Annotated in this window: 47 protein-coding genes, 2 pseudogenes and 1 riboswitch; of the genes and pseudogenes, 17 read left to right on the forward strand and 32 right to left on the reverse strand. The window is 70.3% G+C overall.

Going from position 1 to position 51,580, the window contains the following annotated elements; translation table 11 throughout:
• Positions 1 to 928 precede the first annotated feature (928 nt).
• A complete protein-coding gene (locus tag GXW74_RS23945; RefSeq protein WP_211849121.1) occupies positions 929 to 1,225 on the forward strand; it encodes a DUF6968 family protein in 297 nt (98 codons plus the stop codon).
• Positions 1,226 to 1,334: 109 nt separating this feature from the next.
• Here the strand turns inward: GXW74_RS23945 and GXW74_RS23950 are convergent, their stop codons facing one another.
• A complete protein-coding gene (locus GXW74_RS23950; protein ID WP_211849122.1) occupies positions 1,335 to 1,772 on the reverse strand; it encodes a tyrosine-type recombinase/integrase in 438 nt (145 codons plus the stop codon).
• Between the two features lie 70 nt (positions 1,773 to 1,842).
• Between GXW74_RS23950 and GXW74_RS23955 the strand changes: the two are divergent.
• Positions 1,843 to 2,046: pseudogene (locus tag GXW74_RS23955) on the forward strand (transposase); the annotation flags it as partial.
• Here the strand turns inward: GXW74_RS23955 and GXW74_RS23960 are convergent.
• From GXW74_RS23960 to GXW74_RS24015, 12 genes are all read right to left on the reverse strand, one after another.
• A complete protein-coding gene (locus GXW74_RS23960) occupies positions 2,028 to 2,789 on the reverse strand; it encodes an FAD-dependent oxidoreductase (protein ID WP_211849123.1) in 762 nt (253 codons plus the stop codon). The pseudogene GXW74_RS23955 and the gene GXW74_RS23960 sit on opposite strands and share 19 nt — an antisense overlap.
• A gap of 131 nt (positions 2,790 to 2,920) precedes the next feature.
• Positions 2,921 to 3,021: riboswitch (glycine riboswitch) on the reverse strand.
• Positions 3,022 to 3,106: 85 nt separating this feature from the next.
• Entirely contained in the window at positions 3,107 to 4,066 is a 960-nt protein-coding gene (locus tag GXW74_RS23965; RefSeq protein WP_211849124.1) for a tripartite tricarboxylate transporter substrate-binding protein, read from the reverse strand.
• A complete protein-coding gene (locus tag GXW74_RS23970) occupies positions 4,066 to 4,914 on the reverse strand; it encodes a BKACE family enzyme (protein ID WP_211849125.1) in 849 nt (282 codons plus the stop codon). The genes GXW74_RS23965 and GXW74_RS23970 overlap by 1 nt, the downstream gene beginning before the upstream one ends.
• A 54-nt stretch (positions 4,915 to 4,968) precedes the next feature.
• A complete protein-coding gene (locus GXW74_RS23975) occupies positions 4,969 to 6,312 on the reverse strand; it encodes an MFS transporter (RefSeq protein ID WP_211849126.1) in 1,344 nt (447 codons plus the stop codon).
• A 92-nt stretch (positions 6,313 to 6,404) separates the two neighbouring features.
• Entirely contained in the window at positions 6,405 to 6,683 is a 279-nt protein-coding gene (gene catC, locus GXW74_RS23980) for a muconolactone Delta-isomerase (RefSeq protein WP_211849127.1), read from the reverse strand.
• A 12-nt stretch (positions 6,684 to 6,695) separates the two neighbouring features.
• Positions 6,696 to 7,853, reverse strand: coding sequence for a muconate/chloromuconate family cycloisomerase (locus GXW74_RS23985; RefSeq protein ID WP_211849128.1), 1,158 nt, complete (start codon positions 7,851 to 7,853; stop codon positions 6,696 to 6,698).
• Positions 7,854 to 7,968: 115 nt separating this feature from the next.
• A complete protein-coding gene (gene catA, locus GXW74_RS23990) occupies positions 7,969 to 8,901 on the reverse strand; it encodes a catechol 1,2-dioxygenase (protein WP_211849129.1) in 933 nt (310 codons plus the stop codon).
• 56 nt (positions 8,902 to 8,957) lie between these two features.
• On the reverse strand, positions 8,958 to 9,734 hold the full coding sequence (locus GXW74_RS23995) for a 1,6-dihydroxycyclohexa-2,4-diene-1-carboxylate dehydrogenase (RefSeq protein WP_211849130.1): 777 nt from the start codon (positions 9,732 to 9,734) through the stop codon (positions 8,958 to 8,960).
• Complete coding sequence (gene benC / locus GXW74_RS24000; protein WP_211849131.1) at positions 9,731 to 10,759, reverse strand: benzoate 1,2-dioxygenase electron transfer component BenC; 1,029 nt, start codon at positions 10,757 to 10,759, stop codon at positions 9,731 to 9,733. Before benC ends, GXW74_RS23995 begins: the two co-directional genes overlap by 4 nt.
• 10 nt (positions 10,760 to 10,769) lie before the next feature.
• Positions 10,770 to 11,291: a benzoate 1,2-dioxygenase small subunit gene (gene benB, locus GXW74_RS24005; RefSeq protein ID WP_211849132.1), complete on the reverse strand. Its 522-nt coding sequence runs from the start codon at positions 11,289 to 11,291 to the stop codon at positions 10,770 to 10,772.
• 11 nt (positions 11,292 to 11,302) lie between these two features.
• Positions 11,303 to 12,646, reverse strand: coding sequence for a benzoate 1,2-dioxygenase large subunit (gene benA, locus GXW74_RS24010; RefSeq protein ID WP_211849133.1), 1,344 nt, complete (start codon positions 12,644 to 12,646; stop codon positions 11,303 to 11,305).
• Between the two features lie 17 nt (positions 12,647 to 12,663).
• Entirely contained in the window at positions 12,664 to 12,870 is a 207-nt protein-coding gene (locus GXW74_RS24015) for a (2Fe-2S)-binding protein (RefSeq protein ID WP_246524019.1), read from the reverse strand.
• Between the two features lie 38 nt (positions 12,871 to 12,908).
• Between GXW74_RS24015 and GXW74_RS24020 the strand changes: the two genes are divergently transcribed.
• Complete coding sequence (locus GXW74_RS24020; protein WP_456306993.1) at positions 12,909 to 13,922, forward strand: LysR family transcriptional regulator; 1,014 nt, start codon at positions 12,909 to 12,911, stop codon at positions 13,920 to 13,922.
• A 113-nt stretch (positions 13,923 to 14,035) separates the two neighbouring features.
• Here GXW74_RS24020 and GXW74_RS24025 read toward each other — a convergent pair whose 3' ends face one another.
• The 13 genes from GXW74_RS24025 to glsA form a co-directional block, all read right to left on the reverse strand.
• Positions 14,036 to 14,275 (reverse strand): hypothetical protein, encoded by a 240-nt coding sequence (locus GXW74_RS24025; RefSeq protein WP_211849134.1) that lies wholly within the window; start codon positions 14,273 to 14,275, stop codon positions 14,036 to 14,038.
• 178 nt (positions 14,276 to 14,453) lie between these two features.
• The gene (locus GXW74_RS24030; RefSeq protein WP_211849135.1) at positions 14,454 to 16,076 is read right to left on the reverse strand and encodes an ABC-F family ATP-binding cassette domain-containing protein; all 1,623 of its coding nucleotides are present in this window, start codon (positions 16,074 to 16,076) and stop codon (positions 14,454 to 14,456) included.
• A gap of 95 nt (positions 16,077 to 16,171) precedes the next feature.
• Positions 16,172 to 18,001, reverse strand: a complete 1,830-nt coding sequence (locus tag GXW74_RS24035) for an SLC13 family permease (RefSeq protein ID WP_211849136.1) — start codon at positions 17,999 to 18,001, stop codon at positions 16,172 to 16,174.
• A gap of 31 nt (positions 18,002 to 18,032) precedes the next feature.
• Positions 18,033 to 18,710 carry a MarC family protein gene (locus GXW74_RS24040; protein WP_211849137.1) on the reverse strand — a complete coding sequence of 226 codons (678 nt, stop codon included), beginning with the start codon at positions 18,708 to 18,710 and terminating at the stop codon, positions 18,033 to 18,035.
• A gap of 13 nt (positions 18,711 to 18,723) precedes the next feature.
• Complete coding sequence (locus GXW74_RS24045) at positions 18,724 to 19,185, reverse strand: hypothetical protein (protein WP_211849138.1); 462 nt, start codon at positions 19,183 to 19,185, stop codon at positions 18,724 to 18,726.
• Positions 19,186 to 19,349: 164 nt separating this feature from the next.
• The gene (locus GXW74_RS24050) at positions 19,350 to 20,882 is read right to left on the reverse strand and encodes an AbgT family transporter (protein WP_211849139.1); all 1,533 of its coding nucleotides are present in this window, start codon (positions 20,880 to 20,882) and stop codon (positions 19,350 to 19,352) included.
• A gap of 10 nt (positions 20,883 to 20,892) precedes the next feature.
• Positions 20,893 to 22,275: a M20/M25/M40 family metallo-hydrolase gene (locus tag GXW74_RS24055; RefSeq protein WP_211849140.1), complete on the reverse strand. Its 1,383-nt coding sequence runs from the start codon at positions 22,273 to 22,275 to the stop codon at positions 20,893 to 20,895.
• Between the two features lie 281 nt (positions 22,276 to 22,556).
• Positions 22,557 to 24,281, reverse strand: a complete 1,725-nt coding sequence (locus GXW74_RS24060) for a DcaP family trimeric outer membrane transporter (protein WP_211849141.1) — start codon at positions 24,279 to 24,281, stop codon at positions 22,557 to 22,559.
• 198 nt (positions 24,282 to 24,479) lie between these two features.
• Positions 24,480 to 25,451: a lipid A deacylase LpxR family protein gene (locus GXW74_RS24065; RefSeq protein WP_246524020.1), complete on the reverse strand. Its 972-nt coding sequence runs from the start codon at positions 25,449 to 25,451 to the stop codon at positions 24,480 to 24,482.
• 23 nt (positions 25,452 to 25,474) lie between these two features.
• Positions 25,475 to 25,981, reverse strand: coding sequence for a DUF1269 domain-containing protein (locus tag GXW74_RS24070; protein WP_211849143.1), 507 nt, complete (start codon positions 25,979 to 25,981; stop codon positions 25,475 to 25,477).
• A gap of 39 nt (positions 25,982 to 26,020) precedes the next feature.
• Positions 26,021 to 27,004 carry an asparaginase gene (locus GXW74_RS24075; RefSeq protein ID WP_211849144.1) on the reverse strand — a complete coding sequence of 328 codons (984 nt, stop codon included), beginning with the start codon at positions 27,002 to 27,004 and terminating at the stop codon, positions 26,021 to 26,023.
• Complete coding sequence (locus GXW74_RS24080; RefSeq protein WP_246524021.1) at positions 27,001 to 28,650, reverse strand: MFS transporter; 1,650 nt, start codon at positions 28,648 to 28,650, stop codon at positions 27,001 to 27,003. Before GXW74_RS24080 ends, GXW74_RS24075 begins: the two co-directional genes overlap by 4 nt.
• A 43-nt stretch (positions 28,651 to 28,693) precedes the next feature.
• Positions 28,694 to 29,698, reverse strand: coding sequence for a glutaminase A (gene glsA, locus GXW74_RS24085; protein ID WP_211849145.1), 1,005 nt, complete (start codon positions 29,696 to 29,698; stop codon positions 28,694 to 28,696).
• Between the two features lie 635 nt (positions 29,699 to 30,333).
• Here glsA and GXW74_RS24090 point away from each other — a divergent pair.
• Entirely contained in the window at positions 30,334 to 31,305 is a 972-nt protein-coding gene (locus GXW74_RS24090) for a Bug family tripartite tricarboxylate transporter substrate binding protein (RefSeq protein ID WP_211849146.1), read from the forward strand.
• An 11-nt stretch (positions 31,306 to 31,316) separates the two neighbouring features.
• Entirely contained in the window at positions 31,317 to 32,387 is a 1,071-nt protein-coding gene (locus GXW74_RS24095; RefSeq protein ID WP_211849147.1) for a TauD/TfdA family dioxygenase, read from the forward strand.
• Between the two features lie 481 nt (positions 32,388 to 32,868).
• Here the strand turns inward: GXW74_RS24095 and GXW74_RS24100 are convergent, their stop codons facing one another.
• Together GXW74_RS24100 and GXW74_RS24105 are read right to left on the reverse strand one after the other, a co-directional pair.
• Positions 32,869 to 33,957, reverse strand: coding sequence for a dienelactone hydrolase family protein (locus GXW74_RS24100; protein WP_211849148.1), 1,089 nt, complete (start codon positions 33,955 to 33,957; stop codon positions 32,869 to 32,871).
• Positions 33,954 to 34,556 (reverse strand): TetR/AcrR family transcriptional regulator, encoded by a 603-nt coding sequence (locus GXW74_RS24105; protein ID WP_211849149.1) that lies wholly within the window; start codon positions 34,554 to 34,556, stop codon positions 33,954 to 33,956. Before GXW74_RS24105 ends, GXW74_RS24100 begins: the two co-directional genes overlap by 4 nt.
• A gap of 218 nt (positions 34,557 to 34,774) precedes the next feature.
• Here GXW74_RS24105 and GXW74_RS24110 point away from each other — a divergent pair, with 218 nt between their 5' ends.
• Complete coding sequence (locus tag GXW74_RS24110; RefSeq protein ID WP_211849150.1) at positions 34,775 to 34,951, forward strand: hypothetical protein; 177 nt, start codon at positions 34,775 to 34,777, stop codon at positions 34,949 to 34,951.
• Here the strand turns inward: GXW74_RS24110 and GXW74_RS24115 are convergent, their stop codons facing one another.
• A complete protein-coding gene (locus GXW74_RS24115; protein ID WP_211849151.1) occupies positions 34,952 to 36,349 on the reverse strand; it encodes a CoA transferase in 1,398 nt (465 codons plus the stop codon).
• Between the two features lie 115 nt (positions 36,350 to 36,464).
• On the reverse strand, positions 36,465 to 38,198 hold the full coding sequence (locus GXW74_RS24120; protein WP_211849152.1) for an AMP-dependent synthetase/ligase: 1,734 nt from the start codon (positions 38,196 to 38,198) through the stop codon (positions 36,465 to 36,467).
• 82 nt (positions 38,199 to 38,280) lie between these two features.
• On the opposite strand from GXW74_RS24120, the gene GXW74_RS24125 reads away from it, so the two are divergent.
• The 7 genes from GXW74_RS24125 (at position 38,281) to GXW74_RS24155 (ending at position 46,702) form a co-directional block, all read left to right on the forward strand.
• A complete protein-coding gene (locus tag GXW74_RS24125; protein ID WP_408903890.1) occupies positions 38,281 to 40,107 on the forward strand; it encodes a M3 family oligoendopeptidase in 1,827 nt (608 codons plus the stop codon).
• A complete protein-coding gene (locus tag GXW74_RS24130) occupies positions 40,100 to 41,470 on the forward strand; it encodes an ABC1 kinase family protein (RefSeq protein ID WP_211849154.1) in 1,371 nt (456 codons plus the stop codon). The genes GXW74_RS24125 and GXW74_RS24130 overlap by 8 nt, the downstream gene beginning before the upstream one ends.
• A 295-nt stretch (positions 41,471 to 41,765) precedes the next feature.
• On the forward strand, positions 41,766 to 42,917 hold the full coding sequence (locus GXW74_RS24135) for a Re/Si-specific NAD(P)(+) transhydrogenase subunit alpha (RefSeq protein ID WP_211849155.1): 1,152 nt from the start codon (positions 41,766 to 41,768) through the stop codon (positions 42,915 to 42,917).
• A gap of 13 nt (positions 42,918 to 42,930) precedes the next feature.
• Complete coding sequence (locus GXW74_RS24140) at positions 42,931 to 43,326, forward strand: NAD(P) transhydrogenase subunit alpha (protein ID WP_211849156.1); 396 nt, start codon at positions 42,931 to 42,933, stop codon at positions 43,324 to 43,326.
• A gap of 4 nt (positions 43,327 to 43,330) precedes the next feature.
• Complete coding sequence (locus tag GXW74_RS24145; RefSeq protein ID WP_211849157.1) at positions 43,331 to 44,737, forward strand: NAD(P)(+) transhydrogenase (Re/Si-specific) subunit beta; 1,407 nt, start codon at positions 43,331 to 43,333, stop codon at positions 44,735 to 44,737.
• Positions 44,738 to 44,764: 27 nt separating this feature from the next.
• A complete protein-coding gene (locus GXW74_RS24150; RefSeq protein ID WP_211849158.1) occupies positions 44,765 to 45,508 on the forward strand; it encodes a sulfite exporter TauE/SafE family protein in 744 nt (247 codons plus the stop codon).
• Positions 45,509 to 45,979: 471 nt separating this feature from the next.
• Positions 45,980 to 46,702 (forward strand): sulfite exporter TauE/SafE family protein, encoded by a 723-nt coding sequence (locus GXW74_RS24155; RefSeq protein ID WP_338148318.1) that lies wholly within the window; start codon positions 45,980 to 45,982, stop codon positions 46,700 to 46,702.
• Between the two features lie 98 nt (positions 46,703 to 46,800).
• Here GXW74_RS24155 and rpsU read toward each other — a convergent pair whose 3' ends face one another.
• Positions 46,801 to 47,004: a 30S ribosomal protein S21 gene (gene rpsU / locus GXW74_RS24160; protein WP_007006360.1), complete on the reverse strand. Its 204-nt coding sequence runs from the start codon at positions 47,002 to 47,004 to the stop codon at positions 46,801 to 46,803.
• A 183-nt stretch (positions 47,005 to 47,187) separates the two neighbouring features.
• Between rpsU and def the strand changes: the two genes are divergently transcribed.
• The 3 genes from def to GXW74_RS24175 all read left to right on the forward strand — a co-directional run bounded on the left by def (position 47,188) and on the right by GXW74_RS24175 (position 48,992).
• The gene (gene def / locus GXW74_RS24165; protein WP_211849159.1) at positions 47,188 to 47,709 is read left to right on the forward strand and encodes a peptide deformylase; all 522 of its coding nucleotides are present in this window, start codon (positions 47,188 to 47,190) and stop codon (positions 47,707 to 47,709) included.
• Positions 47,706 to 48,311 (forward strand): COQ9 family protein, encoded by a 606-nt coding sequence (locus tag GXW74_RS24170; RefSeq protein WP_211849160.1) that lies wholly within the window; start codon positions 47,706 to 47,708, stop codon positions 48,309 to 48,311. Before def ends, GXW74_RS24170 begins: the two co-directional genes overlap by 4 nt.
• Before the next feature lie 183 nt (positions 48,312 to 48,494).
• Positions 48,495 to 48,992: a hypothetical protein gene (locus tag GXW74_RS24175; protein WP_211849161.1), complete on the forward strand. Its 498-nt coding sequence runs from the start codon at positions 48,495 to 48,497 to the stop codon at positions 48,990 to 48,992.
• A 204-nt stretch (positions 48,993 to 49,196) separates the two neighbouring features.
• On the opposite strand, the gene GXW74_RS24180 is transcribed toward GXW74_RS24175, so the two are convergent.
• Complete coding sequence (locus GXW74_RS24180; RefSeq protein ID WP_211849162.1) at positions 49,197 to 50,999, reverse strand: PHA/PHB synthase family protein; 1,803 nt, start codon at positions 50,997 to 50,999, stop codon at positions 49,197 to 49,199.
• A gap of 245 nt (positions 51,000 to 51,244) precedes the next feature.
• On the opposite strand from GXW74_RS24180, the pseudogene GXW74_RS24185 reads away from it, so the two are divergent.
• Positions 51,245 to 51,580, forward strand: a pseudogene (locus GXW74_RS24185) (hypothetical protein); the annotation flags it as partial.

Consider the following 51,580-nt stretch of genomic DNA (forward strand, 5'->3'; position numbering starts at 1 on the left):
CTGCCGCGGCGCAAAACCCATCGCCAACGCCCGTTCCAGCCCGCTCCCACACCTCCAACAAACGATCAGGCGCGTTTCGCAGAGATCTCCTTAGGGGGGCTTCGCCATAACGTGCCTCGCTCAATGGAAGCCAAACTGTAGCGGGCTGTCTGCCAGCCCTTCAACTTCGTTCCGACCACGGCCATCCGAGCAGTCGAATAGGCGGGCGAGTGGGCGAACGTCAGCGACAAGCTGCGAGAGACGCTTCCGTATGGGTTTCGCTTCCTACGCCACCCATCCGACGGAAACCCACCGCGAACCCTCTCTGCCTGCGCGACAGGTCACGCGTCGTGGTCGGCGCGGGTGCGTCGACTGCGCCCTCGGGCTGTCTGACACGCAACACTTGACAGTAACCAGAAATAGGAATATTGTCTCTATCGCTGAACCGTCCAGGAGTTTGCCGTGCCTGAACCGCCGCCCACAGAAGCCAGCCTGCGAGCGGCAATGCGCGATCCGCGGTACTGGCAGCCGGGCCATCCCGAACGGAGCCGCTACGTCGCGCGCGTGACGGAAGGCTGGCGCAGTCTTGTCGAGGCCGAAGCGGGCCAGGGTGGTGTCGTGAACGTACGAGGCTACGTTCGGACAATCGACGGCAAAGCCGTGAACGTGGCGGCACACACGCGAGGCGATCCGCCCGGCGGATCGGATCCCGCGGAAGGTCGCGGGCTACAGCGAGACCAAGCAGCAGATCGCGCCGTTGCAACGGCAAGTCGCCGAAGCGCGGCATGCGATGCGCAGTTCGAACGCGACCAGGCGGTTTGTCGGGCGCTTCCCTTGCCGGCGATCCGACGTTCGTGTTGGGCCAGTGCAATGGAGAGATACGCGCAGTGCGGTCGCGGGGCCTTTATCCCGCCTTTGGTGACGGGGCGCTGACATCATGACGGAATCGATGGACGTGATCGCGAGCCGAGCCTTTGAGGTGGATGGCCAGCCTGGGTTCACCATAAGGATTGGCCGGCCGACGCTGGCACCTGAGGGCGATTGCTGGTTCTGCCAATATGAGATCGACGGACCTCTGACAAAGCGTCGTGGACGCTTCGGTGGTGAGGACGCGATGCAGGCCCTTGTGAACGCGCTCTATTGCCTCGCTGTCGATGTGGAGGTGAGCGCCGAGAACGCCGAGGGGAAGCTGTCTTGGCTCGGCGAAAGGAATGACTTCGGGCTGCCCCTGCCTCCGAAGAAGTGAGGCGATGGTTCGGGTCCGCCACACGCCTCGGCAATTGAGAAGCCAGACGTGCTTCACTTGGCAGAGACGGTTGGCGGGGAGGGGCCTTCGCCACGCCACCTAGAGATATCTAGGTTTCCGGCCCTTCACCTCCGGACGTCTGTTTACCTGTTTTCAGCTTGTTTACAGTTTTCGCCGCCCGGGCCGCGCGGCCGGTCACCCCGTTGAAGCGGCGAGCATTGGCGCGCGCCTCGGCTTCGGCGATCACGGATCCGAACACATCCTCAAGCGCTTCCTGAGCAGCCTTTGCCAGGGGCAGGTGCTGCACCCCATCGAGATAGAGCTCGAGGTTCTTATCGCTGGTGTGCCCCGTCAGGCTGCGGATCGCCCGATTCTCGAAGCCCAACATCTTCAGGGCGCTCGGCCCCGTCTTCCGCAGTCCGTGCAGCGTGTAGCGCTCGATGCCAGGCTGGTTGACCAGGCGCGCAAGCGCCTCCTGCGCATTGCCGGTGGTCCAGGCCTTTCCGCGGGGCGTCACGAACAGCCGCGTGGGATGCCGATCGGCCATGGCGGTGAACGCCTTCGCCAGGCTCGGCGGGACGTGGATGAGCGGCGGAGATGGGAGGTTGTGGGATGGGGCGGAAGACCGCGTCGCCAGCGCCACCGCGATCCGCGTCGAGATCGTCCGCAAGCCGAAGGATCAAGTCGGCTTCGCCGTTCATGCCCGCCGCTGGGTGGTCGAGCGCTTCTTCGCCTGGATCGGCCGCAACCGACGTCTCGCCAAGGACTTCGAGGCCACCATCGCCTCCGCCAACGCCTTCCTCTACGCCGCCTCCGCCATCAGGCGCGGCTCCGTGGAGCGCACCACCAGCGCCACGCCGGGCTCGTCCGCCTCGGCCGAGAGAACCTCGGTCGAGAAGCGCATCGCCACGCCCCGTCGCGCGCAGGCCAGCGCCAGGCCATTGGTGAACTTGTGGATGTCGCCGATGAAGTCGGACGGCGTGTAGAGGCCGCCATAGGTCTCGCCTTGCAGCGCGGGCTCGATGGAACGGATCTCGGCCGGCGTGACCGCGCGGCGCTCGAGTCCGCCCTTGGCCAGCAGCGCGGTGACGCGCGCCGCCGCCTCGAACTCCTTCCTCGTCGCGTAGAAGTGCAGGATGCCGCGATTCTCGGCGTCGAAGTCGATGCCTTCCTCGGCGGCCATGCGGCGCAGGTGCCCGCGCGCCTCGATGGCCAGGCGCGCGGTGGTGATGGTGTTATCCTCGTGACGCGGGATGGCGGCGACGAACTGCGCCATCCAGGACAGCATGTGCCAGGAGGGCCTGGGGTTCACCAGCAGCGGCGCGCCGGGCGAGACCATCCACTTCAGCCCCTTCAGCACGGTGCCCCAGCTGTTCCAGACCTCGGCATTCGAGGCGGAGAGCTGCCCGCCATTGGCGAAGGATGTCTCCATGGCGGCGTAGGGGTGGCGGTCGAAGACCGTCACGTCATGGCCGTGGCGGGCCAGGTTGTAGGCGGTGGTGATGCCGGTGATGCCGGCGCCGATGACGGCGGCGGTCTCGGATCCGGAGCGGGACATATGCATTCTCCTCCCGCGCGCCTCGCGCGAGCTCGAATGCCCCCTCTGTCATTGGCCTGAGAGCATCGCCGCCGTCCCATCGCGGGCCAGGGGCTTACACCGTCGGCGGGAGCTGCTGCTCCACTTTTCAGAGTCCAAGAACGGTTGCGGTACGTGGGCCTGAGAGTTTCCGGGGCGGTTGCTCCTTCGGCGCCCGTGCCGGCATTGCGATCGGCGCGGACTCTCCCGCAACGACGTGATGCCGAAGATGTACGCCGCGCGTCATGCAAAATGCGTTGCGCGACGATGCTGCCGCACGCGTGTTGCCGGTGCGACGCGGCGCATCACTCCGGCTGTATGCCAGCGCGCCGCACGAAGGCGCCCCAGCGCGCCGTCTCCTCCGCCAGCAGCGCGGCGAGAGACGCTGCATCACCCGTCATCGGCTCGGCACCGATCCGCGCCAGGCGCTCGGCCACCGCGGGATCGGCCAGCAGGCGCGACAGCAGCGCCGAGAGCGGGGCGCGCGCGCCGGCCGGGAGCGCACGCGGCGCCAGCATGGCGAACCACGGATCGACCGCGAAGCCCGATACGCCCGCCTCGGCCATGCTCGGCAGGTCGGGCATCGCCGCGATGCGCTGCGACGTCGTCACCGCGAGCGAAGCAAGCCGCCCGGAGGCGACATGCGGCCCCGCCGAGGTGACGCTGTCGAACATCATGTCCACGCGCCCCGCCACGAGATCCGTCACCGCCGGCGCCGAGCCACGATAGGGCACGTGCTCCAGACCGAGACCCGCAAGATCCCCGAAGAGCGCGCCGGCCAGGTGGATCGAGGTGCCGCTGCCCGCCGAGGCGTAGGTCAGCGTGCCGGGCCGCCGCCGCGCCTCCGCCACAAGCTCGGCCACGCTGCGCCAGGGCCGCGCCGCCGGCACGACCAGGATGTTGGGCACCACCGCGACCGGCCCGACCGGGACGAAATCCGCCTCGGCATAAGGCAGGCGCGGATAGAGCGCGGGGTTCACCGCATGGGCGATCGAGACCATCAGCAGCGTGTGCCCGTCGGTCGCCTGCGCGGCGGCGCCGGTGCCGGTGGTGCCGCCGGCGCCGGCGCGGTTCTCGACCACCACCGACTGGCCGAGCGCCTCGCCCATCGGCCCGGCCAGTATACGCGCCATGGCGTCGATGGCCCCGCCCGGCGGGAAGGGCACGACCAGGCGCAGTTGGCGTTCCGGCCAGGGCCGCACAGGTTGCGCGAGGGCCGGCAGCGGCAGGGTGGCGGCGAGGGCCAGAAGGGAGCGGCGGCGCATCACGCGGCCTTCCGCACCGGCACCGCCGGCAGGCCCAGGATGCGGCGCGCGGTGGCGGCATCGGCCACGGGACGGCCGGCCTCGGCGGCGAGTTCGGCGGTGCGGCGGACCAGCGCGGCGTTGGATGGCGCCAGCGTGGCGCGGTCCATCCGGATATTGTCCTCGAGCCCGGTGCGCACATGCCCGCCGCGCGCCAGCGCCCAGCGCGCCACGGTGAACTGGTCGCGCCCGATGCCGGCCGCGGTCCAGGTCGCGCCCGGGATGAGCTGGCGCATCAGCGACAGCTCGAAATCCAGGATGTCCTCGCGCGGCGGCAGCGCGTGCTTCACGCCGAAGACGAACTGCACATGCGGCGGCGAGAGGATCAGGCCTTCCCGCACCAGGTCGGCTGTGTTCGTCAGCATGGCGAGATCAAAGACCTCGATCTCGGGCTTGATGCCGAGGTCGCGCATGGTGGTGGCGAGCGTTCGCACGAAGTCGGGCGGGTTCTCGTAGACGATGGTGGGGAAGTTCACGCTGCCCGTCGCAAGCGATGCCATGTCCGGCCTGAGGTGCAGCATGGCGCCGCGGGCCTCGAGCGCACGGCCGCGCCCGCCGGTCGAGAACTGCACGATGATGTCCGGGCAGTGCTTGCGAATGCCGGATTGGAAGGCGGCGAAGCGCTCGGGATCGCTGCTCGGCGTCTCGTCGTCGTTGCGGACATGCACGTGCACCAGCGAGGCACCGGCCTCGTAGGCGGCGTGGGTGCTTTCGATCTGCTCGGACACTGTCACCGGCAGCGCCGGGTTGTCCTTCTTGCGCGGCACCGATCCGGTGATGGCGACAGAGATGATGCAGGGCTGGGTCATGGTCGGGGTTCCTTGGGGAAGGCGGCGCGGGAAGGTCTCCCGCGCCGCGTCGTCTCACTCGGCGGCGACGGCGATCGCGGCCGGAGCCGGGCGCCCGAGCGAGCCCTTGGCGAGCATCGCGCCTCCGGCGAGGAAGGCGGGAACCGCCGCGACGGAGAACACCGTCGGCAGGTCCCACCCGAGCGACAACAGGAAGCCGCCAACCATGGAGCCGAGCACGGACCCCGTGCGCCCCACCGCATTCGCCCAGGAAACGCCGGTCGCGCGGCTCGCGGTCGGGTAATAGGCGGCCGCGAGCGCATTCACGCCGACCTGTGCGCCGGCCACGCCGAAGCCCGCGCCGAAGATGGCGAAGACCAGGAGCGCCGGCGCCGCGGTGGCGCTGCCGAGCAACACCACGAAGCCGCCCGCCAGCAGATAGGCCAGGGCCAGCACGCGGTGCGGCTCGAAGCGGTCCATCATCCGGCCGATGACGATCGCGCCGCCCGTCCCGCCGGCGGCGAGCGTCGCCGCCATCAGCGCCGCGTTCTGCATCGAGAAGCCGGCCGTGGTGATGAGCAGCGGCAGCCAGGAGGAGAGCAGGTAGAAGACCAGCAGGCTCATGAAGAAGGTGGCCCAGATCAGCAGCGTGCCGCCAGCGAGGCCGTCGCGGAACAGCTGCAGGATCGGCATCCCCGGGGTCGCGCTCGCTGTCGTGAAGGTCACGCCGCGCAGATCCGCACCGGGCACGACGCGTGCCAGGACCTCCGCCACGCGCTCCGGCGCTGCCCCGCGCAGCGCGAGGAAGCGCGGCGATTCCGGCAGCTTCCAGGCCAGCACGGGCACCAGCAGCAGCGGCAGCACGCCCCCCAGTTCCAGCACGCCCTGCCACCCATAGGCGGCGACGATGTGCGAGGCGGCAAGCCCCGCCGCCGCCGAACCGATGGTGAAGCCGCAGAACATCAGCGTCACCAGCGTGGACCGCCGCTGCGCCGGGCAGAATTCTGCTGTCAGCGTGATCGCCGCCGGCATCGCGCCCCCAAGGCCGATGCCGGTAACGAAGCGCAGCACGGTCAGCATCTCGACCGAGGTGGAGAAGGCCGAGGCCACGGTGGCGAGACCGAAGAAGGCGGTGGTCGCCACCAGCACCGGCTTGCGGCCCCAACGGTCGGCCAGCGGTCCGAAGACAAAGGCGCCGACCATCAGGCCGAAGAGCCCCGCACCGAATAGCGGCGCGAGCTGCGCCGGCGTGACGCCCCATTGCGCGCGCAGCGCCGGCGCGATGAAGCCGATCGCCGCCGTGTCGAAGCCGTCGATCGCGACGACCAGGAAGCACAGCGCGATCACCATCTTCTGGTGCCGCGAGAGCGGGTTGGCGTTGATGACGTCCTGGACGTCCAGGCTTCGTGTCGCTTGCATCGGATGTCTCCCTCCTCCTGCGAGGTGCTTGCCGGCGGTGATGGGGTGTGGAGCGCGCCGTCCCGCCGGGAACGGCGCACGCCGCAAGGGGTTCAGGCGATCGCGGAGGGGTGGCGCGCGAGCGGCGTCACCGCGATCTGCATGAAGGGGAAGAGCGGCAGGCCCGAGAGGATCGCGTGCAGCTCGTCATGGTCGGCGACGTCGAAGATGCTGACGTTCGCGTACTCGCCGGCGATGCGCCAAAGATGGCGCCAAGTGCCGCTGCGCTGCAGTTCCTCGGCGCGCGCCTTCTCAGCGGCCTTGAGGCGGTCGAAGGTCGCGGCTTCGACATCGTGCGGCACGCGCACGTCCATCCGAACGTGATAGAGCATGGTGCTTCCTCCTCAGCCGCGCGCGAAGCGGCGCAGCGCCCCGGGGTCGAGCGCGACGCCGAGGCCGGGCCCCTCGGGCAGGTGGACGTGGAAGTCGGCGAAGCGCAGCGGCGCGCCGACCAGGTCCTCGACGAGGATCTGGGGGCCGAAATGCTCGCACCCCCAGGCGAGGTCCCGCAGGCTGGCGAAGGCGTGCAGATGCGCCGCCGCGCCGATCGAGCTCTCCAGCAGGCAGCCGCCGTAGAGGGCGATCCCCGCGGCCTCGGCGACCGCTGCGACCTTCTGCAACCCAATCGGGCCGCCATGCTTCACCAGCTTCAGCGAGACCGCATCCGCGGCGCCGGCCTGCGCCACCGCCATCATGTCCGCCGGCGTGAAGACGCATTCGTCGGCGAGGATCGGCGCCGTGGTGCGGGCGCGCACACGGGCCAGGCCTTGCAGGTTCCAGGCCGGCAGCGGCTGCTCGACCAGGCGCACGCCCATCTCGGACAGCTGGGGCAGGCAGCGCAACGCCACCGTCTCGTCCCAGGCCTGGTTGGCATCGACGATCAGCCGCGCGCGGCCTTCGAGTGCGGTGGCAAGGCGCCGCATGCGCGCCATGTCCTGCTCCGGTGGCTGGGCGCCGATCTTCACCTTGAAGGTGTCGTGCAGGCGGGCGGCGAGCTTGCCCTCCGCCTCCTCGATCTCCTGCGCCGGATCGCCGGAGGCCAGCGTCCAGAGAACCGGAAAGCTGGTGCGCACCGTGCCGCCGAGCAGCGTCGCCACCGGCACGCCGAGCGTCAGGCCGAGCGCGTCGAGGGCGGCGCTCTCGATCGCGCCCTTGGCGGCGTTGTTGCGTTTCGCCGCGGCATCCATCCGCACGCCGAGCGCCACGGGCTGGGCGGCATGCTGGCCGATCAGGGCCGGCGCCAGGTAGGCGTCGATATTGGCCTTGATCGCCTCGACGCTCTCCTCGCTCCAGCGCGGGCCGCCGAGGGTCGCCGCCTCGCCGATGCCGACCGCGCCGTTGGAGAGGCGCATCCGCACGATCACATAGCTCTGCGCGGTGACCGAGGTCTGCGCCAGCTTGTGCCGCCGCACCGTCGGCACATCGACGATGGTCGCGCGGATGTCCTGGATGGCGAGGTCGCGCCGCAGATCCGCGGGGATGGCGATGGCGGTGTCGGGCATGGCTGGGCCTTCGTGGGGTCGAGTTCAGGGGATCGGCGCGCGCCTGCGCGCCGGTCGTCGGTGTCGTGCGGTGGGGATCCCGGCCGCGCGGGCTGCGCGGCCGGGACGGGAAGCGTCAGCCCGCCGGGGCGTGGGCGCGCTGGACCTCGGTGCGCGGGGCCTCGGCGCGCTCGGCGTGCAGGACGAAGTCGAAGGTGATCTCGGCGAAGGGCGCGTTCAGGCCCTTGGCGCGCACCTTCTCCGCGTCATCGACGCGCCGGACCTCCGGGATCAGGCCGTCGCGCGTCGCAAAGGCGAAGTCGTCGTGCAGGTATTCGTCGCCGTCGATGTTGATCTGAGTCGTCAGCTTCCGGTAGCCGGGCGCAGTGACGAAGAAGTGGATATGCGCCGGGCGGTGGCCATGGCGGCCGAGCCTGTCCAGCAGCTCCTGCGTCACGCCGTCCGGCGGGCAGGCATAGCCGGCGGGCAGGATGGAGCGGAAGCGGTAGCGGCCCTCAGCGTCCGTCTCGATGCGGCGACGGAGGTTATACTTCGGCTGCGACGGGTCGAAGAAGGAATAGCCACCCTTGGTGTTGGCGTGCCAGACATCGACGACCGCACCGGCCACCGGCTTGCCGTCCAGGTCGCGCACCTGGCCTTCCATGAACAGGACCTCGCCTTGCTCGGAGCCGTCATCGAGACGGGCCTCGCCCTTGGACAGCGGCGCACCCTCGATCCAGAGCGGGCCTTCGATGGTGCGTGGCGTGCCGCCCTCGATGCCGGCCTTGCGTTCGGCCTCATCGAGGCGGAGGTCGAGGAAGGTCTCAAGGCCGAGGCCCGGCACCAGGAGGCCGACCTCGTTCGCCTGGCCGAGACGCGTCAGGTAGGCCATCGCCGACCAGAACTCGTCGGGCTGCACGTCGAAATCCTCGATCGTGCGGAACAGGTCGGACACCACGCGGTGGACGATGCGCTTCAGGCGCAGGTCACCTGTCGTGCCGTCCCCCAGGTTGCTGACCTTCATCAGCAGGTCCTTGACGTCCTTGGTCTCGAGAAGGCTCTCGGTCATGTCGTTTTTCCTCCGTGTCGGGGGTGTTCGCCGGGGAGCGGCCCGGCTGCCGTTTCTCAGCCGAGGTCGCCGCCAGCCACGGGCAGGGTGACGCCGGTGATGTAGGAAGCCTCGTCCGAGGCCAGGAACAGAATCGTCGCTGCCTGCTCGGCGATGGTGCCGTAACGCTTCATCAGCGACGAGGAGACGGTCTGGTCCACGACCTCCCGCCACCAGGCGCGCTCCTGCGCATCGGGCTCGGCGCTGTTGCGTGGGATGCGCCGCGGCGGCGCCTCGGTCCCGCCGGGCGCCACGCCACAGACGCGGATCCCGTGCTCGGCATATTCCATGGCGAGGCAGGCGGTGATGGCGTTCACGCCGCCCTTCGCCGCGGCATAGGGCACGCGGTTGACGCCGCGCGTGGCGACCGAGGAGACGTTGACAATCACCCCGCCGCCGGTGTCGAGCAGCGCCGGCAGCACCGCGCGGCAGCACCACAGCGTCGGGAAGAGCGAGCGGCGGATCTCCGCCTCGATCTGCGCTTCCTCGTATTGCGCATAGGGCCGCGCCCAGATCGTGCCACCGACATTGTTCACCACGATGTCGAGGCGCCCGAAGGCGGCGCGCGCCGTCCCGACGGCCGCGCTGGCGCCCTCATAGCCCTCGAGGTCGGCGGTGACGGCGATGGCGGCGTTGCCGGCCTCTCGGCGCGCCTCTTCCACGAGATCCGAGCGGTCCACCAGCGCGACCTGCGCGCCCTCGCGGGCGAGGCGCAGCGCGACCTCGCGGCCGATGCCCTGGGCGGCACCGGTGACCAGCGCCGCCTTGCCGGCGAAGCGTCCCTCGAAGGTCATGCTGCCCTCCGCGGCGCATCGATGGGTGCGCTCGGGGAGAACTTCTCGTAGTGGAACGCGGCCGGCGTGACGCCCTGGCCTGCGAGCCAGCCGCGCACGGCGTCGACCATCGGCGGCGGGCCGCAGAGATAGATATCGACATCGCCGCCGTTCAGGTGCGCGGGCTCGACATGCGCTGTCACGTAGCCCCTGCGCGGATGCGTGCTGCCCTCGGCCGCGACGGTTGTCGCGAAGGTGAAGCCTGGGATGCGCGCTGCGTAGTCCTCGAGCCGCGATATCTCGACCAGGTCCGCGTCGTTCGTCACGCCATAGACGAGGTGCACCGGCTGCGCACAGCCGCTCCCGGCAAGCCTGCCGAGCATGGACAGGAAGGGCGCCAGCCCGGTGCCGCCGGCGAGCAGCAGCAGCGGCCGCTGCACGTCGCGCAGGTAGAAGGAGCCGGACGGGCCGGTGATCTCCAGCATCGCGCCGGGTGTGGCGGCCTCCCGCAGCCAGGTGCTCATAAGCCCGCCCGGGATGTCGCGCACGAGGAAGGAGAGCGCCTCGGCCCCCGGTGCGGAGCTGAAGGAATAGGCGCGCCGCTGCTCGGTCCCCGGCACCCGCACGCTGACATATTGCCCCGGCAGAAATGCGAGATCCGTCGGCGCATCCAGCGCGAAAGCGATGGAGGTCTCTGACAGCCGGGCGACCGAGCGCAGGGCAACCTCGAAGGATTGCGGCCTGGTCTTGCAGGCGGTCGAGGCTGCGGGGATGGCGACGACGAGGTCGGTCTTCGGCCGCACCTGGCAGGCCAGGGCGAGGCCTTCCGCGGCCTCCTCCTCGGTCAGCGCGTCCTCGATGTAGAACCCGCCGTCGTAGCGGCCGGATTCCACGCGGCATTTGCAGGTGCCGCAGGCGCCGTCCCGGCAGTCGAGCGGGATGTTGATGCCGAGGCGGTAGGAGGCGTCGGCGATCGTCTCGCCGTCCCGCGCATCGATGAAGCGCGTGACGCCATCCTCGAAGTTGAGCGCGATGCTGTGGGTCATGGCTGCGCGCTCAGACGTGATAGATGTCGATGACATGGTGGATGTAGTCGTTCTTGAGGACGACCTTCTTCCGCCGGATCAGCGGCGCCTCTCCCGTCGTGTCGATGGTGTAGAAGGAGGTGCCGTAGTAGGTGTCCGTCGTCCTGTAGCGGTAGCTCTGCGTCAGCCAATTGCAGCGCAGCTTCACCAGGCCGCCGACATTCTCCAGGATCTCGACGTTGGTGACGCTGTGCAGCGTGCGGGGCTCGGGCAGGCTGGTGGCGCTGGACCGCTCCGTGCGGATGCGGAAGACGCGATCCTCGAGCCCGCCACGGTCGCCGTACCAGATCAGCGAGATCTCGGTCTGCGGATCCTCGGTCAGCCGGTCGTCGTCGTCCCAGGACGGCATCCAGAACTCGACGTCCGGCGCGTAGAGCGCGAGCCAGGCATCCCAGTCCCGGTCATCCAGGAAGCGGGCCTCGCGGTAAAGGAACTGCTCCGCGTCGTGCAGCGTGAAGGAGGCGCGGGCGGCGGCTTCGATCGTGGCGGACATGGCGCGTCTCCTCAGCCCTTGTTCTCTTCGGCAAGGGCGCGCTGCATCGCCTCCTGCCAGTACTTGTGCTGCACGACGAAGAGGCCCTCGTCCTCGGTCTTCACGCCGCTCATCAGAGGCTCGAGGCCGATTGCCTTCGCGGCCGCGTCCGGCCCCTGGATCCAGTGGCCGGAGCCACGGCACATGTCGTTCCAGCGCGCGGCGCGGGCCATCATGGACATCTGGCAGGCGCGGAATTCCTCGAGGTCGTCCGGCGTCGCCATGCCGGAGGCGTTGAAGAAGTCCTCGTACTGGCGGATGCGGCGGGCGCGTGCCTCGGGTGTCTCGCCCTTCGGCGCGATGCAGTAGATCGTCACCTCGGTCTTATCGACCGCGATCGGCCGATAGGTGCGGATCTGCGAGGAGAACTGATCCATCAGGTAGACATTGGGGTAGAGGCAGAGGTTGCGGCTGCGCCCGACCATCCAGTCCGCGCGCGCCTGGCCGAACTGCGCGGCAAGCTCCTCGCGGCGGTCCCAGTTGGGCCGGTCCTCAGGGTTCGCCCAGTTGGTCCAGAGCAGCAGGTGTCCGTGCTCGAAGGAGTAGAAGCCGCCGCCCTGCTTGGCCCAGCCGCCGGCGCTCATCGCCCGCGTCTTGTCCTCGCGCTCGCTCTCCTTGCGGCGGCTGGTGGTCGCCGCGTAGTTCCAGTGCACGGCGGTGACGTGATAGCCGTCGGCGCCGTTCTCGGTCTGCAGCTTCCAGTTGCCGTCGTAGACATAGGTGGAGGAGCCGCGCAGCACCTCGAGCCCGTCCAGCGACTGGTCCACGATCAGGTCGATGATCTTCGCCGCCTCGCCCAGGTGCTCGGCCAGCGGCTTCACGTCGGGATTCAGGCTGCCGAAGAGGAAGCCGCGGTAGTTCTCGAAGCGCGCGACCTTGGTCAGGTCGTGGCTGCCGTCCTTGTTGAAGGCCTCCGGGTAGCCCGCGCCCTCGGGGTCCTTCACCTTCAGCAGCTTGCCCGAATTGTTGAAGGTCCAGCCGTGGAAGGGGCAGGTGTAGGTGGACTTGTTGCCGCGCTTGTGGCGGCAGAGCATCGCGCCGCGGTGGCTGCAGGCGTTGACGAAGGCGTTCAGCTCGCCCTGGCGGTTGCGCGCGATGAAGATCGGCTGCCGGCCCATCCAGGTGGTGAAGTAGTCGTTGGCGTTCGGGATCTGGCTCTCATGCGCCAGGTAGATCCAGTTGCCCTCGAAGATGTGCTTCATCTCGAGCTCGAAGAGCCCGGGATCGGTGAAGATGTCGCGGGCGACGCGGAAGACGCCCTTGGCGGCATCGTCCTCGAGCGCCTGGTCCACGGTGGTCTGGATGCTGTCGAGCAAGGTCGTCCTCCTGGTGCTTACTTGTCGGTTGGCGCGGCGAGGCCGGCGTGGATGATGTCGCGCAGCTCGGCGGCGCAGGTGCCACACTGGGCGCGGCAGCCGCAGGCGGCGTAGGTATCGGAAGGGCGGCGGGCGCCAGCGCGGATGGCGTCGCGGATCTGGCCGTCCGTCAGGACGTTGCAGTGGCAGATGATCATCGCCGGCGCCTCAGCCGCGTGCGGCAAGGGACTGTGATGCTTGGCTTCTGCGGCGCCTGGGGCGCTTGTGGTTCAGGGACATTTCACTTCCTCCGTCCCCGCCACATCGCACCTTCAAAAACTTCAAATCCAAGACTAAAAGGGTAACAATCATACCTGGGAGGTATCGCCTGGAATCGCGGCAGCTCCGCTACTTCGTGACCGTGGCGCGCGAGCGGAACTTCACCCGCGCGGCAGAGAAGCTGCATATCGCGCAGCCGCCGTTGTCACGACAGATCCAGGCGCTGGAGGAGGAGTTCGGCGTCGAGCTGTTCGATCGTGCCAGCCGCCCCTTGGCCATGACGGAAGCCGGGCGGCTGCTCTTCGACCAGGCAGTGCTCGTGCTCGAGCGCATGGATGAGATGAAGTCGATGCTGCGCCGCCTGCGGGAGGCCGAGTTGCAGCGCTTCCGCATCGGCTTCGTCGCGTCGACGCTCTACGGCTACCTGCCGGAGGTGATCCGCCGGTATCGCGTGACGCGGCCGAATGTCGACCTCACCCTGCTCGAGCTCACGACGATCGAGCAGATCGCCGCGCTGAAGGAAGGGCGCATCGATGTCGGCTTCGGGCGCATCCGATTCGATGACCCCGCGGTCCAGCAGACGTTGCTGCGCAACGAGAGGCTGAGCGTGGCGCTGCCGCTGCAGCATCCGCTCGCGTCGCGGATGGACGCGATTAGATTGAGGGAACTCGCGAGTGATGTGCTTGTCGTCTATCCGATGGCACCACGGCCAAGCTACGCAGACCAGGTGCTTGGGCTGTATCGGGCCAAGGAGGTAAAGCCCGCGCTGGTTCGCGAGGTGCGGGAGTTGCAGACAGCGCTCGGCCTCGTGGCGGCGGAAGCCGGCATCTGCCTTGTTCCGGCCTCGGTCGAGCGGCTGCGCCGGGACAACGTGGTCTACCGGGCGCTCGACGAGCCGGATGCGGTGACGCCTGTGATCATGAGCACGCGGAAGGGTGACCGTTCCGTCGAGATCGGCCATGTGCTGCGACTAGTGAAGGAGATGTACCGGAAGGAGGGTATCGCCTTCGGTGCGTAATCCAACGCCTTGTCGGAGCGTCGCGGAGCGGCCACGCTGCCTTTGCGTTCCGGAGAAAGTTGGCTCCCGGTTCCCACCGCTACGCCACCCAGAGATACATAGGTTTCCGGCCCTTAACCTCCGGTCGTCTGTTTGCCTGTTTTCGGCTTGTTTGCCGCTTTCGCCGCCCGGGTCGCGCGGCCGGTCACCCCGCTGAAGCGGCGAGCATTGCCGCCCGCCTCGGCCTCGGCGATCATGGAGCCGAACGCGTCCTCAAGCGCTTCCTGGGCCGCCTCAGCCAGGGGCAGGTGCTGCACTCCGTCGAGGTGGAGCTCTAGGTTCTTGTCGCTGGTGCTCGCGCGACGCTTCCTCACGGTCATCCGGTCGGTACAGATGCTTGCGCTGGAGGGGCCCTCCGCCCCGTCGAGACAGAATGGGGTGCTCGTGCGGCCGCGCCGCGGGAACTGCCTTGCACCGCCTTCCCGGGCAAGGCCGGGCGGGCGGAGGCGCCTCGCGCCTCCCGTCCTCCACCAGGATGACGGAGGCGGTGCCTCAGCCGTGCAGGCCCGGCGCCTCCTGGCCCGTGCGCGCGACGTATTCCGTATAGCCGCCGCCGTACTGGTGGATGCCCTCCGGCGTCAGTTCCAGCACCCGGTTGGACAGCGCGGCGAGGAAGTGCCGGTCGTGCGAGACGAAGAGCATGGTGCCCTCGTACTGCGACAGCGCCGTGATCAGCATCTCCTTCGTCGCCATGTCGAGGTGGTTGGTCGGCTCGTCGAGCACGAGGAAGTTGGGCGGGTCATACAGCATCATCGCCATGACCAGCCGGGCCTTCTCCCCGCCCGACAGGACGCGGCACCTCTTCTCCACATCGTCGCCGGAGAAGCCGAAGCAGCCGGCGAGCGCGCGCAGCGAACCCTGCCCGGCGCGGGGGAAGGCGTCCTCCAGCGTCTCGAAGACGGTGCGCTCGCCGTCCAGCAATTCCATGGCGTGCTGCGCGAAGTAGCCCATCTTCACGCTGCCGCCGAGCGAGACGCTCCCCTCGTCCGGCTCCGTCGCGCCGGCGACCAGCTTCAGCAGCGTGGACTTGCCCGCGCCGTTGGTGCCGAGCACGCAGCAGCGCTCCTTGCGGCGGATCAGGAAGTCCAGCCCTTCGTAGATCACCCTGCTCCCGTAGCGCTTGTGGACGTTCCGGAGGTTCGCCACGTCATCCCCCGACCGCGGCGCCGGCGGGAAGTCGAAAGTGACCGTCTGGCGGCGCTTCGGCGGTTCGACCCGGTCGATCTTCTCGAGCTTCTTCACGCGGCTCTGCACCTGGGCCGCGTGGGAGGCGCGCGCCTTGAAGCGCTCGATGAACCTGATCTCCTTCGCCAGCATCGCCTGCTGGCGCTCGAACTGCGCCTGCTGCTGCTGCTCGTTCAGCGCGCGCTGCTGCTCGTAGAATTCGTAGTTGCCGGAGTAGGCGGTCAGCGTGCCGCCATCGATCTCGATCACCTTGCCGATGATGCGGTTCATGAATTCGCGGTCGTGCGAGGTCATCAGCAGCGCGCCCTCGTAGCCGGCGAGGAACTGCTCCAGCCAGATCAGGCTTTCGAGGTCGAGGTGGTTGCTCGGCTCGTCCAGCAGCATGACGTCGGGGCGCATCAGCAGGATGCGGGCGAGCGCGACGCGCATCTTCCAGCCGCCGGAGAGGGCGCCGACGTCGCCCTCCATCATCTCCTGGCTGAAGCCGAGGCCGGCCAGGACCTCGCGCGCCCGGCTCTCCAGCGCATAGCCGCCCAGCTCCTCGAAGCGGCCCTGCACCTCGCCGAAGCGCTCGAGGATCTGCTCCATCTCCCCGGCCCGGTCCGGATCGGCGAGGGCGGCCTCCAGCTCCTGCAGCTCGGCGGCCACGACACTGACGTCGCCGGCGCCGTCCATCACCTCGGAAACGGCGCTGCGGCCCGACATCTCGCCCACATCCTGGCTGAAGAAGCCGATGCTGACCCCCCGATCGACCAGGACCAGGCCCTCATCGGGTTGTTCCTGCCCCGTGATCATCCGGAAGAGCGTCGTCTTGCCGGCCCCGTTGGGACCGACGAGGCCGACCTTCTCTCCTTTCTGAAGCGCCGCCGAGGCCTCGATGAAGAGGATCTGCTGGCCGTTCTGCTTGGTGATGTTGTCGAGGCGGATCATGTGAAGGCGGGGCTTGGGACAGTTGCGGCGCGCTTATGCCACGCGCGCGCCCCGAGGACAGGCCCCGCCGATCGCCCCGCCCGCGGGCCTCGCCGTCAGGGCGGCAGCACGATCGGCACCAGCAGGACGCAGACGAGCATCACCACGATGCTGAACGGCACGCCGACCTTGATGAAATCCCCGAAGCTGTAGTTGCCGGGACCGACCACCAGCGTGTTCACCGGCGAGGAGACCGGCGTCATGAAGGCGGTGGAGGCAGCCAGCGCGACGATCATCGCGAAGGGATAGGGCGAGGCGCCGATATCCGCCGCGATGGCGAGCGCGACGGGGGCCATCAGCACCGCCGTCGCGGTGTTCGAGATGAACAGCCCGAGCATCGCCGTGATGACGAAGATGACGCCGAGCAGCATCCGTGGCGAGGCCTGCCCGGCAAGCGCCAGCACCGCCTCGGCGGCGAGATCGACGCCCCCCGTGCGCTGCAGGGCGATCGAGAAAGGCAGCATGCCGACGATCAGCACCAGGCTCTTCCAGGAGATGGAACGATAGGCGCTGTTCAGGTCCACGCAGCCGAACAGTCCCATCAGCAGGCAGCCGATCAGCGCCGCATGCACATTGGGGACCCAGCCGCTGATCATCAGCCCGACGGTGAGCGCCAGGATGGCGACGGCATGCGGCGCGCGGCCGGCGGCCGGCAGGATCTCCGCATGCTCGGCCGGCAGGTGCATGACGATCAGGTCGCGGCCATCCGCCTGGAGCTTGCCGATGTCCGACCAGAAGCCGGTCAGCAGCAGCGTGTCGCCGGCCTGCAGCTTCTCCTCGAGCAGCTCGGACCCCGCCACCTGCTGGCGGTGCCGCAGGCCGATCACGGTCAGGCGGTATTCGGCGCGGATGCGCGCCTGCAGCACCGTGCTGCCGACCAGCGGGGAATCCGGCGGGACGATCGCCTCGACCATCCCGATCTCCTGCGAGCGGTCGAGGAAGTAGTCGCCGCCGAGCAGGGGCAGCACCTCGACATGGTATTCCTCGCCAAGTTCCCGGCTGCGCTCGGCAGGGGCGCGGACATCGAGCAGCACCACATCGCCCACTTCGAGCTCGGTCGTCGCATTGGGGCGGATCACCTCGGTCGTGAAGCGGCTGTCGCGCTCGATGGCGAGGATGTTGATGCCCTCCTGGCGCAGGTCGAGCTGTTCGAGCCGGCGGCCGACCAGCGGCGAACCGGGCAGGACACGCACCCGGAAGGCACGGCCGGAGAGGCCGTAGGTCGTCACCCAGTCCCTGAGGCTCGGCGCCCGGCGGCTGTCGGTGCCGGGCGGGCGGCGGTCCGGCAGCAGACGCCGGGCGAACAGCATGTAGCCGATGGCGAGCAGCAGGACCGGCACGCCGAAGGGGGTGAAGGCGAAGAAGGCGAAGCCGGCATGTCCCTGGCGCACCAGCTCGGCGCTGACCACCAGGTTGGGCGCCGTCGCGACCAGCGTCATCATGCCGCTGATCAGCGCCGCGACGGACAGCGGCATCATCAGCTGGCTCGGTGCCGCGCCGGTGTTCCGGCAGATGCGCAGCGCGATCGGGATGAAGATCGCGACCACGGCGGTCGAGCTCATGAAGGCGCCGAGCCCCGCGCCCGCGACCATCAGCAGCACCAGCATGCGCGTCTCGCTGCCGCCCGCCTTCGCGTTCAGCAGGTCGCCGATGCGCTGCGCGGTGCCGGTGCGCACCAGGCCCTCGCCGATCACGAACAGGGCGGCGAGAAGCACGATGGACGGGTCGGCGAAGCCTGCGAGCGCCTCGTTGATGGTCAGCACGCCGGTGAAGGGCAGCAGCACGATCATCAGCAGGCCGACCGCATCCATGCGCGGCTTGTTGATGATGAACATGACGATGGCCGAGCCGAGCAGCGCCAGCACGATGAGGAGTTCGGTGGTCATGGGATTCCCGTCGGGCTGGCGCCGCGCATGGTCAGCCCTGCGCGGCGATGAGCGGCCGCAGCGCGTCGGAGGCGCCGATCAGGATGATCTGCACGCCGATGCACAGCAGCAGGAAGGCGGTCAGCTTGGTCGCCACCAGCGTGCCCTGCGGGCCGATGCGCCGGGCGATGGCCTCGGCATAGGCATAGGCGATCCAGACGCAGGCGGCGACCGAGGCGGCGATCATCAGGGCCGAGATGGCACTGACCAGCAGCACGTCCTGCGAGCCGGTGCTGCGTTCCGCACCCAGCGCGATCGCCGCGGCGATGGAACCCGGCCCGGTCGTCAGCGGCATGGTGAGGGGGAAGAAGGCCATGCGCTCGATCGGCGCGGTGTCCATGGCGTTGGGTGCGGCCGTCGTCTCGGGTTCGGCGCGCAGCATGGTCCAGCCCGCGGCCGCGACGGCGAGGCCGCCGCCGATGCGCAGTGCCTCGAGCGAGATGCCGAAGAAGGACAGCACGCGCGAGCCCAGGAACATCGCCACGACGAGCACGATGAAGGAATTGATGCCGATCTGCCGCGCCAGCCGCGCCCGCTCCCCGCGCGTCAGCCATCGCGTCATGTCGTGGAAGACGAAGGCGATGCCGAAGGGGTTGATGATGCTGATCATCGTCGAGAAGCCGAACAGCCACAGCGAGATGAGCTTGGCGATGAGGAAGCCGTCGATCATCCCCGGCTCCCGTTCAGCGCAACTCGATGGTGACCCCGGCCTCGTTGATGCGGAACTGGCCGCCGGCGCGTTCCGTGCGCAGGCGCAGCTCCACCCCCGCGGCGTTGCGCAGCCAGCGGGTCTCCGGACCGGATGCGCCCTCGACGCGCTGGCGCGGCACCACCTGTTCGGTGTAGCGGCCGGGGAAATCCTGAAGCCGGCGCAGGCCGAAGACCTCCCCCCGCGCGGAGAGGGAGGAGACGCCGAGGCTGCCGAATTCGAGGCCGCGGACCGAGAATCGGTGCTCCTCGCCGCGGAAATGCAGCCGGCCGCCGCCGATCGAGGTGCCGACCGCCAGCACGCCGACACGCACCTGCTCGATCTCGATCGAGGCGTCGGGATTGGGGTCCGGCCGGTTGCGCTGCGCGCGTGCCGGCCCGCCGGCGCAGAACGCGAGAAGGGCCGGCCATGCTGCGATCAGGCGACGTCTCGTCAAGCCGTGGCTCCACCCCGGTGCTGCCATGCCAACAGGGCCGGGCGACGGCGCCGGCCCCCATCATGGCCCGCCCCTTATGCACGAAGCCGACCCCGGCGTCGCCCCCGATGCACGGCGCCGGCGGGTGCCGGGGCATGGCCGGCGTTGGCATCCCCGGCGCTCTCTCACAGGCCCCAGGGGAGCGCCAGGAGATGCCAGCCCGCCAGAAAGGCGGTCCAGACCACCGAGATCACGACCACGTAGGGCAGCATCAGGGCGATGACGGTGCCGACCCCGGCATCCTTCTGGTACTTGATCGCGAAGGTGACGATCATCGCGAAATAGGCGTTGAGGGGCGTGATCGAGTTCATCGGGCTGTCGCCGACGCGGTAGGCGGCGAGCACCGCCTCCGGCTCCACGCCGAGCTGCATCAGCAGGGGCACGAAGATCGGCGCGAAGATCGCCCATTTGGCGATCGCCGCGGTGATGATGAGGTCGAGCAGGAAGACCACGACCACGAAGCCGATCAGCAGCCACAGCGCGTCGAGGTTCATCTGCTGCAGCACGCGCGCGAGCGAGACCGCGGCGAGCGTCGCCATGTTGGTGTAGTTGAAGTAGGCGATGAACTGGCTGATCACCAGCAGCAGCAGGATCAGCCCCGCCAGCCCGGCGATCGCCTTCTGCATCGCGCCGATGACGTCGTTGGTCCCCTTCATGGTCCGCGCGCCGATGCCGTAGGCCGCCCCGCAGACCAGGAAGATCAGCGCGATCGAGACGATCAGGCTGTTCATGAAGGGGGAGGAGCCGATGATCGCGCCCGTCTGCGGATGGCGCAGCGGCGCGCCCGGCGGCAGCACCAGCAGGGCGAGGAAGGCGAAGACGCCGAGCATGCCGTAGAGGGCGTAGCGCAGCCCGCGATACTCGTCTTCCGACAGCCCGGTCTCCCCGGGCACCTGGTACTCGCCGACATAGGCCCCCAGCCGGGGCTCGATGACGCGCTCGGTGATGACGGTGATCAGGATGGTGAGCAGCACCACCGAGCCGATCGAGAACCAGACATTGGCCGCGAGGTCGATGGAGCGGGCCGGGTTGACCAGCCGGATCGCGTCGTTGGTGATCTCGGTGAGGATGCCGTCCACCGGAACGATCAGCACATTCACCAGGAAGGCGGAGGCGACAGCGGCGAAGGCGGCCGCGAGACCCGCCAGCGGATGCCGCCCGACCGATATGAAGGCCGCCGCCGCCAGCGGGATCAGCACCAGGTAGCCGGCATCGGCGGCGATCGAGGAGACGATGCCGACGAAGACGAGGATGTAGGTCAGCCCCTTGGGCGGGGCGACCACCACCAGCTTGCGGATCAGCGCCTTGACCAGGCCGGCTTCCTCGGCGACGCCGACGCCGACCATGGCGACGATGATTACGCCAACCGCGTTGAAGTTCATGAAGTTCTGGACGAAGCCCGTGAACATGAAGCGGATGCCGTCCACTGTCAGCAGGCTGCGCGCGGCGGTGCTGGCGGGCTCGATGTCGCCGGTCGCGGGATTGTAGGCCTGGTAGGTGACATGCGCGCCGAGCGCCGCCAGCACGGCGGACAGCACGATCACGATGGCGATCAGGTAGACGAAGATCATCACCGGGTGCGGCACCCGGTTGCCGACGCGCTCCACCGCATCGAGGATCTTCTGCATCGCCGTCTTCGGCGCCGCGCTCTCGCTCATGGCGTGTCCCTCAGGCGGCGAGGGCGTGCAGGATGCGCGCCCAGGACCGCATGCCCTTGCGGAAGGAATGCAGGTCGTACTTTTCGTTCGGGCTGTGGATGCGGTCATCCTCCAGCGCGAAGCCCGCGAGGATCACATCCATCCCCAGCGCCTTCTTGAGTTCCGCCGTCACCGGGATGGACCCGCCGCCGCCGATGAACACCGCCGGCTTGCCCCATTCGGCGGTCAGCGCGTCGCGCGCCTTCGCGAAGGCCGCATCCTCGATCGGGAAGCGAATGGCGCTGCCCGAGCCGTGCTCGAGAAACTCCACCTTGCAGTCGGCCGGGATGCGGGCGCGCACGAAGTCGCGGAAGGCCGCGCGGATGCTGTGCGGGTCCTGGTCGAAGACGAGACGGAAGGAGATCTTGGCCGAGGCGACGGACGGGATCACGGTCTTGAAGCCGGCGCCCTGGTAGCCTCCGCCCATGCCGTTCACCTCGCAGGTCGGCCGCGACCAGGTCATCTCCAGCACCGAGCGGCCTTTCTCGCCGGCGGGCACCGACAGGCCGACGGCGCCGAGGAAGGCCCCGGCATCGAAGTTCAGGCTGTCCCACTGCTTGCGGAGGGCGTCGGGCAGTTCGGGCACGCCGTCGTAGAAGCCGGGCAGGGTGATGCGGCCGTCGGCATCGCGCAGGTCGGCGATGATGCGCGCCAGGATGTGGTTCGGGTTGGCCGCGGCCGAACCGTAGAAGCCCGAATGCAGGTCGCGGTCGGCGGCGGTGATGATGATCTCCTCGCCGCAGAGGCCGCGCAGCATGGTCTGGATCGCCGGCGTCGCCGGGTCCCACATGTTGGTGTCGCAGATCAGGCCGATGTCCGACTTCAGCTCGGCGGCGTTCTGCCGGAGGAAGGGCGGCAGGTTGGCGCCGCCGGATTCCTCCTCGCCCTCCAGCAGCACGGTCACCGGGATGGGGAGCGCCCCGGCCACTTCCTTCCAGGCGCGGCAGGCCTCGATGAAGGTCATCACCTGGCCCTTGTCGTCCGAGGCGCCGCGGGCGCGGATCACCTTGCTGCCGTCGGGGCGGGTCTCGATCCTCGGCTCGAAGGGGTCGTGGTCCCAGAGCTCCAGCGGATCGACCGGCTGCACGTCGTAGTGGCCGTAGAACAGGGCGGAAGGGCCCTTCGCGCCGCGGTCATGCGCGACGACGATGGGGTGGCCCGGCGTCGGCCGCGCCGACGCCTCGAAGCCGATCGAGGCGAGGTCCGCCGCGTGCCACTCCGCACAGGCCCGGCACTCCGCGGCAAAGGCCGGGTCGGTCGAGATCGACCTGATGCGCAGCAGGGCGAAGAGCCGCTCGAGCGCCGCATCGGCATTGGCGTCGATGCGGGCGAGGACGGCGTCGAGATGATCCATGGGGCGTCTCCCGGGGCAGGTCAGCACTGGCTGCAGGCAAAGGGGGCGGAGCGGCGGCGCGCCGCCGGGGGCATCGCCCGTGCCGGGCTTGCAGCCTGCTCGAGGCCGGCCATCGTCTTCCTCCCCCTGGGGGTCCGCCCGCCGTGGCGCCGCGAACCACGCTTCCGATTCCGCAACGGACCGGCGCCGAACACTACCCGGCTTTCCCGCGGCGGCGCATAGGCCTCTCGTTCCCGCCCTTGGCGGCATGTCCCGGCACGCGGCGCCCGTCGCGACGGCCATCAGAAGCGCGCGATGGCGGCGAAGAGGACGCGGTTCGCGATCCCGTGACCGTAGCCGGCCGGCCCGCCCGCCGCCGCGCCGCCATAGAGGTCGCGCCGCGTGAAGACGTATTCCACGCCGAGGTCGAGCCAGCCGCTGCCGAAGGTGCCGTCGCGGACCGTGGCGAAGGGGCTCCAGATCAGGTTTGCGAAGACCTGCTGCATCTCCCGGTTCAGCGAGGTCGCCGCGGCCGAGCCCGGCGCGAAGCCGAGCGCATAGGACGGGTAGTCGTTGCGCGCATAGGCGTAGGAGAAATTGCTGCGCAGCGTCGTCGTCCAGAACCGGCGGTAGGCGATCGTCGCGCCATAGGAGGGGATGGTGTCGAGCCCGGCCGAGATCACGCCCGGCAGGCCGAGATCGGTCAGCGCATCCTGCCCCGAGGTCTGCCCGGCGAAGTAGCGGCCGATCCCTTCGCCGTAGAAGGCCATGGCCGCGATCTCGTCCTGGCCGAGCGCCTCCCACACCAGGCGCATCGGCACCCGGACATGGCCGGCGAAGCCCCAGCCCGGGGCGGTGTCGGACGTGCCCGGCGGCGCCGCGGCGGTGCCGTCGGTGCGGATCTCGATCTGCCGCAGCAGGCCGCGCAGGCCCAATTCCACCCCGTCCTGCCGCCAGGTCAGGCGGCCGAGCAGGTCGGGCACGGAATTGAAGGCCGGGCTCGCGCCGCCCTGCAGGCTGGCCCCCGGGGTGAAGGCGCCGGCGACGGAGGTATAGGCTGTCTCGGGCGCTTCGATGGAGACCTGCCCGATCAGACCTTCCGCCAGCCGCCCCGTCACCCTGACCTGCGCCTGGCGGACGAAGGACTGGTTGAGGTTGGTGGCGTCGATCAGCGTCTCGAAGACCCCTTCGTTCCACAGGCTGTTGGCCTGGCCGATCAGCACGCGGAAGCTGTCGTCACCGAGTTCCGCCCAGGCTTGGCGCAGCCGGAAGACGGCATTGGTGGAGGTGGCCGCGCCGCCGCCGAAATCGCCCTCGATCCGTGTCTCCAGCGTGCCCCAGGAGGTCAGCGTGCGGGTGTCGAAGCCGAAGCGGCTGAAGCGCGCGGTCATGGAGTAGTCGCCGCCCTGCGCGTCGGCGGCGCTGCCGGTCAGCGGGATGGTCTGCGGCGGCGGCGCGTCGGTCTGGTTGCGCGGCCCGAGATCGTAATAGCCGGTCAGCTTGGCGAAGCCGTAGAGGCGGACCTGGGTGTCGGTGCCCGGCACGCGGAAGGCGATGCCCGGCAGGTCGGAGCGCAGCGCCTCCTCGCTGGCATAGTCGCGACCCATGGGGTCGGGCGCGCCGAGGCCCGGGATGTTGGGCGACTGCGCCGCCTCGGCGGCGGCACGGGCGAGGGCGAGTTCGCGCTGCGCGATGCGCGCTTCCTCCGCGGCGGCGCGGGCTTCGGCGGCGGCGGCACGGGCTTCCGCCTGCGCGGTGGCCGGGCGCGCGGCGGGCGTCGCCTGGCGCGGTGCGGGGGCGGGTGCCGCCGGTCGCGGCGCTGCGGCCTGGGTGCGGGCGGGCGCCGGTGCCTGGGCGGCGGCGCGCGCCTCGAGCTGGTCGAGGCGGCGCCGCATCTCCTCGAGCTGCCGGCGGAGTTCGGCGATCGTCGCGGCGTCGCTCGCACTCGATTGCGCCAGGGCGGGCAGGGGCGCCGCGGCGAAGGCAAGCACGCCCGCCAACGCAAGCTGCCGCAGGCCGCGCGTCATCCTCGCCTGACCGCCGGTGGCTGTCGGCCGCGGGTGTGGCCGGCCGTCCACGCCGTACATCGAGTCCATCCTCCCCCCTTCGGACCTTGTGGCCTCACCCGAGGTTGCGGGGCGGCCGGGCGGGCAACGATCCGCCGGCCATACCCCCCTTGTGCCGAGCGTCCCGTTCCGCCGGCATGGCCGGCCGGAACGCGGCGCTCAGAAGCGGAACGAGAGACTCGCCGAGCCGTATTGCGCCGTCTCCCTCTGTGTCTCGAACTCCCGCGAGCGCGCCGTGTAGGTCATGGTCAGCCGCGCGAAGGGCATGATGATCGCAACACCCAGGCTGCCTTCGGCGACGACGGGCTCGCGGTCGACGCTGCGGCTCTCGCGCCAGGTATTGCCGTCGAGGAAGATGTCGTGGCCGACCACGCGCGTCTCCCCGGCCGCGAAGACGTACCAGCCCCAGCGCCCGTCGGGCTGGTAGAAGGCCGATCCCGCGATGGAGGGGCGCATGCGCGGCGGCCCGAAATCGGCATCGAGCTCGTTGCCGAACCTCAGCATCAGCCCCGCCGAGGCGTAGGTCTGCACATTGCCCAGGCTGGCGGTCACGCTCGGCACCACGCCGAAGGAGACATCCCGCCAGACCGGGTCGCTGTTGACGCGCCACTGCCGCGCGAGGACGAGGTTGATCCCGGGTTCGTCCTTGAGCTGGTAGTCCCAGCCCAGCGCGCGGTCGATGTTGAGCAGGTCGTGGACGTTGTTCTGCGTCTCCTCGCCCAGCGCGGAGGGACCGACGACGCCGATCTGCAGCTCGATGCTGCCGTAGGAGGTGGCGGTGGCGGAGTTGATGGAGATGCCGCCGTAGAGCCAGCCGGCATAGGGGCGATCCAGCGGATCGGGGTTGCGACGCTGGGTGTCGGCCGGCGTGAAGATGTTCTGCCCGAAGGACAGCCCCCAGCGCGGCGCACCGCCCTCGGGGAAGAGCAGGCTCGGCCGGTCGGTCAGGAAGCTCAGCCAGGATGGCGGATCGTAGGAGGAGGATCGCCAGGCGAGCTGGAAGCCGCTGGTGTAGAAGCGGTCGGTGCCGGCGAGCAGGTCGTTCTCGTAGGTGAAGGCGAAGGTGCCGTAGTGGTCGCCCGGGGCGCGCTCCTGCGCGAGCGTCGGGGTGGATGCGAGGGCGACAGCCATTACTGCCGGGCCGGGGCGCAGCCTCATGCCGGGCGCGGGCCCGACTGCGCCGCGGCGAGCGCCTCGCGCAGCGCCGCTTCCTTCGTCTCGTCGAAGGAGGACCGCAGCACGGTGGCGCCGATCCCCTTGAACTCCGCCAGCACCTTGTCCGCCGTGACCTTGCGGATGAGCAGGAAGAGCGCGGCGTGGCCGGCGTCGAGCGTGGCCGCGACGTCCTTCATGAAGGCGTCGTTGATGCCGACATCGGTCAGCTTGCCGCTGAGCGCCCCCGCGCCGGCGCCGACCGCCGCGCCGGCGAGCGGCATGAGGAACAGCATGCCGATCAGCGTGCCCCACAGCGCGCCCGAGGCCGCGCCCGCCGCCGTCGGGCTGAACACCTGGTTGAGCTTCACCGTGCCGTCGGGCCGCTTCACGGCGACCACCGCGTCGCCGAGCTCGATCAGGTATTCCTTCTGCATGGCGAGCAGGCGCGTGCGCACCTCCTCCGCCTGGGCCTCGGTCGGGAAACCTACGACGAGAAGATCAGCCATGGTGCAGTCCTTTGCATCCGGCCGGCGGGATGCACCGGCTCATTGATAGGGGGCGAAGGCGGTCGCGGCGGCGGCCTGCCCCGCGCCGCCGCGCAAGGCGAGGCCGAGCAGCAGCCGGGCCTTGAGCCCGGAAAGCAGGCCGGCCGGAATCAGCCCGCGCCGGATCAGGTCGATCTCCCCGCCCGGATAGCCGTAGGTGCGGGTGAAGACCGGCCCGGCGGCGGCGCGCGATGCCAGCACCACCGGCATCCGCGCCGCGAGTTCGCCCAGCGCCTGCGCTGCCTCGGCCGGCACGTGGCCTGCGCCCATGCCCTCGATCACCGCCCCGGCGTAGCCGAGGCCGGGCAAGGCGCCGAGCAGCCGCCCGTCGTCGCCCATCGCCCATTTCAGCAGCGCCACCGGGCGCGGCGGCCCGCCATCGGCCGGCAGCACCGGCAGGCGCCCGATGCGGGCGAAGAGGCGCGTCCGCCCCTCCGCCACCGCGCCGATCGGCCCGGCCATCGGCGAGCCGAAGGCGGAGGGCAGGGTGGTGTGGGTCTTCTGCACGAAGCGCGCGGCGTGGATGTCGTAGTTCAGCACCGCGAGAGTGCCGAGGCCGCGCGCCTCCTCGCTCGCCGCCACGCGCGCGGCGGCGAGGAGGTTGGCAGGGCCGTCCGCGCCGGGCGCATCGGCGCCGCGCATCGCGCCGGTGATGACGACCGGCTTGTCGCCCCCCACCAGGAGGTCGAGGAGGAAGGCGGATTCCTCGATCGTATCGGTGCCCTGGATGACGACGGCACCGTCCGCGCCGGCGGCGAAGGCATCCTCGATGCGCCGCGCGACGGCGACCAGGTGGTCGGGCTTCAGGGAAGGGCTGGGCAGCCGGGCAGGGCTGTCCGCCTCGATCCCGGCCACTTGCGCCAGTTCCGGGACGGAGGCGACCAGCTCCGCGGCGCCGAGCTTCGGCGCGATGCCGCCCTCGGCCTGCGGCACCATGGTGATGGTGCCGCCGAGCGAGAGGACGATCAGCCGCTTCCGGCTCACGCTTCCTTCTCCTCCCGCCGGGCGGCGGCGCCGCGCGGCGTGATGCCGTCTGGGATCTCGCCGGGCTTGTAGCCGGGCAGCCGGCTCGCCGGGACGATGGCGAGCGCCGCCACCGCCGCCATGATCAGCAGGCCGATCTTGAGCGCCTGCAGGCGGGATTCGGTGTTGACGCGCACCGCCTCGGCGACCTGGTCGGGCGCGGCGCCGGTGCGCTCCATGATGGCGAGCAGCCGGTCGTTGCTGACGAAGTTGATGCTGTCGAGGTCGATCTGCGAGATCACCGCCGGCGGAAGCTGCGGGTTCTCCGCGATGCGGTAAAGGATGCCGGCGGAGAGCAGCCCGACCAGCAGCGCGCCCGCCACCGCCGTGCCGACGCCGGCGGCGAGGTTCTGCGTCGTGCCGCGCAGCGAGCCGACATCGCCCGCCAGTTCCTTCGGCGCCGCCGTGACCAGCACGTTGAACACCAGCGTCACCAGCGCGCCCTGGCCGAGGCCGAAGGTGATCAGCCCGAACATCACCGGCACCGCCGACCAGTCGTTGCGCACCACGAAGGCGAGCCACAGCAGCCCGACGATGCACAGCAGGAAGCCGCCCTGCGCGATGCGGCGCGGCGTCACCTTGTCGTACAGCCTCACCACCAGCATGGCGGTGAAGAACACCGTCAGGTTGAAGGGCATCATGGCGATCGCCGTCTCGATCGGCGTGCGCCCCTGCACGATCTGGATGTAGAGCGGCACGGTGAAGTTCAGCATGGCCTCGAGCCCGACCACGGTGAACATGGCGTAGACCGCCGCGCGCTCCTCGCGCGAGGTGATGACGCGCAGGTCGAGCAGCGGCGTGCCGCCCTTCATCGCGACGCGGCGGCACCAGCCGATGAAGAGCTGCAGCAGGATCGCCCCGGTCACGATCATCAGCGGCGCCGGGGACATGCCGAAGACATCGAAGGGCGCGCCCGGCCGCGCGACGCCGAGGCCCCAGCGGTTCAGGTTGTTGAAGCCGAACACCACCAGGATGATCGCCGCGGCGGCGAGCAGGACGCCGACGATGTCGATCTTCACCTCCGGCCGCGACTCCTCGGGCTTCAGGCGGAAGGAGAGGGCGAACACCACCGCCGCCAGCGCCACGAGGATGCCGAAGACCGGCCGCCAGCCGATGAAGGTGCCGAGCATGCCGCCGATCAGGAAGGCCGCGACGCCCGCGCCGGCGCGCGCCGAGCCCAGCGCGCCCACCGCCGTCGCCTGCTGCGCGCCGCGGTAGTGGTGCGCGATCAGCGCCACCAGCGCCGGCACGATCACCGCCGCCGCCAGGCCCGCGAGGAGCTGCGCCGCCAGCATCACCGTCGCCGCCGGCGCGATCACCATCAGTACCTGCGCGACGGCGAAGAGCCCGACCACGACCCGGAACACCGCGGTGGAACCGAAGCGCTGCACCAGCTTCGCGCCCAGCATGACGAAGCCCGCCACCGAGAGCGAATACATCACGATGCCGGTCGCCACCGTGGTCGGCGGCACCTCGAAGCTCGCCACCATGCCGGCCAGCGAGACGGGCAGGGCGGCGACGTTGAAGGACATCAGCACCTGGCCGAGCGCGATCGCGATCATCGGTACCCAGGATTGTCGGGTCTCGGCCTCGGCCGTGCCGCTCATCGGTCGTTTCCCCTGCTTTCGTGATTCGTGCTCGCGTCGCGCCTCACGCTGCGGGCTGCGAGGCGAAGAGATTGAGGCCCAGCCGCTCCGACAGGAAGCGCGTCACGAGCTGTCCGCGCACGCTGTTGCCCGCGGCGTCGAGCGGCGGCGAGAAGACACCGAGCCCGCCCTTGCCCGGCGCGATCGTCACCAGCCCCCCGGCGACGCCGCTCTTGCCCGGCAGGCCCACTTCGTAGAGCCAGTCGCCGGACTGCTCGTAGAGGCCCGCGGTCGCCATCACGGCGAGGATGCGCTTGCAGCGTTCGGCATCGACGACGCGTTCCCCGGTGATCGGGTTCACGCCGCCGTCGGCGAGCGTCGCGCCCATCACCGCGAGGTCCCGCGCGGTGACGTTCAGCGCGCATTGGCGGGTGTAGATGTCGGTCGCCTCGTCCGGGTCGCTGTACATCCGCCCGTAGCCGACCAGCAGCCGGGCGATGCCCTGGTTGCGCTGGTTGGTTGCGGCCTCGGAGGCATAGACCTCCTCGTCCATCCGCAGCTCGCGCCCGGCGAAGCGCGAAAGGCCTTCGCGGATGAAGCGCCAGCGTTCCTCGGCATTGGCGCCGGGGGCGAGGCTGGTGGTGGCGATCGCGCCGGCATTGACCATCGGGTTCATGGTGCGCTCGGCGTTGAGCTCGATCGCCATGACGGAATTGAACGGCAGGCCGGTGGCGTTGACGCCCACGCTCGCCCGCGCACGGCCGCCGCCGAGCGCCTGGCAGACCAGGGCGAAGACGAAGGGCTTGGAGATCGACTGGATCGAGAAGGCGCGGTCGGTGTCGCCCACCGCATGGGTGACGCCGTCGACGCCGGCGACGCAGATGCCGAACCAGTCGGCGGAGGCTTTGGCCAATGCCGGGATGTAGTCCGCGACCTTGCCGTCCCCGACGTCGCGATAGCGTTGCCAGGCTTCCTCCACCAGCGTGTCCACGGTCGGGTTGGGCGGCAGGTGGCCGGTCGAAACCATCGCCGGGCCGAACGCCTCATCGGCGTGCAGTCGGTCGTGCATCCGCAGCTTCCTTCCCCGACGTCATGGATGCCGCAATGCGTATGCAGCATGCCGCAATCCGAGTCGCCGTTGCAGTATCGATCCAAGACCGATATTGGCCCCGATGCAAAGTCTAAAGCCGCTGTCGCCGTTGTGATCGGCGGTGCGTCCCGCCCTTGGGCAAGGCGTTCCAACCTGCGGCGTTTGTCATGCCCCGGACGGCGCGCCGGGCCGGGCGGCGCGAAGCCGCATGACCGTCTTCGCATCCGACGCGGAATGACACTCCCCGGAGTTCGGAGGACAACTCATGCCGCCAGCTCGCCGGGGTCGAGGTTGAGAGCGCACCGCCCGACGTGGCCGCGCTGCTGCGTTGCGGGATGAGGCCCGTGGCCGCCGCGTGTGCGACATGCCCGGCCGCCTTCGTGCCATGCCGCGCCGCGACGCAGGGCGGGCGCGTCGTTACCGCACGGTTCGCGGAACGCGATGCGATGTTCGTTCGGCGATGCGGTCCCCCCCCCCCGAGGGCCTCGGAAGGAGGCAGCCCTGCCGCAGCTCTGGTCAGGCGCCGGGCCCGCGGCGCCGATCGGCGCCACCTCCCCGATTGACCGCCGGGGCCGGGGAGGGGCGTAGTGTCGCCTTTCCGCCGGAAGACGCCCATGACCTTGCTGCGCCGATCGCTGCCCGCCCTGCTCTCCCTCGCCGCGCCGGCGGCCATGGCCCAGGCGCCGGCCTGGCCCGCGCGGCCGATCCGCTTCGTGGTGCCCTGGCCGCCGGGCGGGCTCAACGACCTCATCGCGCGGGCCTTCAACGACCGCGTCGGCGCCGCCCTCGACCAGACCATCGTCAACGACTTCAAGCCCGGCGCCGGCGGGCGCATCGGCGTTGCCGAGGTCGCCCGCGCCGCGCCCGACGGCTACACCATCGGCATGGGCAATCTCGGCCCGCTGACCATCTTCCCGAACCTCTACCGCGACATGCCCTTCGACGTGGCACGGGATCTCGCGCCGGTGACGATGTTCGCGGCCTCCCCGCTGGTGCTCGTGATCAACAAGGACCTGCCGGTGAACTCCGTCGCGGAGCTGATCGCCCTCGCCAAGGCGCAGCCGGGGAAGCTGAACTACGGCTCGGTCGGCATCGGCACGGCGCAGCACCTGATCTTCGAGATGTTCAGGCAGCGCGACGGCATCGCCATGGAACACGTTCCCTATCGCGGCAACGCCGACAGCCTGATCGCGCTGCTCGCCAACGACATCCAGGCGATGTTCGAGACCTTGCCGACCATCCTGCCCGCCATCCGCGACGGACGTGTGCGGGCGCTCGCCGTCACCACGCCCGCGCGCGTGCCGCAGCTTCCGCAGGTGCCGACCCTGGCGGAGGCCGGCCAGCCCGGCATCGAGGTCGTCACCTGGTATGCGGTGATCGCACCGGCGCGCACGCCCGAGCCGGTGCTCGACCGCCTCTACGCCACCTATACCGAGGTCGCGCAACTTCCCGAGATGCAGCGCTTCCTCGCCGAGCAGGGGCTTATCTACCTGCCCAACACCCGCGCCGGCTTCGCCCAGCGCATCGCGGCGGAATCCGCCCGCTGGGCGGGCATCATCCGCGACCGCGGCATCAGCGTGAACTGAGGGACAACGCCATGGACAACGCCATCACCCCGATCGGCGGCGCCGCCGCCTGGCGCGGCGCGGAACTCGCCACCCGCGGCTTCTGGCCCCGCCGCCTCGCCGCCGAGGAAGTCGCCGCGCTCGAATCCGCCCTTGCCGCGGTCAAGGCCGCCGGCCGCAAGGTGCCGGCCATCGCGAAGCAGCATTTCGTCATCCCGGCCCTCGCCCCGCTGCTTGCCGCGGTCACCGAGGAACTCGAGAACGGCGCCGGCGTCGTGCGGCTCTCGGGCCTGCCGGTGGAGCGCCTGTCGCGCGACGATCTCAAGACGCTGTTCTGGGGCCTGTGCGCCAATATCGGCACCCCGCTCTTCCAGAACACCACCGGCGAGGTGCTCGCCGAGGTGAAGGACGAGACCGGGCAGGGCATCGCGGTGACCGGCGGCGGGCCGGGGCCGGTGCCCTCCGCGCGGGCACGCTCCCGCTCCACCGGGCCGCTGCGCTTCCACACCGACAAGTGCGACCTGCTCTGCCTCCTCTGCGCCTCCAACGGCATCGCCGGCGGCGTGTCGCGCGTCGTCTCCACCGTCGCGATCCATGACGAGATGGCGCGCCGGCGACCCGACCTGCTGCGCGTGCTCTACCAGGATTTCTGGCGCATGCGACCGACCGACGAGGAGGGCGCCAAGCACAGCGACCGCGTCTTCCGCATGCCGGTCTTCGCGCGCGGGCCGAGCGGCGCCTTCACCAGCCAGTACAGCCGCACCTATGTCGAGATGGCGCATGACCAGCCGGGGGTGCCGCCGCTGCGGCCCGAGCAGGTCGAGGCGATGGACGTGCTTGCCGCGATCGCCGACGAGCTTTGCGCCGAGGCGCCCTTCACGCCGGGCGATATCCAGCTGCTGAACCAGCACGTCACCTACCACGGGCGCACCGCCTATGCGGATGACGCGGCGGCAGGGGCGCATCGCGTGCTGCTGCGCATCTGGCTCGCGGTGCCATTCAGCCGCGCGCTGCCGGAAGGGCACCGCGTGCAGTGGGGGGCGACGGAAGCGGGGGCGCTGCGCGGGGGTGCGATCCTCGGGCGGAGCGCGATCGCGGCATAGGCCAGATCCCGATCAGGTGGCATCACCCGATCGGGTGAAGGTGTTCGCGATTCATGCCAGCGGCCCGACTTCGTGACTCGTGCCGAGGCCGCGACGGGCAGCCGGTCACCTTGCCTTGCAACGTGGCCCGGTATCCGGAATGCGGCCCGCCGGTGGTCCGGCGAAGCCAGGCAAACCGGAAGTTTGCGCCCGGCGCCTGAGGGCACGGAAAGCCGGATTCCGGCGGTCGCGAATAGCGGCCGTTGGTGTCAGGAGGCTGGAGCGGTCGTCGGCAGGCCAGGCGAACGGAAGCCGCTCCCGGGAAAGGCCGGGGAAGAGCTCGCGCGGACCCCCACCTTCCATGTCCGTCACCAGGGCGCACCGGCGGAAAGGACACGAGGCGGGGCCAGGGCGGGCGAGGCGGTGACGGCGCGCGGGCTGGCGGGGTGGTCACGCGCGGAAACAGAATGCTGATGCCGGTCAGCACGAAGGCCGGCGGACTTCACGCACCGAGGAACCAGTCCAGGATCGCGGCATTCGCCTCGCGCGGGTAGGCATGGGCGAGGTCCGGGATCTCCTCGTGACGGACCGCGGCACCGGCGGCCGCCAGCACGTCGGCCGCGCGCTCCGCCGTCTCGGGCGGGAACATCCAGTCGCGTTCGCCGTGCAGGATGAAGACCGGCAGGCCGCGCAGCCGCGCAGGATCGGTGATGCTCACCATGATCGGGTGGAAGGCCGCCGCGACCGGCGCGACATGCGAATAGGCCGCCTCCGCGCCGAGACCATGCAGGTACGAGAAGGTGCCGCCGTCGCTCATCCCGGTCAGCAGCATGCGGGACGGATCGACCGACCATCCCTTCGCCACCTGCGCGACCAGCCGCGTGATGTTCGCGCCGTCCTGCGCCGGATCCTGCAGCGACCAGGTGCGGCCCGTGGCGGTCGGCGCGAGCAGGATGCAGCCGCGGGAACGTGCCTCCCGCAGCCAGTTCCACAGGAAAGCCCTGCCATCCCCGCTGCCGCCATGCAGCGCGACGATCAGTGGCCAGGGCCGTGACGGCTCGTGGTACTCGGGCACGTAGAGCGATGCGCCACCGCGCGTGCCGGGTGGCCCGCCGATCGCCATCGTGCCGGTGCCGTCCTGGCCCGGCCGCGCGGCGAGGCTGGCGATGAGCGCCGTATCGTCCCGCGCGTGCTCCGTCAGGAAGAACCGGCCGACGGGCGTGAGGAAGGCGGCGAGAGGGTACAGCGCCTCGCAGGCCGGCGCGTAGCTCCGCACGGCGCGGAAGGCCGCGCGCAGCGGGTCCGGCGCGTCCATCGCGGAGCTCAGCTCCATCAGGCCGCGCTGCGCCGCCTCGGCGGCCCCGACCAGGCAGTCCCGCACCGGCGCAAGCCCCTCCGGCCAGTGCAACGCGCGGGCGGCTTCGAGCGCTGGGCCGAGCTGCGATCCCCGCGTGCCGATCGCCGCGGTCAGCGCCTGCAGCGTGTCGGGGTCGAGGTGGCGGGCGGCATGCTCCAGCACGGCCAGCGCATCGAGGACCGCCGGCACCAGGCGGCCCATCGCCTCGCCGGCGGCGTCGCGCGATGTGCTCATGCCGCGTCGGTCGCGATCATCGCCTGGAGCTCGGCGATCAGCCCCTCATCCCCCGGCACGTCGAGGATGCCGCCGAGATGCAGGGAGATGCCGCCATGCAGCAGGATCAGCACCTTCATCACCGCGCGGCGATTCGCGGCCGGGCTCGCCGCCGGATCGCCGAACAGCCGCAGCCCCACCGTGATGCCGAACTGCGCGGCGCGCTGCAGCCCTGGCCTCCGCTTCATCGTCGCGTGCGGGCGGCTCTTCATCAGCCAGTAGAGTGCGGGGTTGTCCACCGCGAAGCGGACATAGGCGGCGATGAACTCGCCCCGGGTCGCAGCGCTCTCCAGCCCTGCCGCGAGCCGCAGATACCCCTGCTCGGCCACCGCATCGAGCAGCGCCTGGCGATCGGCGAAGTGGTTGTAGAGGGAGCGGTGCGCCACGCCGACCTTCTGCGCGACGGCCCGCAGGCTGAGCTTCTCGTGCCCCTCGGCCACCACGAGTTCCAGGGCCGCCTGGGTCGCGGCGGCCGGAAGGTTGCCGTGGCGATAGCTCTCCCGCCCGGACGGGGTGGTGTCATCGGGCGGCGCGGCGTGGCGGTGATGCTCCCTCTCCATGGCCCCAGATGGCGGGTTTCCGGGCCGGGAATCAATCATTCCCCGCCGCGCGAACTCCCATTGCCCGGATGATCGCATCACGAGATCCATCCATTGGATCCAATAAGGAAGACGGGCCATGCCGAATACCCGCAGCCGCACCGTCACCTGGGAAGCCGGCGCGCTGCCGCCGAGCCTGCTGGTGCTGGTGCCGCAATCCGAGCGCGGCGCTGGCGTTGATGTCGGGCGTCGCCAATGCCGCCGCCTTCGCCGCGATCGTCGCGGTTGGCCTGGTGCTGCATGCGACCGGCGGGGCGCACAGCATCCTCGCCTGGCGCGTCACGCTGGTGCTGATCGCCGCCGGCTCCGCCCTGACGGCGCTGGCGATGCTGTGGCTCGATCGCCGGCGCGGCTGATCAGGCCAGCCAGGCGGGGGGATGGCTGCCGAGCGGCATCGCCGGCAGCGTCCAGCGCGCCGGGGTCTCGCTCAACACCGCGCTGTGCCGCACGGCCGTCATTTGGCCGAAGCCGCTCTCGCCGGACTCGAGGAGCCTGGCGACCGCGGCGTCGGGAACTTCCGGCGCGGCGAGCCCGCCCGCGACGCGCCCGAGCCGCTTGATCCACTCCCCCGTGCCGGCCAGCGAAACCTGCACGAGCCAGGACCCGCCTTCCTGCGCGCGGCGCAGCAGCGCCGCCATGGCGCCGAAGGCGAGCAGGTAGCCCGAGGCGTGGTCGATCGCCTGGCAGGGCAGGGGACGTGGCCTGGCCTCGCCGGCGGCCACGGCTTCCGCGTCATTGATGCCGTTGGCGTTCTGCACCAGGGAATCGAAGCCGCGCCGCCCGGCCCAGGGACCGAGATGCCCGTAGGCGGAGAGCGAGACGCAGACGATCCCGGGACGCAGCGCGGCAAGCTGCTCCGGCGCGAAGCCGTGGCCCGCCATCGCGCCCGGCCGATAGCCCTGAAGGAACACATCCGCGCCGGCGGCGAGCCCGCGCAGCCGCGCCCGGTCGGCTTCCTGCCGCAGATCGAGTGCCGCATTGCGCTTGCCGCGCCCGGTATCCATGACGAGCGCCGGGATCGAGGGCAGGTGCGGCCCCGTGATGTGCAGCACCTCGGCGCCATGCGCGGCGAGCGTCCGCCCGGCGACCGGTCCGGCGATGACCCGCGTGAGGTCGAGCACGCGCAGCCCCGCGAGCGGCCGCGCGGCAGCCGGCGGCAGCGGGGTGGGTGGCGCCTCGCCGATGCGCTCGATCGTCACGGCGGGCAGCCCGGCCGCCGCCTGGCCCTGGGGCTGCGACGCCCATTCGTCGAGGCTGCGCGTCATGGTCGCCACCAGGCCGGCCTCGGCGGCGGCGGTTTCCAGCGCCTCGGCCGTCCAGCCCTGCAGGGCGCGGCCGACCGCATCGCGGTCGTAGTCGCAGCCGAGCAGCCGCAGCATGCCGTCGCGGTGGTGCGGGAAGTTGGTGTGCAGCCGCACCCAGCGCCCGTCGCCGCACTGGTGCAGCCCGGCGATCCGGTCCCAGCCCTCGTGCACCCGTTTGCCGCCGATCCTCAGATGGTGCTCGGAGCGGAACTCGGTCAGTGCATGGGCCATGTCCACCGCGAGCCGCTGCCGCCCGCCACCGCGCGCGGCGTGGATGCCGGCCGCCGCGGACCCGGCGGCGGCGATGCTCGCCACCGCGGCGGTGCCGACCGCGAAGGTGGACGGCAGCACCGGATCCGTGCCGGAGAGCGCGACCTCCGGCAGGGCGGCGGCATCGAGCCCCGCGAGGCGCCAGAGCGCGGCGAGGGAGTCGCGGGGGGCGATGGTCATGCGGCAGCCTCGCGCCTCCGCGGCCAGCGGTCCAGGCCTCGCCCGATGTCGGGCTGAAGCGCGACGAAGGTCGTGATGGGCAGCCGCCGGAGCAGGTCCTGCGCGACCGGCCCCTTCAGCCCCAGAGCTTCTCCGCCTCCGCCGTGCGCGCCTCGATCGCCGCGCGGCGCTTCACCTTCTGGGTCGGCGTCAGCAGGCCGTTCTCGATGGTGAAGGGTTCGGTCACCGCCCAGTGGCGGATGCGCTCGATGGTCGGCAGCTTGGCGTTCACCCGGCGCACCGCCTCGGCCACCTTCTCCGCCATGCCCTCGTTCGGGACGATCAGGGCGACGAGCGCCGGCTTGCCTTCGCCGGAGACGAGCGCCTGGTGCACCTCCGGCTCGGCCATCAGCAGACATTCGATCTTGGCCGGGCTGACCATGTCGCCGCCGAGCGTCTTGATGAAGTCCCGCTTGCGGTCGGTGATGCGGAGATAGCCGTCCTCCAGCGCGCCGATGTCGCCGGTGTGCAGCCAGGGGGCTTCGCCGGGCGGGTCCCCGGGCAGGGGCTTGAGCGAGGAGGCCGTCGCCTCCGGGTTGTTCCAGTAGCCGGTCATCACCAGGTCGCCGCGCACCAGCACCTCGCCATCCTCGGCGATGCGGCATTCGACGCCCTTGAGCGGCGGACCGACGGTGTGGCGCCGGTTGGCCCAGGGCAGGTTGACGCTGACCACCGGCCCGGCCTCGGTCTGCCCGTAGCCCTGGATCACCGGCAGGCCGAGGGCGATGAAGAAGCCCGAGAGTTCCGGGTCGAGCCGCGCGCCGCCCGAGACCATCGCCCGCAGCCGCCCGCCGAATCGCGCCCGCGACTTCTCCCGCACCAGGCGGTCGAGCACGGCATCCTGCAGCCTCTCGAACAGGCCGAGCGGCGGGCCGTCCATCCGGCGCAGGCCGAGCTCCACGGTGCGGTCGAACAGCCGGCGCTTGAAGGCGCTCTCCTTCTCGAGGCCGTGCAGGATGCGCCCGCGCAGCACCTCGAACAGCCGGGGAACGGCGGTGACGATGGCCGGCCTGATCTCCGCGAGTTCGTGCGCGAGCCGGTCCGCCCCGCGCGAATAGACCACCTCCAGCCCCAGCGAGGGCAGCAGGAAGCCGCCCACCGTGTGCTCGTAGGCGTGCGACAGCGGCAGGAAGGAGAGGTAGCATTCCCCGATCAGCCCGAGCCGCTTGACCAGCGGCGCGACGCCGTCCCGGTTCGCCAGCAGCGCGCGGTGCGGCAGCATCACCCCCTTGGGCGGGCCGCCGGTGCCGGAGGTGTAGATCAGGCAGGCGAGGCTGTCGCTCGGCACGGCGGCCGCCTCGGCCGCGAGCATCGCGGGGTCGCCAGGGGTCGCCAGGGCCTCGGCCCAGCCGTGAGCCACGAGGCCAGCCTGGGCGGGCGGGTCCTCGCAGCAGACCAGCAGGTCGAGGCCATCGGCGAGGGCCGCGCCTTCCAGCACCCGCTCGGCGAGCCTGCGGGTCGAGACGATCGCCGCCCGCGCCCCCGAATCGCGCAGGATATGCGCGTGGTCGCCCGGCAGGTTGGTGGTGTAGGTCGGCACGGTGATGGCGCCGACCGCCATGATGGCGGTGTCGGCGATCGGGAATTCCGGGCGATTTTCGCTGACCAGCAGGACGCGGTCGCCAGGGCCGATGCCGCGGCCGCGCAGGAAGGCCGCGACCGCGGCTACCTGCACCGCGAAATCCCCCCAGCGCAGCGATTGCCAGGCGCCGCCCTGCCAGTGGCGGAACAGCGGGCGGTCGGCCCATTCCGCCGCCCGCGACAGCATCATCGCCGGCAGCGTCGGCCAGGTCCCTGGCGAATACGGCATGTATCTTCCCCGCAATGTCCTCGGGGGATGTAGGGGCGGCGGAAGCGCTTGGCCAAGTCCTCGTTTCGCCTATATGGGCAGCGTGACCCGCAAGCATCTCCCCACCCCCGCCCGCGCCCCCCTCGACGCCGCCGCCGCGGAAGCCGCGCTGCCCGTCTGGGACCTCTCCGACCTCTATGCCGGGCCGGACGACCCGCGCCTCGCCGCCGACCTCGACCGCACCGAGCAGGAGGCCCGCGCCTTCGAGGCGCGGCTCTCCGGTCATCTCGGCGGGCTGGCGGGCGATGCCCTGGCCCAGGCCATCTCGGAATACGAGGCGATGTGGGAGCGGCTCGGCCGCGTCACCTCCTTCGCCGGGCTGCTCTTCAGCGGCGATGCGCAGGATCCGGCCAACGGCCGCTTCTACCAGACGACGCAGGAGAGGGTGACGACCATCTCCTCCCACCTGCTGTTCTTCACGCTGGAGCTGAACCGGCTCGAGGACCAGGCGCTGGAGGCGAAGGCCGCCGGCTCCGCCGCCCTCGCGCATTGGCGCCCCTGGCTGCGCGACCTGCGCGTCTTCCGCCCGCACCAGCTTTCGGACGAGGCCGAGAAGCTGCTGCACGAGAAGGAGGTCGCCGGCCGTTCCGCCTGGGTGCGCCTGTTCGACGAGACCATCGCCACCATGAAGGTGAAGGTGGGCGAGGAGGAACTGACGGTTTCCGCCGCGCTCAACCGCTTCTCGGACCGTGACCGCGCGCGCCGCGCGGCGGCGGCGGAAGGCATCTCGGCGGCCTTCGGGGAGCGGGTGCGGCTGTTCTCGCTGATCACCAACACGCTCGTGAAGGACAAGGAGATCGAGGACGGCTGGCGCCGCTACCCGCGCCCCGGTTCCTACCGCAACCGCTCCAACATGGTGGAGGACGAGGTGGTGGACGCGCTCGTCTCCGCCGTCCGCGCCTCCTACTCGCGCCTGTCGCACCGCTACTACGCGATGAAGGCGAAGTGGCTCGGCCTGCCGAAGCTGCAGCACTGGGACCGCAACGCGCCGCTGCCGGACGAGGACGACCGGCTGGTGCCCTGGCCCGAGGCGGTGGAGCGCGTGCTGGCCTCCTACGCCGCCTTCAGCCCGGAGCTCGCGGCGATCGGCAGGCGCTTCTTCGACAAGCCGTGGATCGATGCGGCGCTGCGGCCGGGCAAGGCGTCCGGCGCCTTCGCGCATCCGACGGTGCCCTCGGCGCATCCCTATCTGCTGCTGAACTACCACGGCAAGGCGCGCGACGTGATGACGCTGGCGCACGAGCTTGGGCATGGCGTGCACCAGATCCTCGCCGGCGGGCAGGGCTACCTGATGTCCTCGACGCCGCTGACGCTGGCGGAGACCGCCTCGGTGTTCGGCGAGATGCTGACCTTCCGCGCCGTGCTCGATGCCGAGACCGACCCGCGCCGCCGCCGCGCCATGCTGGCCGGCAAGGTCGAGGACATGCTGAACACGGTGGTCCGCCAGATCGCCTTCTACCGCTTCGAGACGCTGCTGCACGACGAACGCCGCAAGGGCGAGGTCGCGCATGAGCGCATCGCCGAGCTGTGGATGCAGGTGCAGACGGAAAGCCTCGGCCCGGCCTTCGAGTTCACGCCCGACTACGGCGTCTACTGGTCCTATGTGCCGCACTTCGTGCACACGCCCTTCTACGTCTATGCCTACGCCTTCGGGGATTGCCTCGTGAACGCGCTGTATGGCGTCTATCGCGACGGGGGCGTGCAGGACTTCGAGGGCAAGTACCTCGACATGCTGCGCGCCGGCGGCACGCTGCGGCACCGGGAACTGCTCGCGCCCTTCGGGCTGAACGCGGCGGACCCGGCCTTCTGGGCGAAGGGCCTCGATGTGATCTCGGGCTTCATCGACGAGCTCGAGCGCGCGGATGGCTGAACGGGAAGGCAGCACGCTGTTCGGGGAGGCGCGGCGCATGCTGCGCACCTCCGGCGCCGTCACCGGCATCGCCGCGCGCGTCGCCGGGCAGCGCATCTTCGGCATGAAGGGCGGCGCGGCATCCCATGCGGAGGACCTCAAGGCCATCCTCGGCGGACTCAAGGGGCCGATGATGAAGGTGGCGCAGTTCCTCTCCACCGTGCCGGACGCGCTGCCGCCGGAATACGCCAAGGAACTCGCGACCCTGCAGGCCAATGCCCCGCCCATGGGCTGGCCCTTCGTGCGGCGGCGCATGGCGAACGAGCTCGGCCCCGCCTGGGAATCGAAATTTGCTTCCTTTGAGCGCGAGGCGGCGGCGGCGGCCTCGCTCGGACAGGTGCACCGTGCGGTGCTGCCGGATGGCGGCCGCGTCGCCTGCAAGCTGCAGTATCCGGACATGGCCTCCGTTGTGGAGGCCGACCTACGCCAGCTCAAGATCGCCATGGCGATCTATCGCCGCATGGACCCGACGCTCGAGAACGACGAGGCCTATCTCGAGCTCGCCGACCGGCTGCGGGAGGAGCTCGACTACCTGCGGGAGGCCGCGCAGCAGCGGCTCTATGGCCTGATGCTGGCAGGCGTGCCCGGCGTGCGCGTGCCGGAACCGGTCGAGGGCTACTGCACCCGCCGGCTGCTGACCATGACCTGGCTCGAAGGCCGCGCCATCCAGGCCCGCATCGACGAGGACCCGCCGGAGGAGGAGCGCGCCGCCTATGCCCGCGCCCTGTTCCGTGCCTGGTACGTGCCCCTGTATCGCTACGGCGTCATCCATGGCGACCCGCATCTCGGCAACTACCAGGTGCGCGGCGAATGCCCGGAGAATGGCGGCTGGGGCATCAACCTGCTCGACTTCGGCGTGATCCGCGTCTTCCCGCCGGCCTTCATCGGCGGCGTGATCATGCTCTACGAGGCGGTGCGCGACGACGATTTCGACAAGGCCGCCGAGGCCTACCGAATCTGGGGCTTCCGCGACCTCAAGCGGGAGACGATGGAAGTGCTCAACATGTGGGCGCGCTTCCTCTACGAGCCGTTGCTCGATGATCGCGTGCGGCCGATCCAGGTCAGCGACGACCCGATGTACGGGCGCAGGATCGCCGAGCAGGTGCATGCCGGGCTGAAGCGCACCGGCGGCGTGCGGGTACCGCGGGAATTCCCGCTGATGGACCGGGCGGCGATCGGGCTGGGTTCGGTGTTCCTGCGGCTCGGGGCGAAGGTGAACTGGCACGACCTGTTCCACGAGCTGGTCGCGGATTTCGACGAGACCAGGCTCGCCGAGCGGCAGCAGGCGGCGCTGGCGCAGGCCGGCGTTCCGGCGCCGGCCTGATGTCGTGCCTGTCCGCTTCCGTCGCCGGATCTCCGGCGAAAGTAGCGGGCAGCACATTGGGGAGGTCTCCGTTCGCCCTGGTGCAGGATGACCGCTCCGGCGCCCTGTTGGGCGACCATCTTCACCCGGAGGGCTGATTCCGCCCGGTCGCGATCCGCCCTGGCGGCGCCCGCCGCGAGACCGGCCGTTCGGAGTTGGGTGGGGCGAGCAGGCCGTCACCGCGCCGCGCTGGACACCCCGCCGCGCCCCCTGTAGGTCCGATGCCGTACGAGTTGGGCGCAGGGAGACCTCCCGGATGAAGCTTGCGGTCCTGAAGGAACGTCGGAGCGGGGAGACCCGCGTCGCGGCAACGCCCGAAACCGTCAAGAAATTCACCGCCATGGGCCTCGAGGTGACGGTGGAGCAGGGCGCGGGCCTTGCCTCCGGCCTGACCGACGTGGCCTTTGGCGAGGCCGGGGCGAAGCTCGCCGGCTCGGCGGCCGAGACGCTGGCCGGGGCCGACATCGTGCTGAAGGTCCGCGCGCCGCTCGCCGCCGGGGAAGGGGAGGTGGACGAGTTCGCCGCCATCCCGAGGGGAGCACTGCTGATCGGCATCCTCGGCGCCGACGCCGAGGGCGCCGCGCGCTACGCCGCGGCCGGGATCGACGCCTGCTCCATGGAATTGCTGCCGCGCATCACCCGCGCGCAGTCGATGGACGTGCTGTCGTCCCAGGCGAACCTCGCGGGCTACCGCGCGGTGATCGAGGGCGCGGCAGCCTACGACAAGGGCTTCCCGATGATGATGACGGCGGCCGGGACGGTGCCGGCCGCCAATGTCTTCATCATGGGCGCGGGCGTCGCCGGGCTGCAGGCGATCGCGACGGCCCGCCGCCTCGGTGGCCGCGTCTCCGCGACCGACGTCCGGCCGGCGGCGAAGGAGGAGATCAAGTCTCTGGGTGCCAGCTTCGTCGGCTACGAGGATGAGGAGAGCAAGGCCGCCCAGACCGCCGGCGGCTATGCCAAGCAGCTCTCGGCCGAATTCTACGCCAAGCAGGCGGAGGTGGTCGCCGGCCACATCGCCAAGCAGGACGTCGTGGTCTGCACCGCGTTGGTGCAGGGGCGCCGCGCGCCGACGCTGGTCACCGCCGCCATGGTCGCCTCGATGAAGCCGGGCTCGGTGATCGTGGATATCGCCGCCGATGCCGGCGGCAATTGCGCGGTCACGCAGCCGGGCGAGCTGGTGGTGACCGGGAACGGCGTGAAGGTGCTGGGCTTCACCAACTGGCCCGGGCGCCTGCCGGCGGCTTCCTCGGCGCTCTATGCGCGCAACCTCCTCACCTTCCTGTCCACCTTCTGGGACAAGGACGCCAAGGCGCCGAAGCTGCCGGAGGAGGACGAGATCGTGAAGGGCGTGACGCTGACGCGCGGCGGCGCCGTGGTCCATCCGCTGATGAAGCCGGCGGCGTAAGGGGGCAGGGACGATGAACGCGACGGAACTCGCAACACAGGCCCAGTCCATGGCGCAGCGCGCGCTGGAACTGGCCGAGCAGGCGAGGCGCGCCGCCGAGGCGGCCGCCCCCGTGGCCGCGGCCGCGGAGCCCTTCCTCTATCTGCTGACGATCTTCCTGCTGGCCTGCTTCGTCGGCTACCACGTGGTGTGGAACGTCACCCCGGCGCTGCATTCGCCCCTGATGGGCGTGACCAACGCGATTTCCTCGGTGATCGTGGTGGGCGCCATCCTCGCCGCCGGCACGGCCGATACGGTGGTGGCGCGGATCTTCGGCTTCCTGGCCGTGACGCTCGCCGCGGTGAACATCTTCGGCGGCTTCATGGTGACGCGGCGCATGCTCGCGATGTTCAAGAAGAAGGGGGGCTGAGCCGATGGCGACCACGCTTTCGACGCTCGCCTACCTGGTCGCGTCGGTTCTCTTCATCCTGGCGCTGCGCGGGCTGAGCCACCCCGAGACCAGCCGTACCGGCAACATGTACGGCATGATCGGGATGGGCATCGCCATTCTCGCCACGCTGTTCAAGCCGGGCATGGGCTTCGGCGGCATCACGCTGATCGTCGCCGGCCTCGCCATCGGCGGCACTGTCGGCACCATCGTCGCCCAGCGGATCCAGATGACGGCGCTGCCGCAGCTCGTCGCGGCCTTCCACTCGCTGGTCGGCATGGCGGCGGTCTTCGTCGCCGCGGCCGCTTTCTACGCGCCCGAGAGCTTCGGCATCGGCACGCGCGGGCACATCCACGGGCAGTCGCTGGTGGAAATGTCGCTCGGCCTGGCCATCGGCGCGATCACCTTCTCGGGCTCGGTTATCGCCTTCGCCAAGCTGGCGGGAAAGATGTCGGGCGCGCCGATCACCTTCAACGGGCAGCATTGGCTGAACCTCGGCCTCGGCATCCTGCTGCTGGTGCTGGTCATCACCTTCGTCGCCACCGGCAACGGGCTGCTGTTCTGGCTGATCGCGATCCTGTCCTTCGCGCTCGGCTTCCTGCTGATCATCCCGATCGGCGGGGCGGACATGCCGGTCGTCGTCTCGATGCTGAACAGCTACTCCGGCTGGGCGGCGGCGGGCATCGGCTTCACCATCGGCAACCTGCTGCTGATCGTGACCGGCGCGCTGGTGGGCGCCTCGGGCGCCATCCTGTCCTACATCATGTGCAAGGGCATGAACCGCAGCATCATCAACGTGCTGCTGGGCGGGTTCGGGTCCGAGGGCGGCACGGCCGCGGCCGGCGGCGGCGACGCCGACCGGCCGCCGGTCAAGGCCGGCTCGCCGGAAGACGCCGCCTACATGATGAAGAACGCGCAGAAGATCATCATCGTGCCGGGCTACGGCATGGCGGTGGCGCAGGCGCAGCAGGTGCTCCGCGAGATGGCGGACCTGCTGAAGAAGGAAGGGGCGGAGATCAAGTACGCGATCCATCCCGTCGCCGGCCGCATGCCCGGGCACATGAACGTGCTGCTCGCGGAAGCGAACGTGCCCTACGACGAGGTCTTCGAACTCGAGGAGATCAACCCCGAATTCGCCGATGCCGACGTCGCCTTCGTCATCGGCGCCAACGATGTCACCAATCCGGCGGCGAAGACCGACAAGTCGAGCGCGATCTACGGCATGCCGATCCTCGACGTGGAGCGCGCCAAGACGGTGTTCTTCGTGAAGCGCGGCATGGCCTCCGGCTACGCGGGCGTGGAGAACGAGCTGTTCTACCGGCCGAACACGATGATGCTGTTCGGCGACGCCAAGAAGGTGACGCAGGAGGTCGTGCAGGCGCTGCAGCGGTAGCTGCTGCGCCACGGAGGAGGGGCACGCATGGACGACCTCCTTCTGTTCGTCGTGGTCGGCTTCGCCGCCCAGATGGTCGATGGCGCCATCGGAATGGCCTACGGCGTGACCGCGACGAGCGTGCTGATGTCGATGGGCATACCTCCGGCGGTTGCCAGCGCCAGCGTGCATGCCGCCGAGGTCGTCACCACGGGCGCCTCGGGCTTCGCCCATTGGAGGGTGGGCAATGTCAGCCTGCACCTGATGGCGCGCCTTGCCATTCCCGGGGTCTGCGGCGGGGTGCTCGGCGCCTATGTGCTGACCGACCTTCCTGTGGCCTATGTCAGGCCGGTGGTCGCCGCCTGGCTCATCGCGATGGGCGGCCTCATCCTGTTCAGGGCGTTGCGACCGCCGTCCGAGGACAGGACGCCGCACAACCCGACGCTGCTCGGTTTCGGCGGCGGCTTCCTTGATGCCATCGGCGGCGGCGGCTGGGGGCCGGTCGTGGCCTCCACGCTGATCGGCCGGGGCAATGTGCCGCGGCTGGCGATCGGCTCGACCAATGCCGCGGAATTCTTCGTCACCTTCTCAGTCACGATCACCTTCTTTGCGACCATCGGGCTGGAGCTTTGGCCGGTGATCCTGGGGCTGGTGCTCGGCGGCTGCCTGGCCGCGCCCTTCGCCGCCCTGATCACGAGGAAACTGCCGGACCGGCCGCTGATGATCATCGTCGCGGTCGTGATCATGCTGTTGTCTCTGCGCAACATGTTGATCTCGCTCGGCCTGGAATAGAGCGGCTTCCGTTCGCACGGGTTCGTGGCGGCCGCTGCGGCTCTTCACTCGGACGGGCTGCTTCACCGGTCAGGCGATTCGATCTGTCGGGATCTGCTCCAGTGGGCGCGGATGGTTCACGCGCCGGCGAGCCCCGGCGGAGCGGGGATCTGCCGGATTCCGGCCCCCGCCCCCTCCTGCGGAGCACGGCGGGGCTAGAGCGGCTTCCGTTCGTCTCCGCTCACGGCAAATGCTCCAGACACCTGCTTTCGCGAGCATCTTCACCCGATCAGGTGAGGTCCACCTGATCGGAATCCGCTCTAGGCGCGGTCCTCCCAACCCGGCGCGGCCTGTGGCAAGCTTCAGTGCGCAGGAGCGCGTGACGCGCGACGGCGGGGAGAATGCGTCGCCGGCGCCACCGGCAAGGCGTTGGTGGCGGTCATCTGATCCGGAGGACCTGCCCTGACTACGGAGATCCTGCTTTTCGTCGCCATCGGCTTCGTCGCCCAGTTCGTCGATGGCGCAATCGGCATGGCCGGCGGCGTGACCGCCAGTGCCTTCCTCCTCTCTGCCGGGGTTCCGCCCGCCGTTGTCTCGGCCGGCGTGCACACGGCCAAGATCGGTACGGCCATCCCCTCGGGCCTTGCCCATTGGCGGCTCGGCCATGTCGACATGAAGCTGATGCGGCGCCTCGCCGTGCCGGGGATGATCGGCGGCGTGGCGGGGGCGCTGGTCGCGAGCTACCTGCCGGTCGAATTGCTGAAGCCCGCGGTCAGCATCTACCTCGTGGTCATGGGTTTCGCCGTGCTCCGCCGGTCCTGGCATCCGGTGGAGCGTTCCGACAGGCACCACGCCACCGCCTCGGTGGTCGGCGCCGGCGGGGGGTTCCTCGATGGCGTGGTCGGGGGCGGCTGGGGGCCGATCGTCACGTCGAGCCTGATCGCGCATGGCGCCGAACCGCGCATCGCGATCGGCACCTGCAATGCGGCGGAATTCTTCGTTGCCGCGATCGTCAGCGCGACCTTCGCGGCCACCATCGGTCTCGGGATATGGCAGGTCGTCGTGGGGCTGGTGATCGGCGGGGCGGTGGCCGCCCCCTTCGCGGCGCTCGCGACCCGCCATATCCCCGAGCGCCCGCTGATGGCGGTGGTCGGCCTCGCCATCCTGCTGTTGGCGGGTTCGGCCCTGCTGCGGCAGTTCGACCTGGTCGGCTGAACCATCGGCGCAGCAAAAACCGCGGACCGCGGAGCATCCCCCGCGCCGCGGCTTCGGCGTCTCGCTGCCGCCCCGTGGCCGGGGTGGCGGTCAGGGCTTCAGAAGCCCTCGCGCTCCAGGCGCTTGCGCTCGACCTTGCGGGCGCGGCGGACGGCCTCGGCGGCCTCGCGCGCACGACGCTCGGACGGCTTCTCGTAGTGGCGGCGAAGCTTCATCTCGCGGAAAACGCCTTCCCGCTGGAGCTTCTTCTTCAGCGCCTTCAGCGCCTGGTCGATATTGTTGTCCCGAACGACGACTTGCACGCGGCGCAACCTCCTGCGCGTTGGATGTGGCGAAAGGCAAAGGCTTTTGGCGCGGCCGGTCACCCGGTCCGCGGCAGAGGCGCAGCGTGTAGCATGGATTCGTGCCGTTCCGGAAGCCCTCCCATGCTGGCGAGGCGCCCTATATCAAGGACGGCGCCCCCTTTCCCCAGCCCTCGGACCGCCATGGCCATCCTGAAGATCGCCCGCATGGGCCACCCAATCCTCCTCGCCGCCGCCGCCGAGGTGGAGGACCCGACCGCGCCCGAGATCCGGCGCCTGGTCGCCGACATGGCCGAAACCATGGAGGATTCCGGCGGAATCGGCCTCGCCGCGCCGCAGGTCCATGTCGGGCTGCGCCTCTTTGTATGGCGCACCGGGGCGGGGGGTGTTTCCGCCCTCATCAACCCCGAACTGGAGCAGGTGGGGGAGGAGACCGAGACCGCCTGGGAAGGCTGCCTGTCCATCCCCGGCCTGCGCGGCGCGGTGCGGCGGGCCACGCGCATCCGCTTCCGCGGCCTCGACATCGACGGCCAGGCCGTCGAGGGGGAGGCGGCGGGCCTCGTCGCCCGCGTCATGCAGCACGAGACCGACCACCTCGATGGCGTCCTCTACCCGATGCGCATGGAGGATCTCTCGCTGTTCGGCTTCCATGAGGAACTCGCCCGCGCCGCCGCCGAGCGCGCCGCGGTCAAGGAGGAGACATGACCAACCCGACGGAGCACGCCGACCGCGCCAGCCGCGACGCGGTCATCCGCGCCCTGCTGCCCCTGGTGCCCGCGCGCGGCTGGACCGGTCGGGCCATCGCCGCGGCGCTGCATGAGGCCGGCCTGCCCGAGGAGGAGGCCATCTTCCTCTTTCCCCGTGGCGCCGTCTCGGCGGTGGAGGCCTGGCTCGACCTCGCCGACCGCGAGATGGCCGAGGCCGCGGGCGAACTGTCCGGTCTGCGGACGCCGGACCGCATCCGCAGCCTGATCGCGACCCGGCTGCGTCAGGCCACGCCGCACAAGGATGCGGTGCGGCAGGCGGTGGCGCTGCTTGCGCTGCCGTGGCATGCGCCGACCGCGCTGCGCACCGCCGGGCGCACCGTCAGCGCCATGTGGTACGCCGCCGGCGACACCTCGGCCGACTTCTCCTGGTACACGCGCCGCGCGACCCTGGCCGCGGTCTATGGCGCCACGCTCGCCTTCTGGCTGCGCGACGATTCCGAGGATCTCGGTCCGACGCTGGACTTTCTCGACCGACGGCTGGCCGATGTCGCGCGGGTCGGGCGCTGCCGTCGCCGCGCGACGAAGGTGCAGGCTGCCTGAGGTTACGGCGGTGTCTTCACGCCGCACCGCAACACCTTGGTTCGGCTGGCGATTGATGCGCAATTTCTGTTCCATCGTGGCGCGGAACGGGCTATGAGCGCGACCAGGAGCCATGTCGCAGTCGCCCGCGGACGGACGGCAGCGCCAGGCCCGGCCCATTCCTGAAGGGAGCGCCTGGCGCCCATGACCAAGACCCGCACCGTCCTTGCCGCGATCTGCGGCGTCGTCCTGGCAGGCCCCGCCCTGGCCAATGCCTGCCTCCGGCCCGAGGAGCGCAGCGCCCTCGATGTCCGCGCGCTGCGCACCTACCTGATGGTGAGCGCGCTGAACTGCCAGAAGGGCGAGAGCTACAACCAGTTCGTCCGCCGCTTCGGCACCGAGCTCGGCGTCGCCGAGCGCGCCGCCACGGCGCATTTCAGCCGCAGCTTCGGCGGGCAGGGGCGCACGCGTCTCGATTCCTACAACACCAACCTCGCGAACGAGCATTCCGAGGACGCGATCCGCAGCGGCTCCTTCTTCTGCCGCGACGCGGAGCCGCTGTTCCAGCGTGCGCTGGCGACGCCGGGCGCCGATCTTGCGAAGCTGGCGGCCGAGCGCAACATTCCGCAGAACTACACCGCCAGCGATTGCCCGGCCGGCGGCGCCGCGGCTCGGCAGCCGGCACGCGCCAGCCGCCGCTGATCCTGCCGGCGGATCACGACGAGGGGCGGCCCACGGGCCGCCCTTTTCGCGTTGCAGGGTCGGCTTGGCTGCGCCATGCGCGGCTTCGCTTTCGTCCGCGCCATGCGCGGCTTCGCTTTCGTCCGCGCCATGCGCGGCTTCGCTTTCGTTGCGGCCTGCGGTCGGGTCCGGGGCGTACGGGCTGCGCGGCGGCCGGGCGCCGGGTCAGTCGGTCGCCATCACCTTGACGTAGGAGCCCGGCGCTTCCTCGATCGCGGGCAGCGCGCCCTCGCCGGGGATGCGTGCGGGCACCATGGTCTTGTCGAGCCCGCTGACCCAGCGATGCCAGTCCGGCCACCAGGATCCGGCGAGTTCGGTCGCGCCCTTGAACCAGGCCTCGGGATCGGGCGGCAGTTCCTCGTTGATCCAGTGGCTGTACTTGCCGGCATCCGGCGGGTTGGCGACGCCGGCGATATGGCCGGAGGCGGCCAGCACGAAGCGCACCTTCCCCTTGTAGATCTGCGTCGCGCGGTAGGTGGAGGTCCACGGCGCGATGTGGTCCTCCCGCGTGCTCAGGATGTAGGTCGGCACCTTGATCTTCCGCAGGTCGAGCGGCACGCCGAGCAACTCCACCCCGCCCGGCTTCACCAGGTCGTTCTGCTGGTACATCCGGCGCAGGTAGAAGCTGTGCATGCGCGCCGGCATGCGGGTGGAATCGTCGTTCCAGTAGAGCAGGTCGAAGGGGAAGGGCTCCTGGCCCATCAGGTAGTTGTTGACCACGAAGGACCAGATCAGATCGTTCGCGCGCAGCATGTTGAAGGTGGTCGCCATCTCCCGGCCCTCGAGGTAGCCGAGCTTCGACATCTTCTCCTCGAGCGCGGAGAGCTGCTCCTCGTCGATGAAGACGCCGAGCTCGCCGGCCTCCTCGAAGTCGATCATCGTCGTGAAGAAGGTCGCGCTCTTCACGCGGGTGTCCTTCTTCGCCGCCATGTGCGCCAGCGTGGAGGCGAGCAGCGTGCCGCCGAGGCAATAGCCGATGACGTTCGCACCCTTCTCCCCCGTCGCCTTCTCGATGGCGTCGAGCGCGGCATAGGGGCCTTCGAGCATGTAGTCGTCGAAGCCCTTCTCGGCGAGCTTCTCGTCCGGATTGACCCAGGAGATGACGAAGACCGTGTGGCCCTGTTCCACCGCCCAGCGGATGAAGGAGTTCTTCGGCCGCAGGTCGAGGATGTAGAACTTGTTGATCCAGGGCGGGATGATCAGCAGCGGCCGCTTCAGCACCGTCTCGGTGGTCGGCGCGTACTGGATGAGCTGCATCAGGTCGTTCTGGAACACCACCTTGCCGGGGGTGACGGCGATGTTCTCGCCGACCTTGAACTTGGTGTCGTCCGTCATGCGGATCTTGAGCTTGCCGCGTCCGCGCTCGAGGTCCGTGAGCAGGTTGGACAGGCCACGCAGCAGGTTCTCGCCGCCGGTCTCCGCGGTGCGGCGCAGTACCTCCGGGTTGGTCATCAGGAAATTCGTCGGGCTCATCGCGTCGACGAACTGCCGCGTGTAGAAGTCCACCTTCTGCGCCGTATGGGTGTCGAGCCCCTCGGTGCCTTCCACCACCGAGCGGAAATAGCGTGCGGAGAGAAGGTAGGTCTGCCGGATGAAGTCGAAGATCTCGTGCTCGCGCCAGGCCTCGTCCTTGAAGCGCCGGTCCTTGTCGTCCTCGGCGATCACCGGCTGCGGCTCTTCGCCCAGCATGCGCCGCGCGGTGTTCTGCCAGAGGGTGAGGTAATCGTGCCAGAAGCCGAGCTGCGCCTGCACCAGCCGCGCCGGGTTGGCCATCAGCCGCGTGGTCATCTCGAGGAAGGCGTTGCCGATCTTGAGCGGGTCGGGATCCGTCGTGCTGCCCGCCTGGCGCTTGAGGAAGTCCGAGACGATCCGCTGCCCCCGCTCGGCGACGTCGGCCATGGTTCGGCTGACCAGGGCGGGGTCCGGAAGCCGGAAGGACGCTGCGGAGGGAGACTCTTTGTCGGCCATCGGGGGTTCCGGTACCTGCGAAGTGGCCCTGGCCTTCGCGTGCCGGCCGATTCGGGCTACCGCTTCGCCGAGCACGGGGCAGGGGCGGGGTGACCGGTCGGATGGGCCGCGAAACAGGGCTTTGGCACGGTAGGGGCCCCCAACGGGGCGATCAAGCACGGTGGGCGGCGCTGCTGCCGCTGCTGCTCTGCATGGGTTGCAGCGCGGGGCAGGGACCGGAATCGATCGGCCCGATCTGGAGCCGCGTGACCGGCCCCGCCTTCGAGGGGCGCGAGGCGCCGCCAGGTGCCGACAGCCCCTTCCCGAACCTGGGCACGATTCCGCCGCGCCCGGTGGTGGCCGACCCCGCGGTGCGCGACGCCCTGACGGCCGCGCTGGCCGAGGAAAGGCAGCGCAGCCGCAATCCGCTCGACCCGGAACGGCGGCCCGAGCCGGTGCGGCCGGCCGGCACGCCGGGCGACCGCGCCATGCCGATGCGCGCACCGGGGCCACCCCCGCTCGCCGCGGCGCCGCGCGTGCCATGGGACGAGGCCCCGCTCGCCTGCCCCGTCGCCCCGGCCATGACCGCCCCCGCCGCGCCG

Origin of the sequence: Neoroseomonas eburnea (assembly GCF_018129005.1) — a bacterium.
Lineage (GTDB): Bacteria > Pseudomonadota > Alphaproteobacteria > Acetobacterales > Acetobacteraceae > Neoroseomonas > Neoroseomonas eburnea.

Coding starts and splice junctions, on each gene's coding strand:
- glsA (WP_211849145.1), bottom strand. CDS start 29,698: ATGCACGACCGACTGCACGCCGATGAGGCGTTCGGCCCGGCGATGGTT.
- GXW74_RS24180 (WP_211849162.1), bottom strand. CDS start 50,999: ATGGCCGACAAAGAGTCTCCCTCCGCAGCGTCCTTCCGGCTTCCGGAC.
- catA (WP_211849129.1), bottom strand. CDS start 8,901: ATGACCGAGAGCCTTCTCGAGACCAAGGACGTCAAGGACCTGCTGATG.
- GXW74_RS24090 (WP_211849146.1), top strand. CDS start 30,334: ATGACCTTGCTGCGCCGATCGCTGCCCGCCCTGCTCTCCCTCGCCGCG.
- GXW74_RS24140 (WP_211849156.1), top strand. CDS start 42,931: ATGAACGCGACGGAACTCGCAACACAGGCCCAGTCCATGGCGCAGCGC.
- GXW74_RS23975 (WP_211849126.1), bottom strand. CDS start 6,312: ATGCAAGCGACACGAAGCCTGGACGTCCAGGACGTCATCAACGCCAAC.
- GXW74_RS24060 (WP_211849141.1), bottom strand. CDS start 24,281: ATGACGCGCGGCCTGCGGCAGCTTGCGTTGGCGGGCGTGCTTGCCTTC.
- GXW74_RS23985 (WP_211849128.1), bottom strand. CDS start 7,853: ATGCCCGACACCGCCATCGCCATCCCCGCGGATCTGCGGCGCGACCTC.
- GXW74_RS24115 (WP_211849151.1), bottom strand. CDS start 36,349: ATGACCATCGCCCCCCGCGACTCCCTCGCCGCGCTCTGGCGCCTCGCG.
- GXW74_RS23965 (WP_211849124.1), bottom strand. CDS start 4,066: ATGCGCCGCCGCTCCCTTCTGGCCCTCGCCGCCACCCTGCCGCTGCCG.
- GXW74_RS24100 (WP_211849148.1), bottom strand. CDS start 33,957: ATGAGCACATCGCGCGACGCCGCCGGCGAGGCGATGGGCCGCCTGGTG.
- GXW74_RS24040 (WP_211849137.1), bottom strand. CDS start 18,710: ATGATCGACGGCTTCCTCATCGCCAAGCTCATCTCGCTGTGGCTGTTC.
- GXW74_RS24110 (WP_211849150.1), top strand. CDS start 34,775: ATGTCGGGCGTCGCCAATGCCGCCGCCTTCGCCGCGATCGTCGCGGTT.
- benB (WP_211849132.1), bottom strand. CDS start 11,291: ATGTCCGCCACGATCGAAGCCGCCGCCCGCGCCTCCTTCACGCTGCAC.
- GXW74_RS24070 (WP_211849143.1), bottom strand. CDS start 25,981: ATGGCTGATCTTCTCGTCGTAGGTTTCCCGACCGAGGCCCAGGCGGAG.
- benC (WP_211849131.1), bottom strand. CDS start 10,759: ATGACCCACAGCATCGCGCTCAACTTCGAGGATGGCGTCACGCGCTTC.
- GXW74_RS23995 (WP_211849130.1), bottom strand. CDS start 9,734: ATGACCTTCGAGGGACGCTTCGCCGGCAAGGCGGCGCTGGTCACCGGT.
- GXW74_RS24170 (WP_211849160.1), top strand. CDS start 47,706: ATGACCAACCCGACGGAGCACGCCGACCGCGCCAGCCGCGACGCGGTC.
- GXW74_RS23950 (WP_211849122.1), bottom strand. CDS start 1,772: ATGGCCGATCGGCATCCCACGCGGCTGTTCGTGACGCCCCGCGGAAAG.
- GXW74_RS24035 (WP_211849136.1), bottom strand. CDS start 18,001: ATGACCACCGAACTCCTCATCGTGCTGGCGCTGCTCGGCTCGGCCATC.
- GXW74_RS24050 (WP_211849139.1), bottom strand. CDS start 20,882: ATGAGCGAGAGCGCGGCGCCGAAGACGGCGATGCAGAAGATCCTCGAT.
- GXW74_RS24130 (WP_211849154.1), top strand. CDS start 40,100: ATGGCTGAACGGGAAGGCAGCACGCTGTTCGGGGAGGCGCGGCGCATG.
- GXW74_RS24145 (WP_211849157.1), top strand. CDS start 43,331: ATGGCGACCACGCTTTCGACGCTCGCCTACCTGGTCGCGTCGGTTCTC.
- GXW74_RS24065 (WP_246524020.1), bottom strand. CDS start 25,451: ATGGCTGTCGCCCTCGCATCCACCCCGACGCTCGCGCAGGAGCGCGCC.
- catC (WP_211849127.1), bottom strand. CDS start 6,683: ATGCTCTATCACGTTCGGATGGACGTGCGCGTGCCGCACGATGTCGAA.
- GXW74_RS24175 (WP_211849161.1), top strand. CDS start 48,495: ATGACCAAGACCCGCACCGTCCTTGCCGCGATCTGCGGCGTCGTCCTG.
- GXW74_RS23945 (WP_211849121.1), top strand. CDS start 929: ATGGACGTGATCGCGAGCCGAGCCTTTGAGGTGGATGGCCAGCCTGGG.
- GXW74_RS24135 (WP_211849155.1), top strand. CDS start 41,766: ATGAAGCTTGCGGTCCTGAAGGAACGTCGGAGCGGGGAGACCCGCGTC.
- GXW74_RS24055 (WP_211849140.1), bottom strand. CDS start 22,275: ATGGATCATCTCGACGCCGTCCTCGCCCGCATCGACGCCAATGCCGAT.
- def (WP_211849159.1), top strand. CDS start 47,188: ATGGCCATCCTGAAGATCGCCCGCATGGGCCACCCAATCCTCCTCGCC.
- GXW74_RS24120 (WP_211849152.1), bottom strand. CDS start 38,198: ATGCCGTATTCGCCAGGGACCTGGCCGACGCTGCCGGCGATGATGCTG.
- GXW74_RS24030 (WP_211849135.1), bottom strand. CDS start 16,076: ATGATCCGCCTCGACAACATCACCAAGCAGAACGGCCAGCAGATCCTC.
- GXW74_RS24080 (WP_246524021.1), bottom strand. CDS start 28,650: ATGAGCGGCACGGCCGAGGCCGAGACCCGACAATCCTGGGTACCGATG.
- GXW74_RS24150 (WP_211849158.1), top strand. CDS start 44,765: ATGGACGACCTCCTTCTGTTCGTCGTGGTCGGCTTCGCCGCCCAGATG.
- GXW74_RS23960 (WP_211849123.1), bottom strand. CDS start 2,789: ATGCATATGTCCCGCTCCGGATCCGAGACCGCCGCCGTCATCGGCGCC.
- GXW74_RS24105 (WP_211849149.1), bottom strand. CDS start 34,556: ATGGAGAGGGAGCATCACCGCCACGCCGCGCCGCCCGATGACACCACC.
- GXW74_RS24095 (WP_211849147.1), top strand. CDS start 31,317: ATGGACAACGCCATCACCCCGATCGGCGGCGCCGCCGCCTGGCGCGGC.
- GXW74_RS23970 (WP_211849125.1), bottom strand. CDS start 4,914: ATGACCCAGCCCTGCATCATCTCTGTCGCCATCACCGGATCGGTGCCG.